The sequence below is a fragment of the Lascolabacillus sp. genome (genome assembly GCF_028696275.1).
Taxonomy (GTDB): Bacteria; Bacteroidota; Bacteroidia; order Bacteroidales; family Dysgonomonadaceae; genus Proteiniphilum; species Proteiniphilum massiliensis.
Map to the genome: position 1 here is coordinate 1 of NZ_JAQVHI010000006.1, position 57,671 is coordinate 57,671.

Consider the following 57,671-nt stretch of genomic DNA (forward strand, 5'->3'; position numbering starts at 1 on the left):
TATAAAGAGAACTACATAGATCAACAATTACGTTATTCTAAACAGTATTCTGTGCTTCCACTTAAAAACTGATTTTAATCAGACTACATACTTAGGATATTTATATTTTAGCACTGAGTATTGAATAAATATAATTAACAAGAGGGTGTTTCACATATGTGATTCTACCCTCTTTTATTAGTTATAAAATAGTTACATTTATACTGTTTTTCAATTTAATATTTCCATTTAAAAGGTAAATAAATAGATGAATTATAATGAGACTTTAGACTACTTGTATAGTCAGGCACCTGAATACCAAAGGATAGGTCACGCTGCTTATAAAGAGGGACTGGATAACAGTCTGGCATTAGATGAAATTTTTGGTCATCCTCACAAGAAATTTAAAAATATACATGTGGGAGGAACCAATGGCAAAGGATCTGTTTCGAATCTTCTGGCTGCAATTCTTCAGATGTCAGGTTATAGGGTTGGATTATACACATCTCCTCACCTTATTGATTTTCGGGAACGAATACGTGTAAATGGTGAGATGATCAATAAGGAATATGTGATTGAATTTGTCGAAAAATACAGAGATAAATTTGAACCGGTGATGGCCTCTTTTTTTGAACTTACAATGGAGATGGCTTTTTTATATTTTGCCGAAAAAAAAGTTGATGTTGCTATTATTGAAGTTGGACTGGGTGGCCGTTTAGACAGTACTAATATAATTTTTCCAGATTTGAGTATAATTACAAATATTGGATTAGATCATATGAATTATCTTGGTAACACACTCACGAAAATTGCAGCAGAAAAAGCTGGTATTATTAAGAAATACACTCCGGTAATAATTGGAGAAATTGGAAATAGTGATGTTGCACAGGTTTTTATTGATAAGGCAAAATCTGTTGAAGCTCCTATTGTTTTTTCTGAAGTTTATATGAGTGATTTTGTTGCTGACAGATTGAGAGATAAGATTTTTTATAAATCAGCAAATTTTGACAATATCACAGGACAATTAAGTGGTCCTGCTCAAGAGTATAATGCTAGAACCGTGTTAACAGCAGTTGATATTTTGCTGGAACTGGGGTACAACATTCCTAAAGATGCCGTTTACAAAGGATTTGAAAAAGTAACTGAAATAACAGGATTAATGGGTCGATGGCAGCTGTTAAAAACAGAACCCAAAATCTTTTGTGATATTGCACATAACTCTCATGGAATTAAATATGTAATTGAAAGACTGCTTTCAGAAGAATTCAAGAGACTTCATATTGTATTTGGAATGGCAAATGATAAAGATACTGAGTCTGTATTGAGATTATTACCCAAAAATGCAAATTATTACTTCACCAAAGCTTCCGTTCAAAGAGCTCTTGATGAAACTAAACTAGCTGATATGGCAGGTGAATTTGGTTTGCAGGGATACATCTGCCCTACAGTATCAGAAGCTGTAATAAAAGCAATTAAAAATGCCGATAAAGAGGATATTATCTTCATCGGCGGAAGTTCATTTATAGTAGCAGATGCCTTACCAATGTTTATCTGATATTACCAGATCATAACTATCCTGAAATTATAATTTTGGCGGGCATTCTGATCTTGGAAACCATCGGAAGGTTCTATATAAAAGGTTATTCGATTTGTCAGATGGCTATATTCAAAACTTATCGTTTCGGTAAAATCTATAACGCCTCCCTGCCCATTATCTTCAAGAAAACTTCTAATATATGGGAGAGGTGTCTGGACTTCATCAACACCCTGAGTTCCAAGGAAAATAAATCCATGTACTACTCCGTCTTCATAAATAAACTCATCAATAGCCGGCAACTGCCTTACAGCTTCCCATCTGTTAAGATTTGAGTTCCAACTCCACTGTGAAGCTGTAACATTAAAATTTTCTATATTCCAGGCCGTCTCAATAAAATCATCACTACTATCACTGCAAGATGTCATTACGAAAGCCGTACCCAAGAATAGAATCCCTGCAAAAATCGATACTAAAAGTTTTCTTTTCATATTTAATAATTATTGATAATGTTATTTGAAAGTAAGACCTGTAAAATCATCTTTCGTTTAATTTAAAACAATAAAAAGGAAGAATAGTTTGAATAAAAAAGGCTACTGCCTATTAAAATAAGTTTCATTAAAAGGCAGAAGCTATTTTTTTGATGTTATATTTTACATCTGTTTACAATTACCAAATTAAAACAATCCTGAAATTATATAATTGAGGAGCATCCGGATCTTTGGCTAACTGAGAGTCCTTAATAAAAAAAGCTACGGTACTCGGATTTCCGAATTGATAATCCACACTGATAGTTTCAGTGAAATAGACAGGATTCCCAAAATCATCATCTCCGGCATAATATGTTTCAACATAAGGCAATAATTTTTGTACCTCATTAACTCCCTGCTCCCCTATAAATACATATCCTAACTGTGCACCCTGTTCATAAATAAACTCAGTTAGTTCCGGCAGATTAAAGATAGCCTCCCATTGCATTGCATTATTATTCCAAACCCAATCAGATCTGTTTACTGTTATATTTATTATATCCCACTGTGTGAACTCGAGACTGTTATTATTTTTATTTATTGCATCATCAATTAGTTTCTTTATCTCTGCTTCACTAAGCCCACTTGACGGATTCTGATTTCTTATGGCCTGTTCTATAAGCCTTCGCGCTTCAGCTTCAGTAATGTAATCATCTGGCACTGAACATGAATAACTGATTAACATCAGACTAAAAACAACAAACGATATCAGATTTTTTTTGATTTTTTTATGTCTCATTTTCATTTATCTTTTCTTACTAAACATATCAAATATTTCATCGATTACATCACCATCGCCATCTTTATCGAGTGTTCCACTAATCATGTCCATGATTCCTCCACCTGATCGACCTTGACTTCCACTTCCAAGCAATCCTCCCAGAAGATCACCTAACCCCCCTGCCCCTGTACTTGTCTTTCTTTTTTCTTTTCCCAAGTATGCCATTACTATTGGTGCAAGCAGAGCAAGTAGAGGCCCTATTTTCCCGGAACTAACACCTGTTTTTTTAGAAAGTGTTTGTTCTACAGCTGTTCTTTTACTACCAAATACATGTCCAAGTATACCATCTCCATCATTTTGTAATTCCTGTGTCTGCCCTTGCAGAATATTTGACAGGTTATCCAAAAGCGAACCATCATGCTTTGATTCTATGGCTCTGTTTAGACTCTCGGCCCCTTCAGCTGTTTGAGCATTTTTAGTCATTCCTGCAAGTATAGCAGGTATAGCAGTGCTAACTACTCCTGAGGCTTCTTTCTCGTTAATTCCCAATTTATCGGAAATACTCCTGATTAAGGATTGTCCAGTTGAGCTGTTTAGTAATTCTGATATATCCATATGATTAAGGAGTTAAACTGTTAAATAAAAATGAAGTAATACACACAAATATACTATTTATAACAACATCCATAGAGGTTTCGTTCTGAAATTATTTGATTGAGGAAGAAAATCACCACATAAGGAGATAATAAATTGTTATTATATAAACATTATGTTACTACTTAAACTTGTACTCAGGAAAAAAACAGTTATTTTTGTCATAACAGAAGTTTTCAGAAAAAGACAAGCTGAAAACATAATTCTCGATAATAGGATAAAACTAAATATGAAACAATATCTTGATTTATTGCAAAGAGTACTTAACGAAGGTACTAAGAAAGAAGATCGTACAGGTACCGGTACCATCAGCATATTCGGTCATCAAAGCCGATTCAGCATGAGTGATGGTTTTCCCGTACTTACAACCAAAAAACTTAATCTGAAATCTATTATACATGAACTATTATGGTTCCTAAAAGGGGATACCAATATAAAGTACCTGAATGATAATGGTGTCCATATCTGGGATGAATGGGCAGAAGAGAATGGGGACCTGGGACATATTTACGGTTATCAATGGCGTTCCTGGCCAGACTATAATGGAGGACATATAGATCAGATTACCCAAGTGGTGAAAGATTTAAAGAACAATCCTGATTCGAGGCGAATAATAGTTAGCTCCTGGAATGTTGCAGATCTTCCAAATATGAACCTGCCACCTTGTCATGCTTTCTTTCAATTTTATGTTGCAGGTGGTAAACTAAGTCTGCAGCTATACCAAAGAAGTGCAGATCTTTTTCTTGGTGTCCCTTTCAACATTGCTTCATATTCACTTCTCCTAAAAATGATGGCTCAGGTGACAAACCTGGAAGAGGGTGATTTTATTCACACGTTTGGCGATGCACATATTTATTTAAATCATTTAGAACAAGTAAAACTTCAACTAACACGTGAACCACGTCCGCTACCGCAGATGAAAATTAACCCTGATGTAAAGGATATTTTTAAATTCAGATATGAAGATTTTGAGCTAGTGAATTATGATCCGCATCCTCATATTAAAGGCAAGGTTTCAGTATGATAGCTATTGTTGTTGTTATTGACGAAAAAAATGGAATAGGTAAAAATGGAGGATTACTGTGTCATCTTCCAAACGACTTGAAACATTTTAAGAAGATTACTACTGGGCACACCATAATTATGGGAAGAAAAACATATGAATCATTACCTAATGGTTCATTGCCTGATCGGATAAATATTGTAGTGACATCAGGTGATGTAAATAATTTTCCCGGATGTATTGTTGTACGCTCAATAGAAGAAGCTCTGTCGGTAAGTAAAAGTCACGAAAAGGTTTTCATAATAGGAGGTGGCGAGCTTTACCGCACCACTTTCCATCTTGCCGACACACTCTATCTAACTCGTATTCACAATACATTCAATGATGCCGATACTTTTTTCCCTAATATTGATTTTAAAGATTGGGAGCTTATAGAGGAGGAGAGGCATATGGCTGATGATAAACATTTGTACCCTTATACATTTTTAACCTACTATAGAAAAAAAGTAAAGTAATGATCGATGATGCGTGGAAACTATTTTTAGAGGGAGATGATAAATCTTTCTCTAAGATTTATCATGCTTACTATTCGGAACTTTTAGCTTATGCATTAAATCTTGGATTCGATGATGAACGGAGTAAAGATGCAATACAAGATATTTTTTTCAATATTTATATTTCAAGAAAAAAATTAAACCACATTCAAAATATAGAATTTTATCTGCTCAGAAGTCTAAAAAACAGACTTCTTGACATTAGAAACTTGGAACTAATTGAAATTGGAGAATTACAACAAGACTACTTTGAAGAAAATGAGAAGATTGTAATTGAAAAAATTATTGATGAAGAAAAAGAAATACAGCTAAAAAATAAGTTAACTAACTTAATTAAAACACTACCTCCAAAGCAGAGAAGAATTATTCATTATAGATATCAATTGGATCTCAATTATTCAGAAATAGCTGAAATTATGAACCTTTCAACTGATGCTGTGAAAAAAAACTTATATCGTGCATTAAAGAAAATGAAAGGTGCATCACCATCCAATTCACTATTGTATTTAATACATTTATTCACAATACTTGGTTAAAATTTATTAATTTAGTCCTTTTTTCAATTTTTCCATGTCTTTATTAAAAAGAGTGTAAATGAAATTGAAATTAGATTATAAGGATTTTTTATGTGATGACCTTTTTGTCTATTGGAGGACTCGTCGCACAGTTAAACTAACACAGTTTTGGGAAGATTTTATTAATAAAAACGAACATCTTAGAGAATCTTTTGAACTAGCCATTGCAACTTTCGATGAAATTCAGAAGAATAAGAGTGAGTGTATAATAGATGAAGAAACAGTAAACAGACAACTTCAGGATAGAATTTACCATTTAAAAAAAAGAAAACAATTATCCATTATAGTCACCTCAGTTGCCGCATCTCTATTTATAACAATAATTTCAACAATATACATTCTTACATCTAATACTAATAGTATACCGGAAAATCAACTTACTTCAATTGGTGAAGTAATGAGTCAGGATAAGATACAGTTAATCTCCGGAGAACAATCATTTGATATTGAAAACAACTCTATGGTTCAATTAACTGAAGGGGAAAATGCGTTAATACATGATTCAATTACTCAAAAACAGATTGACCTGAAAAACAATCAAAACAAGTTAATTGTTCCATTTGGGAAGAGATCTTCTGTAATTCTTGCTGATGGCTCATTAATACACTTAAATTCAGGAACAGAAATGGAGTTCCCATCAGCTTTTTCTAATCAGGCAAGAGAAATAAAAGTTAAAGGTGAAATATTTATTGAAGTTACAAAACAGAGTACTCCATTTATTATACATACACCTAAATCACAAATTACAGTATTTGGTACATCATTTAATGTATCTGCATATACAGATGAAGAAAGTGAAACTGTTGTACTTGTAGAAGGCTCAGTTCAAGTAAAAAATAATGTAAATTCATTGACTTTGAAACCTGGAGAAATGGCGATTCTAGACAATAATAGCATCCACAATCAAATGGTGGATGTAACGGAATATGTTAGCTGGAAAAACGGATATATGAACTTAAACAAAAATTCCTTAACCGAGGTTTTAAGAAAAATTGGCCGATATTACAATGTTGAATTTCATTTTGATAATACTTTGAAATTAAAAGAACAGACCTGTTCCGGTAAACTTTATCTTTCTGAAAATATTAATGATGTCTTAGAATCGTTCTCACAAATGACTTTTCTAAAATATTATATTGAAAGTGAAGGTGTTATTAGTATAAAAAAAGAATAAATGTAACTTAAATCAAATATATGTGTAATCTAAAATTAACTGCCTATGAAATAAGAATATGATGTTATAAAAAGGCCGTATAATGCGGGAACATTATTCGGCCTGTTAAGCGAATCTAATTTATTGGTAACAAATTAAATCTCAATCATAAAGATATGCAAGATAAACCAAACTTTAAACAACTAAACTTGAAAAAAGACAGCAAGTTTTTAAAAATTATGAAAATATACTTTTTTATAACTTTACTTTCTGTTTTTTCAATTGCAGCAGAGAACACCTACTCTCAATCAAAATCAGTTAGCATTGATGTTAAGGGAGTCACACTGCGTGAAGCGTTGCAAGAAATTGAAATGAACAGTGACTATTTATTCCTTTTTATGGATAATACTGAAAGTGGATTATCCAGGAGAGTAAACGTCTCTTATAACAACAGATCTATAAATGAGATTATGGATTTGTTGTTGAAAAACACAGACTTGGTCTACTCAATAGTGAACAGACAAATAACAATTTCAAAAAAGCCAATACTCGATGAGAAAGCGACGGGAAAGTCGACTATCATAAAAGAACTTCAACAAGATGGGAAGCTAATCTCGGGTACAGTATTAGATGATCAGGGTATACCTATTATCGGAGCAAATATCATTGAGTCAGGAACTACAAATGGTACAATTACAGATATTGATGGGAAGTTCACTTTACGTGTTTCAAATGAAGCTTCAATCCAGGTCTCCTTTATAGGATATTTAAGTCAGACAGTCAGTACTGCAGGAAATACAAGCTTCACAATAACACTCAGAGAAGACACTCAAGCACTACAGGAATTAGTAGTTGTGGGTTATGGCACACAGCGAAAAGAAAACCTGACAGGTGCAGTATCTACTGTAAATGTTGAAGAGACTCTTGGAAGCAGACCAATATCTGATGTGGGACGCGGATTACAGGGATCAACTCCAGGTCTTTCCGTTATTGTACCTAGTGGAGAGGTGGGCTCCGATCCTCTAATAAAGGTAAGAGGTCAAATAGGTTCTTTTGAAGGTAGCTCACAACCTCTAATTCTTCTGGATAACGTAGAAATACCAAGTATTCAGGTTGTAAATCCAAATGATATTGAATCAATCTCAATATTAAAAGATGCTGCGAGTGCTTCGATATATGGAGCTAAAGGTGCTTTTGGGGTTGTTTTAATCACCACTAAGAAAGGAGCAACAGAAGATCAGGTTAATGTACAATACTCAAACAACTTTGCTTGGCAAAATATCTCCAAAAGAATGGAGATGGGTATGCTTGATGCAATGGAGTATTCCATTTTGGCAATGGAAAGAGTGGGTGGATCTGTTTCAGGTGCTTTCTGGCAAATTACCAGAGAAAGTTATGAAAAATCAAAAATATGGCATAATACATATGGTAAAATGGGACCGGAAGAACCAATGGTTTATGGTAGAGACTGGTATGTTGATGCCAATAACCGTAAACTGGGATTAAGAACATATGATCCATATGACTACATGATTAAAGAGTGGACACCTACTATGACTCATAATCTGTCGGTAAATGGCAAAAGCGGAAAAACCACTTTCAATGTAGGTCTTGGCTATCTTCATCAGACAGGTATGATGAAAGAAGCAGAATATGACGATTTTACCCGCTACAATGGTACAATTAGGTTAAGTAGTGAATTAAGTAAATATTTCACTTTAAGGGCAGGAGCTATTTACTCTAACAGAGATAAAAGGTATCCATATGTAACAAACAGTACTACTGCTGACCCATGGTTATACCTGTATAGATGGGGACCGGTTCAGCCTATGGGAACCGAGAATGGAGATCCTATCAGGAGTCCTGCTTCAGAAATTTCACAAGCTAATACTGCAAATCAGGAAAATAAATACTTTAATGTTAATATAGGTGCCTTGGTAAATATTACTGATAATTGGGTTGTAGATTTGGACTTTACAAATGCAAACGAAACCTTTATTAATAACCGCTTGGGTACCAGATATACAGCTTTGAACTCATGGGGCGGAGCTTTACCACTTACTGATGCAGAAGGAAATAGAATTTATGTAAACGATCAGGGTACGCCGGTGCCTTCAACAACACCTAATGCATTACCTGCTTATAAACTTAGCTTAACAGAATATACAGCTCATGGAGCTAATCCTGACCATATATACCGTAATGTTTTGAATGGTGTAACAAACACTCTCAATATATATACAACTTACAATTTGAAACTAAAAGAAGATCATGCTTTCAAATTTATGTTGGGTATGAACAGAGTAACATATGATGCCAAGAGCAACTGGTCACAGAAAACCGACTTAGCAGATATTGTGAATCCTCAGTTTGGAAAAGCAGTGGGAACAATGACATCAGGTGGAAACACTTTCTGGGAAGCACAGTTAGGCTACTTTGGTCGTATCAACTATGCATTCAGAGATAGATATCTTTTGGAAGGAAATTTACGTTATGATGGAAGTTCTAAGTTCCCATCAAGACTTTGGTGGCGCTTCTTCCCTTCAGTATCTGCAGGTTGGCGTGTTACTGAAGAAGCATGGATGGAGTGGATAACACCGGTTGTTTCATCAATGAAACTAAGAGGCTCCTGGGGTGTGATTGGAGACCAGACCGTACCAAGTGGACTTTATGCTCCTTCAATGTCTACAAGTCAAACAATGTGGCTTGATGCAAGTGGAGCAAAGGCTGTTGCTGTTGGCACACCAGCTGCTATCACAAGAGATATTACTTGGCAGGATCTGGAGAATACAAACCTTGGTGTGGATCTATATTTTCTTAATAATACTCTTGGCGTTGTATTCGATGTTTATCGCAGAGATACCAAGAATATGATAGTTCCCGGGGAAGGTGTATCTTTCACGTTTGGTGCAGGTGCTCCAAAAGGAAATTTTGGTTCTTTAAGAACTGAAGGATGGGATCTTAGTGTTGACTACAACTATCGTTTTAAAAACGGATTGGGTATAAACGCTATGGCTACCCTATCGGATGCTGTTACTACTATTATGAAATATGGAGATACAAACAGTATAGATGGATGGTATGAAGGAAAAAAATATGGAGAAATTTGGGGTTACAGAACAGACAGATTATATCAGGAGAGTGATTTTGTGAGAGACTCAAATGGTGAGTTGCAAAAAATTGTTTTAACCGCAAATGAAAGCCAAAAATATGCCGGAAGAACAGTAAATAAACTCTCTGATGCAAATGGAAAACCTGTTTATCAGGCATTTCTGCAGAACAGTTCTAACTTCTTCTTTGGTCCTGGTGATGTAAAATTTGTGGATCTGAACGGTGATGGTGAAATTGATGCAGGTAGTCGTTTATTAGACGATCATGGCGATTTGGAAATAATAGGTAATTCAACACCAAGATTCGAGTATGGTCTGCGTTTAGGTGCAGATTGGCATGGTGTGGATGCTTCTGTATTTATTCAAGGTGTAGGAAGCAGACAAATATGGGGTGTAGGATTCTTAACAACTCCTGGTTTTCATGCATCTGATGGTGCTATGCCACAAGCCATTGCTGGAGACTTTTGGAAACCTGACAGAACAGATGCTTTTTATCCGGCTCCTTACAACTTGGCAGGAAGTAATACTGGCAATAATATGCAGGTTCAATCAAAGTATCTGCTTGACATGTCTTATACCAGAATTAAAAACGTTACTATTGGATACAGTTTCCCAAGTAGTTTAATGAATAAAGTGATGGTTAATAACCTTCGCGTTTATCTTTCTTTGGAGAACTTCTTCACTTTTGATAATTTAAGGGGACTACCTATCGATCCTGAAGTTATCTCGGGATATTCAATGTTCAATGAGACTAACTATAACTTAGGCAGAACAGGTGTTGGTACACCTACTTTTAAAAGTGGATCGGTTGGTTTACAAATTAATTTTTAAAATAGAAGAAACATGAAAAAGAATATAATAATAAGCAGCTTATTACTTATTGTTTTATTAATAAGTAGCTGTTCCGATGTACTTGACAGACCTGAACTAAATGATATGAATGATGACACTTATTGGAGAAATGAGACTGACCTCAGACTCTTCGCCAATGGTTTTTATATCAATTATTTTGTCGGTTACAACAATACATGGGGAGTAGCATATGCCCCATTAAGGGGTTATTACTTCAGTGATGACTTTTCAAACACTAATGTACAGTCAAATTTTGAGTCCAGTGCGCCATCAAGTAGGGGAAGTACATCTGAAACACCAGATATGCTGATTCAGTATGCAGGACCAAACTGGAATTTTGCCTGGGTAAGAAAGTCTAATTTATTTATAGACAGAATTGAAAATGTAGCCAAGTCTCAAATAAGTAGTGAAGCATATAATCACTGGTTGGGTGTCGCTCGCTTTTTCAAGGGTTTTGAATACCATAGACTTGTAAGAGTTTTTGGTGATGTACCATACTATGAAACACTCTTTGATTCTAGTGATCTTGATAAAATGTATATTGACAGAACTCCACGTGGAGAAGTGATGGACCGGGTATATGATGACCTGATGTTTGCATTCCAGAATGTGCGGTTAAATGATGGAGATAATGTTCTTAACAGGTACGTTGTAGCAGGATTTATTTCCAGAATTATGCTTTTTGAAGGAACATGGCAGAAGTATCATCATAATGATCAGGCAAGAGCTAAGAAATATCTTGAACTGGCAGTAGCTGCCGGAGACTTCGTAATTAATAGTGGAAATTACAGTATCTCTTCAGACTTCAGAAGCTTATTTGGTTCTCAAGACCTTAAAGGAAATCCTGAAATATTAATGTATCGTCATTATGATGCTGCACAAGGTGTAACACACCATGTAGCCTCCTATTCTAATGGATATGAGAGTCAATCTCCTTCAGCAAACTTATCACTCGCAAAATCCTTTCTATGCGTTGATGGTCAGCCATATAAACTATCAAGTGTTGAAAATGCTGATTCGTTGAATATTAAAAATATGATTAGAACTCGTGACCCGAGATTTGAAGCTACTTTTCAAGATGTACCAAAAGTACAAGCTGCAACATTGTTGTATGCAAGTAAATTTATAGATAGAACAGGGCCTACATTTTGGAATTCAGGTAATATACCTCCTATGTATGGAAGTAATTCCAATACAAATGATGCTCCTGTAATGCGTTATTCAGAAGTACTTTTAAACTGGATTGAGGCAAAAGCGGAACTTGCAACGTTGGGTGGATCTTCTGTAACACAACTTGATATCGACATTTCCATTAATCAGATAAGAAACAGACCATTAGACTCTGAAGCTATTGCAAAAGGTGTACAAAAAACAGCTCCAATGAGTCTGGCAGCGCTACCTGATGACCCGGATCGTGATCCTGATGTATCACCTTTGATATGGGAAATCAGACGCGAAAGAAGAATGGAGTTTGTATTTGAATATTCTAGACTCCTGGATATCAAACGCTGGAAGAAAATCAATTATATGAGTGCTACACAATATCCGGACAACTTACTTGGTTTGTGGATAAATGTAAAAGAAGAACTACCTTCTTTACTTGTAAGTGAGAAAGTGGGTCTGTTGAAAGTTAAGAAAGCCGATGGAACAGTTGTAACTTATGATGGAACAAACGATGATGAGATGGTAGGCTTTTATATGATTGAAAATGGAACTGACCGACAGGCATTTGATGACAGAGTGTATTTAGCACCTGTGGGAACTGCTCAGATCGACCAGTATAAAGATAAAGGTTTTACTTTGACTCAAACTCCGGGATGGAATTAATTTACTAACTTCAATTTCCCCAAAAGAGGGTAATATCTTTGTATGATTTTACCCTCTTTTTTTAATATAATAGTTCAGATTACAATTCAGTCATTTTCACTACATTTGTAAAATTGAGTGTGATAAAGTCCCAATGAAAATATAAGTAATGCATATGAGACGATACATTTTTATTGCATGCATGTTTGCCTTGACCTACGCATCATTTCCTCAGGACCAAGTTCAGGACCCATTGAAAAACAGTTTAGCCAGGTCATTGACAAACATTTACCAGGAAACACTGCTTCGACCGGGAATAGTAAATATTGACAGTATATTTATAAATGACAAGAAAAAAAGTATAGAGATTTACACAAACCTTTCACTTTCATTCCTCCCTATGAGGGAACTAACCATAAAGCAGGTATATGACAGTGTGCGATATCATATACCATTTAATCAAAAAAAATATCGAATCAGTGTCTATTCAGATGAAATGGAAATAAGTGAACTTATTCCCAATTTCCATAGAAGTAAACAGTTAGACAAGAAAAGAATAATTTCACAAAAAGCAACTAAACCCTTAGTGACAAATATTTCAAATCCTGCTGGCACTTTCTTGAAGGGATTACAAAACAATCACATTGCATTATGGCAAAGTCACGGCTGGTATTATGAGCAAAAGTTAGGACGATGGGAATGGCAAAGAGCAAGAATATTTCAGACTGTAGAAGATCTTTATACTCAAAGCTATGTGATTCCCTTTCTTACTCCGATGTTAGAGAATGCAGGAGCTAATGTAATTCTACCTAGAGAACGTGATTACAACAAGGTGGAGTTAATAATTGACAGAGATGGTTATAGCTCAGGAGAGTATAGAGAAATAAATGGAAGAGAATCATGGTATGACAACGATTCTTTTGGATTTGCTAATATAAAAGAGTTTTACACAGATGGTGAAAATCCCTTTATGTTGGGCAAAGCAAGGCAAATAAAAACAATATCCAAAGGTGAAGAGAGTATAGCTGAATGGATCCCGGATATAAAAGAAAAAGGCAGATATGGTGTTTATGTCTCTTATAAAACTTTGAAAAACAGTAGTGATGAAGCTTTATATAGTGTATATCATTCAGGTGGGAAAACAGATTTAAAGGTAAACCAACAGATGGGTGGTGGAACCTGGATTTTTCTTGGATATTTTGATTTTGAGGAAGGAAGAAATAATAAGATAACACTTACAAATAAAGGGAAAAAAGCTGGAAGAATTATTACCGCTGATGCTGTAAAAATTGGAGGAGGAATGGGAAATATTGCACGAATGCCTCATCCGGAAGGTTTTGATTCTGAAAACATTAAAAGTTCTGAGAACTCAGGTCAGAACATGAATGAAGAAAATAATAAAGCTAATTCAAACAATTTAAAGTCATTAATAAAATACACACCCGAAATTAGTGGGTATCCCAGATACACCGAAGCTGCAAGATATTGGATGCAATGGGCAGGAGTACCTGACACTATATATAACAGAAATGAGAGTAAGAATGACTACATAGATGATTATTCAAGTAGAGGATTCTGGGTGAACTGGCTGGCAGGCGGTTCATCTGTTCTGCCTAAGGAGAATGGATTAAACATTCCGCTGGATCTGGCATTTGCATTTCATACAGATGCCGGCACCTTCTGGGGGGATACAATTGTAGGCACACTTGGAATATATATGACCCATTATAATAATGAGTTATTTGAAAATGGTAAATCCAGATGGGCTTCACGTGATCTATCTGAATTGATTATGGATGAAATTGTATCTGATATCCGTAGAGAATTTGAACCTGAATGGACCCGACGTCATTTATGGAACCGATCTTATGCTGAAGCTCGTATACCAAACGTACCAACAATGCTTCTTGAATTACTTTCTCATCAAAATTTTGCAGATATGCGTTACGGACTGGATCCAACTTTTCGGTTTCTGGTGAGCAGATCCATTTATAAAGGAATGCTAAAATATATATCAACACAATATAAGAGACCTTATGTTGTACAGCCTCTTCCAGTTAAAGACTTCTCAGCTACATTCTCAAATGATACTGTAATACAATTAAACTGGGAGCCAACAGTTGATATATCTGAGTCAACGGCTTTTCCAGAAAAATATATTGTTTACACACGTATAAATAATGGTGGATTTGATAACGGAATACTGGTTACAAATAATAGTTATTCAACTGTAATAAAGAAAGATCATATTTACAGTTTTAAAGTAGTTGCAGTAAATGATGGAGGAATAAGCTTCCCATCAGAAATATTATCTGTTTGCAGAAAATCTGATCAAAAAGGTGAAGTATTGATAGTCAATGGATTTACAAGAATCTCTGCTCCATACAGTTTCACTACTTCTGAAGATAGCATAGCAGGTTTTGTTGGAAGTGTTGACAATGGTGTACCCTATATTGCAGATTATCACTTTATTGGACAAATGCATGAGTTCAGAAGGACGATTCCATGGATGGATGATGATGCATCAGGATTTGGTGATAGTAAAGCTAATTTTGAGACCACCAAGATAGCAGGAAATACTTTTGATTATCCTTACATACATGGATTAGCTTTTGCAGATGCAGGATACTCATTTGTGTCAACTTCTGCAAGTGCTGTTGAATTCGGCTTTGTGGAAATTGAAAATTTTGAAACTGTTGATTGGATATTAGGGAAACAACGTGAATGGATAGTCGCCAGAGGTGCTAAGCCCCCGAGGTTCAAAACTTTTTCCAGAATTGAGCAGGAATTAATAACAGATTATTGTAGAAAAGGAGGCAACATAATTATAAGTGGTGCATTTGTAGGTACTGACCTCTGGGACAATCCATACTCAACAACAGAGGATAGAGACTGGGCTCAGAATACATTGAAATATAAATGGCGTAACAATTATGGAGGAGTGACAGGAAAAATCAAGTCTGTACCTTCACCATTCCATTTGATTAAAGGGAATTTAGAATACTATAATACACTTAACAGCGAAGGATATGTTGTTGAGAATCCTGATGCAATAGAGCCTGCAAGTGAAAACGCTTTCACCATTTTTCGTTATGCAGAGAACAATCTTAGTGCAGGTATTTTATACAAAGGTGAAGATTATAATAGTTGTATTTTGGGATTCCCAATTGAATCAATTACAAATCAAGAAAAGATAAATAGTCTTATAAAAAACATTATGCAGTCATTTTTTGAGTATTCAAATAATTAATTAGCATAAGATTACTCTGAAAATATTTATAAACTAAATCAATATGAAAAAAATAGATGCTTTCATTATTTACTCTGATGCCAATCAGGCACAACAAACTGTAAATGAACTAAAGAAATCAGATACAATTAACAATATTTTATTACTTATACCTGAAAATATCAATGAGACAATTGAAGGATGTAAAAGTATAGAAATAGATACATTACTGAGTAGTAATACAATTAAAAAGATTGCACTAAACACTGAATCTGATTATACGGCACTATACATGAAATCAACTGCTTTAAAATTGGGCTATTTTGCCTTAGAAAGAATGATACAGATTGCAGAAGATAGTAGTGCCGGAATGGTATATTCTGATTATTTTGCAATAGTTGCTGGAGAGAAAAAAAGCTATCCAGTTATAGATTATCAGGAAGGTAGTTTAAGGGATGATTTCAACTTTGGTTCATTTATCTTATTTAATAGCACTGTTTTTAAGAGAGCTGCAGAAAGAATAAAAAGTGAAGATTATAAATTTGCGGGATTATATGACTTACGTCTTAAGGTGTCACAAATAGCTGATCTGGTTCATATTAATGAATTCCTCTATACAGAATTTGAAGAAGACAACAGAGAATCGGGAAAGAAGATATTTGATTATGTAGATCCAAAAAACAGACAGGTACAAATTGAAATGGAAAAAGCATGTACTCAACATTTAAAGGATGTGGGGGCTTATCTTGAACCAATATTCAATCCTATAGAATTTAATATGGATGAATTTGAATATGAAGCTTCTGTAATAATTCCAGTACGAAACAGAATTAAAACTATAAAAGATGCTATTGCATCGGTTTTAAGACAGAAAACTGTTTTCAAATTCAATCTTATAGTAGTAGATAATCATTCTACCGATGGTACTACCGAGGCTATAGAAGAATTTAATAATGACTCTCGTTTAATACATCTAATTCCGAACCGTAATGATCTTGGAATTGGTGGTTGCTGGAACCTGGGAATACATCATCCTCAATGTGGAAAGTTTACAATCCAGCTTGACAGCGATGATATTTATAGCGGAGAAGACACTTTGCAAAAGATTGTCAATGCATTTTATGAACAAAATTGTGCAATGGTAGTAGGTACATATCAAATGACCAACTTTGATCTGGAAATGATCCCCCCAGGAATAATCGATCATAGAGAATGGACTCCTGAAAATGGACGCAACAATGCATTGAGAATAAATGGCTTAGGCGCACCAAGAGCTTTCTACACACCAATTCTACGTGAAATTAAGTTGCCAAATACGAGTTATGGTGAAGATTATGCTGTAGGATTAAGAATATCACGAAATTACCAAATTGGGAGAATATATGATATATTGTACCTGTGCAGACGATGGGAAGATAACTCTGATGCATCACTTGATATTGTCAAAATGAATGGTCATAACCTTTATAAAGATAGAATAAGAACATGGGAACTTCAGGCGAGAAAGAAAATAAAACGAGAGAACCTCTGATACATGTAGGTATTCTACAAAATCAGAATAGAATCAACTTCTCATTACTTTCAACTTATAAACTTCAAGGAAAAAAGTTTTTGAAAGGAGATTATTTTGTAGAGATCGATAATGGTCAGATTAGTTTCAACGGAGAGAGATATGATCAGTTAACTTTTGAAGCAGATCAATTGCATAAGGACAGCTTTGAAATTAAAGATGTAATTATCGGTGTACAGTTTCATTGGGAGAGAAAAGAGAATCAACAGTTTTTAGGTGGATTAAAGTTTATTACTACCGGAGTGGGTGAAAATAAATCTATTACTGTGATAAATATCGTCTCTCTTGAAGATTATCTAAAGAGTGTTATCTCTTCTGAAATGAGTTCTACCAGCTCGGAAGAATTACTAAAAGCTCACTCTATTATATCACGAAGCTGGTTGCTTGCACAGATCATTAAAAACAAATCAATAAACAAAGAAAAAAAAGTTTATCAGACTTCAATTGAAACACCAACTGAAATTATAAGATGGTATGATCGGGAAGATCATGAAGATTTTGATGTTTGTGCAGATGATCATTGTCAGCGCTATCAGGGAATTACAAGACAAACAACAGAACTGGTTGACAGAGTTGTAAATGAGACTTGGGGAAAGGTTATTTCCTATAAGGGTTCTATTTGTGATGCACGTTATTCAAAATGTTGCGGAGGCATAATGGAAACATTTGAGAATGTTTGGGAACCAATTGTTCATCCATATCTTCAGGGAAAACCGGATAATTATAGTGGTATTCCATTACCTGACCTTTGTATTGAAGAAGAAGCCGAAGAGTGGATCAGAAGTTCACCAGATGCATTTTGCAACACTCAAAACACTAATGTGCTTAAGCAGGTTTTGAATGATTATGACCAGGAGACTGCTGATTTTTACAGATGGACAAAAACGTATAGTCAGGAAGAACTTTCAGCATTAATTTATGAACGTACCGGGATTGATTTTGGAGAGATAGTTGACTTACAACCTTTGGAAAGAGGTACATCCGGACGAATCATTAAACTTAAAATAATAGGGACTGAAAAGGTTTTAGTTATTGGTAAAGAACTCGAAATCAGAAGAGCTTTATCCAAATCTCATCTTTACAGTTCTGCTTTTGTTGTTGATGCCTCAGAAGAAAATGATGAAGGTATACCTCAAATGTTTGTATTAACAGGTGCCGGATGGGGACATGGAGTCGGACTTTGTCAGATCGGTGCCGCAATGATGGCTGATAAAGGTTATAAATACAAAGAGATCCTACTTCACTATTTTCCCGGGTCTAATATCAAAACAGAATACTAATAAAACATTTGACTAAAAGTCTTTGCTTTACAAACAACTAATAAAAGAAATGAAAAACAAACTAAGTAGAAAAGCAACATTTCGTAATCCATGGACATGGGTGCCTACTCTTTATTTTGCAGAAGGTTTACCTTATGTAGCAGTTATGACAATTTCAGTAATCATGTATAAACGATTGGAACTATCGAATACAGAGATTGCACTTTATACAAGCTGGCTTTATTTACCTTGGGTCATTAAGCCATTTTGGAGTCCATTTGTAGATATACTTAAAACTAAACGATGGTGGATAGTTTCCATGCAATTGCTTATTGGTGCAGGTTTGGCTGGAATTGCATTCACCCTCCCTACCCCATTTTGGCTTCAGGCTTCACTCGCTTTCTTCTGGCTTATGGCATTTAGTTCAGCCACTCACGACATAGCTGCTGATGGTTTTTATATGCTATCTCTAGATGATTCTCAACAATCATTTTTTGTTGGTATAAGAAGTACTTTTTATCGACTTGCCTCTATAACGGGACAAGGATTTTTAATAATACTTGCAGGTTTCTTCGAGAGGAAAGTAGACATACCAACTGCATGGAGCTTAACCTTTTTCATTATGGGTGGATTATTTATTGCATTTTTCGTTTACCATCGCTTTGTTCTCCCATATCCAGTCTCAGATTCAGGTAAAGCAGCAAACACTCCAAAAGAAGTAATGCGTGAATTTGGCAATACATTCAGATCTTTTTTTACAAAGAAGGGTATTGGACTGGCTCTTGTTTTTATACTATTATACCGTCTTGCAGAAGCAATGCTGGTAAAACTTGCATATCCTTTTCTACTTGATCCCAGAGAAGTTGGAGGTCTCGGTTTAGCTACACAAGATGCAGGTATAGCATATGGAACTGTTGGAGTTATTGCGTTAACTATCGGAGGAATAATTGGTGGAATATTAGCATCACGTCAAGGTTTGAAATATTGGTTATGGCCAATGGCATTAGCTATTACACTTCCAAACGCCGCCTATCTCTTATTGTCTGTTTATCAACCAGAAAATTTTCTTTGGGTAAACCTTGCAGTATTCATTGAACAGTTTGGTTATGGTTTTGGATTTACTGCTTATATGTTATACATGATTTATTTTTCACAAGGTGATCACAAAACTGCACACTACTCAATTTGCACAGGTTTTATGGCACTTGGAATGATGTTGCCGGGTATGGCCGCAGGTTGGATACAGGAACAACTTGGATATATTAACTTCTTTATATTTATATTGATTGCTATAATACCAACTCTAATAATTATTCCATTTATGAAAATAGATAAGGATTTTGGTAGAGCTAAGAAAAAAAATAAAAAAACCGAAACAGACAATAGTGGGGATAATCAGTAATCTGATTATTAAAAACAAACAATTTATTAATATAGTATGAAAATAAATAATATTATATTGCTAGTTACAGTTATTGGATTTATATTTTGCACATCATCTTTTGCTCAAGATATAAAGATTAAGACAGGAATTGAGGTTCTTAAAAATGATAACTTTAAACAACTACGAGGAAAACGAGTGGGATTAATTACAAACCCTACAGGAGTTGATGACAACTTAAGATCAACTATAGATATTCTACACGAGGCTAATGGTGTGGAATTGGTTGCGCTTTATGGACCTGAACATGGGGTACGAGGTGATGTTCATGCAGGAGACAAAGTATCCGATTTTAACGATCCGAATACTGGAGTACCTGTCTATTCTCTGTATGGTTCTACAAGAAAACCAACTTCTGAAATGCTTGAGGGGATTGACGTATTAGTCTATGATATACAGGATATTGGTTGTCGCTCGTACACATACATTTCTACTATGTACCTGGCAATGCAGGCTGCTTCAGAAAATAATATCGAGTTTATGGTACTTGACCGTCCAAACCCCTTAGGTGGACAAAAAATTGAAGGTAACCTTGTTGAGGATGGCTTCATTTCATTTGTAAGTCAGCTTAAGATACCATATATATATGGACTTACATGCGGTGAGTTAGCCGAGATGATTAACGGTGAAGGTATGTTAGAAAATCCCTGTAAATTGTCTGTAATTAAGATGAAAAAATGGAAAAGAAAAATGAAATTTGAAGATACCGGCTTGCCTTGGGTCCCAACCTCACCTCATATACCATTCTATCACTCTGCCTACTATTATCCTGTTACAGGAATATTGGGTGAACTAGGTTATGTATCAATAGGTGTTGGTTATACCCTACCTTTTGAAATTGTTGCCGCCGAATGGATAAATGCAGAGGAATTTGCCGCTGCCCTTAATTCTAAAAGTCTATCTGGAGTTAATTTTCGTCCAATTCATTTAAAGCCCTACTATTCTGTTGGCCAAGGTGAGAATTTTCAGGGAGTCCAAATATATATTACCGATTTCTCCAAAGTTCGCCTCTCAGATATTCAGTTTCACATCATGGAAGTGGCAGCTAAACTATTTCCCGATAAGAAAGTTTTTGATCATGCTTCAGAAAATCGGTACAATATGTTTGACAAAGTATGCGGAAGCGATAAAATCAGAATTGAATTTTCAAAGAACCATTCCTATAAAGATATAAGCAGACATTGGACTAAAGATGAAGATTACTTTAGAAAGCTTTCAAAAAAATATTATCTTTATAAATAATAAGCACAATTTTATCAAATTACATTTAGCCGTATAAATGAATAAAATTACATTTCCACATCAAAGTGGCAGACTATTATCACTGGATATACTTAGAGGAATTACAATAGCCGGTATGATTATGGTAAATAATCCCGGATCGTGGAATTATATTTACACACCACTTGGTCATGCTCATTGGCACGGTCTTACTCCAACCGATCTTGTATTTCCGTTTTTTATGTTTATTATGGGTGTATCTACATACATGTCCCTAAGAAAATTCGATTTCGAACCATCAGGCGCTGCAATATGGAAAGTAGTACGTCGCACGATATTAATTTTTTTAATTGGACTTGCATTGGGATGGTTTGGACAACTTTGCAGGGGACTTGCATCAAGTGAATCATTTATTGAGGCTGCCGGTCATTTTGATACAATTAGAATTCTTGGAGTTTTACAGCGGCTTGCTCTTGCATATGGATTTGCATCACTGATAGCGCTTCTTTTTAAAGAAAGGCATATCATATTGACCATTTCTATACTATTGATTGGGTATTATTTTTTGCTGTTGGTTGGTAACGGATATGAGATGTCGGAACAGAATATAATTTCTGTTGTTGACAGAGCAATATTAGGAGAAAACCATATGATAAGTGATTGGACAGAAGAGGGTGTTAAAATAGCATTTGAGCCAGAAGGATTATTAAGTACAATTCCATCAATAGCCCATGTCCTTATTGGTTTTCTTTTTGGAGGTTTAATCATAAAACATAAAGATAATCATACAAGAGTAGAAAAGCTATTGATCTGGGGAACTGTTTTGGCTTTTTCCGGGCTGCTTTTTAGCTATAATTGTCCTATAAATAAAAAAATCTGGAGCCCTACTTTTGTTCTTACAACAACTGGTTTTGCAGCTCAATTGCTCGGTTTATTAATATGGATTATTGATATCAACCAAAATAAAAAATGGAGTCGATTTTTCCATGCTTTTGGAGTTAACCCTCTGATAGTTTATGTCTTTGCCGGGGTTATGGCAAATCTTTTATTAAATATTAAAGTTAGCTGGCAAGGCGAAATTATACCAATTAAGAATTATATATACAGCACTCTAATTCAACCATGGGCAGGTAATTATTTTGGATCGTTATTATACGCTCTCTTATTTGTATCAGCTTGTTGGTTGTTTGGCTATATTTTATATAAGAGAAATATATACATAAAGATTTAATTATAAAACAGCGTTTTGAAAAGATTAATTGCAGATAGTGGCGCAACTAAGACTGATTGGTGCCTCATAAAAGGAAATGAAATATTAAAACATTATTCAGGAAAAGGAATAAGTCCGGTATTTCAAACAGAAGACCAAATATCAAATGAAATTCATAATAATGTCTTTCCTGAGTTCAAAGAGTGGAATATTAGTAAAATTCATTTTTATGGTTCTGGATGCATAGCTGAAAATATTCCTATTGTAAAGAGTGCAATTTTTAAGATATTCCCTATTGAGACTATCGAAGTTTATAGTGATCTGATTGCAGCCGCACATAGTTTATGTGGCCATAAACCTGGAATTGCATGTATATTAGGTACTGGAAGTAATTCCTGTGAGTGGGATGGTAATAGAATAATAAATCAGATCTCACCTCTAGGATTTATTTTAGGAGATGAAGGCAGTGGTGCCTATATAGGTAAAAAATTGATCGGAGATGCTTTAAAAAATCAATTGACACCAGGATTAAAAGAGTTGTTACTAGACGAATATGAACTAACTCCCTCAATCATTATCGACAAAGTTTACCGCCAACCCTTTCCAAGTCGTTTTTTGGCAAGCCTATCACCATTTATTAGTAAACATCTGGATGATGAGTCTATCAGGCAGATTGTAATTAATAGCTTTAATGACTTTTTCAAAAGAAATATCATGCAGTATAATTTTAGTGAAAAGAGTGTTAACTTTGTGGGTTCCATTGCCTGGTATTATTCGGATATATTAAAAGAAACTGCACAATTAAATGGAATTATTACAGGAAAGATATTGAAATCCCCTATGATCGGTTTAATTGAGTATTATTCAAAAACACTTTAATTGAAATTATATGTCATTTGATAAGCTAACAGAACAACCATCTCTTTACGACAATCTTGAAAATAAAACAGTTGAAGAGATACTTCATGAAATTAATTTAGAGGATCAGAAAGTAGCTTTAGCTGTTCAAAAAACAATACCGCAAATAGAGAAGCTGGTTACTGGTATCATTGAAAGAATGAAAAAAGGTGGACGTCTTTTCTATATAGGTGCAGGTACTAGCGGTAGACTTGGAGTATTGGATGCATCAGAAATTCCTCCAACCTATGGGATGCCAAACACCTATGTGATTGGATTGATTGCAGGAGGCGATATAGCTCTGCGAAATCCTGTTGAAGCTGCAGAAGATGATTTTGAAAAAGGATGGGAGGAATTAAAAGAGTTTAAGATTAATCAAAATGATGTTTTGGTTGGAATTGCAGCATCGGGTACAACACCCTATGTTATTGGAGCTTTACGCAACGCTCGTGCAAATGGAATTCTTACTGCAGCGATATGTTGTAATCCCGGATCACCTGTCGCAACAGAAGCAGATATAAAGATAGAACCAATTGTGGGACCTGAATACGTAACTGGAAGCACAAGGATGAAATCAGGTACAGCACAAAAATTGGTTTTGAACATGATTTCAAGTACAACAATGATTAAACTTGGCAGAGTAAAAGGCAACAGAATGGTTAATATGCAGCTCACAAACCAGAAGTTAGTTGACAGAGGTACACGTATGTTAGTTGAAGAACTAGGTCTACCCTATGAACAGGCTAAAAATTTATTGATATTACATGGTTCAGTTAGTAACGCATTGAAAAACTTCAGACAATAATTTTTATAATGGCAGTTATTATTCAGACTAATCATCCGGATATTTTATTGGATAAGATTTACGAAGCAATCGAAAATAAAAAGGCCGAAAAGTGGGAGTGTACAGAGGATGGAAGATTAACTTATGGTGCATTAATATGGAAAAATGAAGCTTTTTTTAAACCCCAAATCTGGGTAGATGATAAGGAGTTACGTTTTGGATTGTTAAAACGAAAAGACAGAAAACATATCTCCTCAAAACTATATGCTACATTTCATACAAAGCTAATAGAGATGCTCTTACTCAGATTCGATAAAGATTTTAAATCTGTAACTGCTACTGCTAATAGAACAGATCCAGATTGTTTTTAATATTCTTATGAACTTTTGACATGAATAAAAAGATATTTATATTTTTCATACTTGTAAGTTACACAGTTTTATCTGTTGCACAGGAGACTAGTTATAAAACAGTTTTAGACATTCCGTATTACGATGAAATTACCAGACAACAAAATAATTCAATAAATGAGAGATGTAACTTAGATATATATTATCCCACAAACGTAAAAAGATTTGCCACTATTGTTTGGTTTCATGGAGGTGGACTTACAGCCGGAAATAAAGAAATACCTGAAGCACTTAAAAACAAAGATCTTTGTGTAATTGGTGTAAATTACAGACTTTCACCGCAGGCTAAAGCACCTGATTATATTGAAGATGCAGCCGCGGCTGTAGCATGGGTATTCAAAAATATAGAAGAATTTGGAGGAGACAGATCAAAAGTTTTTGTTTCAGGACATTCAGCAGGAGGATATTTGACAATGATGATTGGATTAAATAAAGAATACTTAGCAAAATATAAAATAGATGCCGACAGTATAGCCGGACTTATCCCTTTAAGTGGACAAACTATAACCCATTTTAATATCAGGGAAGGATATGGCATGAAAGATACACAGCCATTTGTAGATGAGTTTGCCCCACTTTATCATGTAAGGAATAGTGCACCTCCGTTATTACTGATTACCGGGGACCGTGAATTGGAGATGCTTGGAAGATATGAAGAGAATGCATATTTGGCACGAATGATGAAGATTGTAGGACATAAAGATACAAGACTTATTGAAATTCAAGGATATGGACATGACATGACGTTTCCTGCTTTCCCTTTATTAATAAGGGAAGTTGATCAAGTTTTGCAATTGAAAAAATAAACTATTATATTATCCTGAAAAAAGAATGTATATAGAAAGAATAACACAAATTGATGAAAGTATTGTTGATGCTTTTAAGAAATTAATGCCCCAACTAACAGGAAGAGATGAGTACCCATCATATGATGAACTTAATAAAGTTATTGAATCAGACAATGTTCATCTATGTCTTGCATATGATGAAAATAAAAGAGTGATTGGAACAGTAACAGTGGTATTTGTTACTATTCCTACAGGTGAAAAAGCATGGATTGAGGATGTAATTGTTGATAAAGATGAAAGAGGAAAAGGTCTTGGTACTGCTTTAATATGGCACGCATTACAAATTGCCCGCGATAAAGGAGTAACCAAGATTGACCTGACTTCACATCCCAGTCGTATAGCCGCAAATAAACTATATCAAAAATTAGGATTTGAGAAAAGAGAATCTAATGTTTACAGATTCAATCCTGATAAGTAGTAATCTGAATGAGTAAATTTATGGGAGTTTATAAACAACGTTGTTTATATTCATACCTGCACCAACGGAAGCTAATACAATAATATCACCACTCTCAAGTTGATGATCGTCCATTGTATCTCGAATAATCATATCCAGTAGTGTAGGAACTGTTGCTACAGAGGAATTCCCAAGCCATGAGATTGTCATTGGCATAATATACTCAGGAACTTCATTAATATTATATAGCTCAAACAAACGCTTCAAGATTGCATCGTCCATTTTTCCGTTTGCCTGATGAATCAAAACTTTACTTATATCAGTGATATTTAAGTTTAATTTATCAAGGCCTGCCTTAATTGCATTTGGTACGTTTGACAATGCATATTGATATAGTCTGCGACCATTCATTTTTAGAAAATGCACTTTTTTCTTTGCAAGTCCTGGTTCATATGAATATCCCATATAAAGCATTTTTGCATAATCCAATGCATCACTACGTGAATTATGGCCAAGAATACCTATCGGGGTCTCGCTCTCTCTTGCTTCCATAATAGCTGCTCCTGCTCCATCTGCATAAATCATACTATCACGATCGTGAGGATCTGAAATACGTGAGAGTACATCGGCCCCAACAACTAGTATTTTTTTAGCATCTCCTGATTTGATATAGTAGTCTGCCTGAATAACTGCCTGAACCCAGCCTGGACATCCAAACAACACATCGTATGCAATTGCGGAAGGGTTTCTAATGCCTAGTTTCTGCTTTAATCTTGCAGCCATCGTTGGTAAAACATCTATTTGAATATCATCAACTCTGGTTTCTCCGAAATTGTGTGCAAAAATTATATAGTCTAGTTCTTCTTTATCTATACCTGCAGATTCAATAGCTTTATTAGATGCAATAAGTGCAAGATCTGAAGTGACTTGATCATCTTCTGCATATCGCCTTTCTGCAATAGTCGTAATTTCTTCAAATTTACGGGTAATTTCTTCATTAGGAGTATCTAACTTCTTCCCAGTTGAATCATAAAATTCATTTGAGTGAAAGAAATCATTCTTAATTTGTTTAGTTGGAACATAACTCCCTGTTCCCGTAAATACACTATATATTTTCTTCATTATGCACCGTTATCTATAAATGTTAAACATTTGATTAACCTATATTAAAACAATTAAATAGCAAAGATATAAAATTATTCATTCAAAATTCTTTTTAAATTTTGAAATTAAATTTTATCAGAATCAACTAATAATTAATTAATCATTCGAAAGATCTTCAAACAACTCAAGTTCAAAATAGACCGCTGCAGAAGTTATATGATCAAAAATATCGGATACAATAGCTTCATATTCAACCCATGCAGTAGTTGCAGTAAAAAAGTATAACTCAAGTGGCATTCCTTTCTCATTAGGCTGAAGTTGTCTTACTATAAGTAATAATTCCTTGTGGACCTTTGGATGACTCTTCAAATAATTATAAATATATTGCCTGTAAAGGCCAATGTTAGTTAGATTACGTCCATTGATTAGCAATGATTTGTCAACACTGTTTTCTTTGTTGTATTTGTCTATCTCTTTTACTTTGGTTTTAACATATTCTGAGATAAGTTCGATTTTGTAGAGATGTTCTAGTTCATCAGGTCTGATAAAACGTATTGTACTTTGTTTGATATGCACTGAACGCTTAAGTCTCCTACCTCCTGTCTCTTGCATCCCTCGCCAATTTTGAAAGGAATCTGATACCAATGCATATGGAGGTAAGGTGGTTATTGTTTTATCAAAATTCCTAACTTTAACTGTTGTTAGCGTTATTTGAATGACATCACCATCAGCACCATATTTTGGCATCGTTATCCAATCACCAATTCTAACCATATCATTAGCACTTACTTGCAGACTGGCAACAAAACCCAAAATGGAATCTTTAAAAATTAACATTAATATTGCTGATCCGGCACCCAGGCCTGCGATAACTGTAGTTGTATCTTGTCCTGTGAGAATTGAGAACAGTATAATAAATCCTATAATGTAAAAGACAATCTTGATAACCTGGACATAACTATCAAGTGGTTTATCTCTCAGACTTGGTTTTAATCGTATTGTATCAGAGGCAGCATTAATTACTGACATGATAAGCCAGATGATATAGAATATCAAATAGACATCTGCAGCCTTATTCATAAAATTCATTAGCTTGGGAAATTGGTCGAACACTATAGGAATAGATCCTTTAACTATACTGAATGGTAGGACCATTGCCAAATAATGCGGAAATCGTCTTTTTTCAAGATGAGTAAGAATTGGAATCTTAGTGATTTTTGCAGATCTGTTTAAAATCAGTCGTAATATATATCGGGTTATGTTTTGAACAATAAATACCACAATAATCAAAGCAGTTGCTAATAATAACATATTAAGGTACTTAACCCCTATCTCCGAAATGCCGATATCGTTTAATAAATTTATAGACCAATTACTTATTGCGCTTGTTGATCGTGATATTTGCTCTATTTTTTCCTCTTTCATAGTTTGTTATCAATTTTATATACTCAATCTTAGATGTGCAGAATAATTACTATTTATGACAGGATTATATCTTTTTGCTCAGTACAAATATAGTAATTACACTTTAACTAAAAAAAGCACTACTTAAAACACCCTTTGATTCTATTTTCAACAATAGACATTATAATAATGATTTTTTATGTAAGTTTGTACTAAGGAATATCAAATTTAAAATACACAAAATATGGGAAAAGTACTTATTATTGGTGCCGGAGGTGTTGGTACAGTGGTAGCCAATAAGGTTGCACAGAACAGCAATGTTTTTACAGATATCATGTTAGCAAGCCGCACAAAAAGTAAATGTGATGATATTGCAGAAAGTGTAAAAGAAAGAACCGGTATAACAATTAAAACTGCCAGAGTTGATGCGGATAATGTTCCTGAATTAGTTGCACTAATGAATGAGTTTAAACCCGAAATTGTTATAAATGTTGCTCTTCCTTATCAGGACCTAACAATAATGGATGCCTGTTTGGAAGCGGGTGTAAACTACTTGGACACCGCAAATTACGAACCAAAGGATGAGGCAAAGTTTGAGTATAAGTGGCAATGGGCATACAAAGATAAATTTGAGAAAGCAGGATTAACAGCAATTCTTGGTTGTGGATTCGATCCAGGAGTTACTAGTGTATTTACTGCATACGCTGCGAAACATCATTTTGATGAGATTCATTACCTCGACATTGTAGATTGTAATGCCGGTGATCATGGAAAAGCATTTGCTACGAACTTCAATCCGGAGATAAATATTCGTGAAGTAACTCAGAAAGGGAAATACTGGGAAAATGGAGAGTGGATTGAAACAGAGCCACATGAAATACATAAACCTCTCACCTACCCTGAAATAGGACCAAAAGAATCATACGTAATATATCACGAAGAGCTGGAGTCACTAGTGAAAAACTTTCCAACCCTTAAACGTGCTCGTTTCTGGATGACTTTTGGTCAGGAGTATCTTACCCATCTTCGTGTAATTCAGAATATAGGTATGGCTCGTATTGATGAAGTTGAATATAATGGTCAAAAGATAGTTCCTATTCAATTTCTTAAGGCGGTGTTACCTGATCCGGGTGAACTGGGAGAAAACTATACCGGTCAAACATCGATTGGCTGCCGTATAAAAGGAGTAAAAGATGGTAAAGAAAGAACCTATTATATATATAATAACTGCAGTCACGAAGAAGCTTATAAAGAAACAGGTGCTCAGGGTGTAAGCTATACTACTGGGGTTCCGGCTACAATAGGAGCTATGATGTTTATGCAGGGAATTTGGAAAAAACCGGGAGTTTTTAATGTTGAAGAGTTTAATCCGGATCCGTTTATGGAACAATTAAAAATTCAGGGACTTCCCTGGCTTGAGTTGTTTGACATTGACCTGGAGGTTTAAACAGGTTTTACAAAGTTTATTTTGAGTCATTTTGATTACTTTTGTGAAATAAAGTTCTCGATAAGAAAAAAATTAATATATGCAGGCCAGAAGTTTAGTCAACATCGGTGATTATGATCAGTGGGATATTTTTCGTATTCTAGAAAGTGCAACTAAATTTAAAGAGAATCCAAACCGTGATCTGTTGAAAGGTAGAGTATGTGCCACTCTATTTTTTGAACCATCTACACGAACACGCTTAAGTTTTGAAACCGCAGTGAATCGTTTGAGAGGAAGAATTATTGGATTCTCTGATTCAGCTACAAGTAGTTCAACTAAAGGTGAGTCACTAAAAGACACCATCATGATGGTCAGTAACTATGCCGACTTAATAATAATGCGACATCATTTGGAAGGATCTGCCCGCTATGCTTCTGAAATTTCACCAGTACCTGTTATAAATGCTGGTGATGGATCGAATCAGCATCCTACACAAACAATGCTTGATCTGTTTACTATTTACGAAACACAAGGTACTCTTGAGAACCTCACAATAACGATTGTAGGAGATCTGAAGTATGGTCGCGCTGTTCATTCTCTGATACAGGGTTTATCGTACTTCAATCCCACTTTTAACTTTGTTGCACCTGAGGAGTTGCATATTCCCGAGAAATACAAGTTGTTCTGCGACGAAAAAAATATTCCTTACAGAGAATACACTAACTTCTCGGCCGAATCTATAAATAGTGCTGATATTCTATATATGACAAGGGTACAGAAAGAGAGATTTACAGATCTAATGGAGTATGAAAAAGTCAAGAATGTCTATGTTCTTCACAATGAAATGTTATCAAAATCTAAAGAAAATCTTAAAGTATTGCATCCATTGCCAAGAGTTAAAGAGATAGATCAGAATGTTGATGAGAACCCAAAAGCATATTATTTCCAACAAGCAAAAAACGGAATGTACACCCGACAGGCTATAATATGTGATCTAATGGGAATAAGTGTGATTTAATTCAAGCACTTGTTTTGGAATATCTGTAAGTTAAAAGAAATAAATAGTTAGAATATATGGGAAAAGCATTACAAGTTGCCGCACTTGAAAACGGTACAGCAATTGATCATATTCCAACTGAGGCATTATTTAAAGTCGTCTCCCTGCTTCAGTTGCAGAGACTTGACAACCGTATTACAATTGGTAATAACTTAAACAGTAACAAGATGGGATCTAAAGGTCTAATCAAAGTCTCTGATAAGTTTTTCAAGGAAGATGAGATTAATCGTATTGCTTTAGTTGCACCGAATGTAAAACTAAATATTATCCGTAATTTTGAGGTGGTTGAGAAGAAAGAAGTTATCTTACCGGACGAAATTATTGAGATCGTTAAGTGCAATAATCCCAAATGTATCTCCAATAATGAACCAATGAAGACCAGATTCCATGTTACTGATAAAGAAAAAGTGGAAATACAGTGTCATTACTGCGAGATTAAAATTAAAAAAGAGGATATCGTTTTAATATAGAAACGATAGTATTTAGGTTATAAAATAAAATAAATTATGCCATTAAATTTACCCGATAAATTACCGGCTATCGAAATATTGAAAAAAGAATCCATTTTTGTTATGGAGGATTTACGGGCTTCGACTCAGGACATACGCCCTCTCAAGATTCTCATACTTAATCTCATGCCACTTAAGATCTCAACAGAAACCGATCTATTGAGATTACTGTCAAATTCACCATTACAGATTGAGATTGAATTCTTGGGACTTTCTACTCATACACCAAAAAATACTCCTATTGAACACTTGATGTCGTTCTACACTAATTTTTCTTCAATTAAGAACAGGTATTTTGATGGAATGATTATTACAGGTGCACCAGTTGAAATGCTTGAATTTGAAGAGGTGAATTACTGGAGTGAAATGACTCAGATATGCGACTGGGCACGAACTCATGTGACCTCAACTTTTTATATATGTTGGGCTGCTCAAGCAGCTCTGTACCATTTTTACGGTATTAAAAAATATCCTTTAGACAAAAAATTATTTGGAGTATTTAAACATAAGGTCAATGACCCTTCATTTCCGTTATTCAGGGGATTTGATGATGAATATTATGCACCACACAGCAGACACACTACACTCAAAGCCGAAGAGATAAAACAACATAACGATTTGACTATATTATCTGAGTCAGATGAAGCAGGTGTTTATATAGCAACATCACGAGGAGGAAGAGAGTTTTATGTGACAGGCCATTCTGAATATTCACCTCTGACACTTCATAACGAATACATTAGAGATAAAGAGAAGGGAATGGATAATGTTGCCCCCCCCTTAAACTACTATAAGAATAATGATCCAACTCAACCACCTTTAGTTAAATGGAGATCACATGCAAATATGTTGTATATAAACTGGTTGAACTACTTTGTTTATCAAGCCACTCCCTATAACATCCATGACATAACTTTATTGGGTAACTTGTAATAACTTAAATATTCGATCTATCATATACATCATAATATCTGCTTAGAAAGCCAAGTGAAGCTTTTATTTTAAGTCACAACCTGGCATGACATAGCTCTATACTATAATTTATGGTAACATTCATCCGAAAATATCGAATTTATATTATGACAGTACTTTTAGCTACTGTTATTATTCTTATAAGCAGGTTTATTGGATCAATAGATTTTGATAAATTTAAGATGTATTTATCAGAGATGCCTGGAATGTTTGCAGGAGTTGTAATTGCTTCATTAATATCCTACAGTGCATCTACAATTGCATGGTCTTTATGTTTAGGAGACGCAGGAAAAAAGATCTCATTTTCTTCACTTTTTATGTATCGGCATGTTGGTGAGATGTTATCTGCTTTTAATCCGACAAGTGTAATAGCAGGAGAAAGTCTTAAAGCAGCTATTCTATACAAAAAAGGAATTGATGGTACAAAAGGTGTTAGTTCAATACTTTTACATAGGGTATTATTTGTTATCTCAAGTGTTTTGTTAATGGTATTTTCTATACTATATTTAACTATTGATTCTATAACAAGTAATGGCACAAACTTTCTACTGATTATAATATTTATCATTATAATATTTGCTCTTTCTTTTTTGGTTTTAAGGTTTATTGTTCATCCTAAACTATTTATTGCTAAAACAATAGATAAACTAAGAAAAAAAACTAAGTGGAAATTTCTATCGAATAAATTGATACACTCTTCTTACGAAATGAATAGAGTGACCTCAGATTACTTCAGTGATAATAAGGGACGATTTCTTATTGCATTTTTATTATGTATTGTATATTGGATTTTCAGTGCTATAGAGTTTTATATAGTATTAATAATGATGGGACTAGACATAAGTCTGATGCAGACAGTAGTTATCGAAATGGGTGTCTCTCTATTTAAAACTATAGGAATGGTAATACCAGCTCAAATTGGTGTTGAAGAGTATGGTAATAAAGTAATGTTAGATGTTATAGGTGTTGAAAGTAACGAGATCTGGCTTGTGGTTACACTAATGAGAAGAGGTCGTCAGTTATTCTGGCTACTTATAGCTGGTATTTTCGCAATGTTAATTTCAAAGAAATCGAATATTAAATTAGGAAATAACAGAAACAGTGCATGACACTATACTTCTAGCTTAGTTATGATTTGTTACAAAATGAAAGAATTAGAATTTATAGAAAAACATCACTTGTAAAGTTATTCAATAGATGATAATTTTATGCAGACTGGCTTACTTATATATATATTCCGATTTGTATTTTTCAGCATTCCTGTTTCATTATTTATTTCATATACTTCTATCTTATTTTCATCTCTACTTGCTAATAAAAGGAATTTACCATTAGGTGTAATTACAAAGTTTCGAGGATGTTTTGCTGTAAGCTGATATCCAACTTTAGTGAGTAATCCATTATCAGTATTAATTGAAAAAATTGAAATTCCATCAGCATTTAATCTATTCGATGCGTACAGAAAGCGACCATCAGGAGAAACATGAATATCAGCACTACCTCTTGCGCCTGTAGTATCAGATGCGATTGTCTGAACTAAATCAGGAGTTCCATTATTATAATTAAACACCAGCACTTCACCTGATAATTCCCCTAGTAAATAAAGGAAACGACCACCGTCAGGGTGAAAATCAAAATGTCGAGGTCCTGTACCTGATGGAAGAGAAAATTCTTTCAGACTATTTTGTTGTAAAGAGGGCTGACCCTCAAATGGTGAATCCAATACTGAAATACGATATAGTTTGTCAGTTCCAAGATCTGTTGCAAAAATAAATTTACCATCAGGAGAATACATAACACTATGTAAATGAGATTTACTCTGACGAACAGAATCTGGACCATTGCCTTCAAAAAACAAAACTGAATTTGCAGCAGATATTATTCCTTCACTATTTACTTGAAATGTAGTAATACTGCCCCCGCTGTAATTAGCAGTATGAATATTTTCTCCTTTACTGTCTATGGTGATATAACATGGATCGGCACCTATTGTAGGTTGAAAATTAATTGGTGTGAGTAAACCTTTTTCTCTATCGAATGAGAATGAATTAACAAAACTGTTTTTTTCTCCACCCTCACAGACAGCATAAACAAATTTCATGTCGGGACTTAATGTCAGATATGATGGATTTTCCATTTCAACCATACTAATTGAGTCTGATGCTCCTGTTAATATATTTAATTTGTTTACATATATCCCTTTACTTCCATTCTCAGAAGTGTATGTACCAATAAGCATAAACATATCTCCATCATTGCTTTGCAATATAGATTCTACAGTTTGGTCTTCATCCGAATCTACCCTTTCATTAGACTTATTCCCAATACATGAAATAAGAGAAGTGATAATTAGCAGCATTGTTACAATTTTATTTATCATATTTCTTGATTTTTTATAGGTATTACGAAATTATATGAATTTTCTTGATAAAGGCTACTTATCAAAGAAATAATTCAGTAAATAAGAACAATACAAATAAAATATTTTGTAGAATTTGCGATAATAGTTGCGAATAATGCCGAGTCTGATTACTTTTGCAGTCTGTTAAATGAAGAGTTTTTTAAATAACAAATAAAATTATGCTAACCAAAATATTATCAATTACCGGACGTCCCGGATTATATAAATTAATCTCTACAAACCAAAACATGAATATCGTTGAATCCTTGATAGATGGTAAAAGGATCCCGGTATATATGCACGAAAAGATTGTAGCATTAAGTGATGTCTCGATGTATACAAATGATGGTGATATTCCTCTTAAAGAAGTATTTAAAAAAATAAAAGAAAAGGAGAATAGTAAACCTGTTTTACTTAACTCAAAATCATCTTCAAAAGAATTATTCAGTTTTTTGATAGAAGTCCTGCCTGAATACAACAAAGAAAGCGTTTACGCATCAGATGTTAAAAAACTTATTTCATGGTACAATATTCTTATTGAAAAAGGAATTGATTTTGAAACTGAGGAATCAAAGACTGAAGAGAATGAATTAGAAGAGCATGCGGAAAATGAATCTGAATTATAAGAGAATACACATTAGATAGTAATTTCACGATTCATCCGGAAGTATTGAAAATCGCATTGAATGAATTTATTGAATATTAGGGACCTTATCACACGTGCTGCTGCTGGGATTCTATACATACTAATTATTTTACTTGGTGTGTTAGGAGGAAGATATCCTTTTATTATAATCTTCAGCTTTATACTCGGCATTGCATTATTCGAATTTTACCGAATGATGGAGAAAGATACATCCCATGCTATTAGTAAGATTTTCAATATCACAATGGGCGTTTTGATATTCTTAGCTGCTTTCCTTTATCTGGAGAATATTTCAAAGTATTTACTGCCAGCAACAGTTCTGGCTTATTTTCTTATTCTAATTTCTTCCACAACCTTCATTAAGAGAGATGATGTATTGCATGGAATAATATACTCAGCTTTTGGACAGTTATATATAACATTACCATTATGTCTGCTTATGTTAATTTCATATTCCCAGCCATTTAATTATGGAAACAATAACTATGATCATATATTAATTCTCGCACTTTTTGTTTTTCTTTGGGTAAGTGACACAGCAGCTTATTTTATAGGATCTCTTATAGGTAAACATAAACTGATAGAACATATCTCTCCAAAAAAATCAATTGAGGGATTTATTGCAGGTATTTTTTTTACAGTCATTTCATCTTTTATTTTCGCAAAATTATTTCCTGATCTATCAATAGCTTTTTGGTCTATTTACGCAATAATAGTTTCTTTATTTGGAACACTGGGGGATTTGTTTGAATCATTAATAAAAAGAACAAGCTCTGTAAAGGACTCCGGGAATTTAATTCCCGGGCATGGTGGAATTTTAGACAGAATAGATAGTCTGATTGTTGCAATACCAGCCGTATTTCTATATTTTATAATTTATTTCACAATATAATTTTTTTTATTACAGTATCCTCTGCAAATTTTGAAATGGATATTTATTCTTTTTTTAAAACAAAAAGACCAGTTTGTACGTTTCAACAGTAACCAAAATAAAACAGGCAAAATGAACAAGAAATCGATTGGAACAAATGCCGGCATAATCTGGAATCTATTAAATAATAATCAAAGATGGAATATTAAGCAGCTATGTAAAAACTCTGGACTTTCAGAAAAGGAAGTATATAGTGCTATTGGCTGGCTTGCAAGAGAAAACAAGATCGAGATAGAGAAATCTTCTGATGGTGATGAGGATTTTTATTTAGTAATCGAATATTATTTCTGAATATTTACTTGAAAATATCGTAATAAAAAAGTCTGAAATTATTAGTTCAGACTTTTTTATGAATTATTCTAATCAATTATCACATAATTCCTTTTTCACTAAGACGTTTTTGCCAGTTCCATGCAGAAGCTATTGTATCTTCAAGAGATTCCTTCGCTGTCCAACCCAAAACATTATTAGCCTTATCCGGTTGTGCCCATATCTGTTCAATATCACCTTCTCGGCGGTCAACTATTTTGTAGTTTAGAGATACCCCTGAAACTTTCTCGAATATTTTTATTAATTCCAATACTGATGCTCCCTTACCTGTACCTAAATTAAAAATCTCTACTCTATCTTCAGATTTGTCTTGCAACATACGTTCTATTGCAACAACGTGTGCTTTTGCAAGATCAACAACATTTATAAAATCCCTTATACAAGATCCATCAGGAGTATTGTAATCATTTCCAAAAACGCTCAACTGTTCTCTGATACCTATTCCGGTTTGTGTTATATAAGGTACAAGATTTTGAGGAACTCCTATAGGTAATTCTCCAATCTCACCTGATGGATGAGCTCCTATGGGATTAAAGTATCTTAGAATAATACTTTTAATTGGTGCTCCTGAATGTACAAAGTCCTGAATTATTTCCTCATTAATCTGTTTAGTATTTCCGTATGGAGAAGCTGCTGGCTTAATTGGTGCATTTTCATCAATAGGATTTTTATCTGGTTCTCCGTAAACTGTACAAGATGAAGAAAAAACTATGCCTTTAACATTATTGTCTGGCATTAACTCTAATAAATTAATTAGTGAGACTAAATTATTTCGATAATACATTAATGGTTTATGGACAGACTCTCCAACAGCTTTGCTAGCAGCAAAATGAATAATACCATCGAATGAATTTTCTTTAAACAATAATTCTAAAGCATTTTTGTCTGTACAATCCATTTCATAAAACAATGGTCTAATACCTGAAATCTTTGCTATTCCATCTAATACATCAACATTTGAATTTGATAAATTATCAATTATTATTACCTCAAATCCAGCATTTTGAAGTTCTACCACAGTGTGAGATCCAATATAACCAGTTCCACCGGTTACCAAAATTTTTTGTGCCATATTACCTTAATGTTATTATTTTATTTTTTAACTTTCAAAATTACTAAAAATAAGGTTTGTTAGTATATGCATATAGAGTTATTTATAAATGTTTTATAATTGTTGCCAATTAAATATTATTCGTATTTTTGTTTTATAGGTAATTAAAGAGTTTGATTTGTTCCAAAGTTGAAAATAAGATATGACTGAATATGCTGTAAATGTATATTACAAAAAAGAGGATCTTCCCGAGCTGAAAGACATAAATTTTTTTCATTACACTTCATCGTTTGACTGGTATAGTAACTCACCTGCATATACCCCATTAATGATTGTTGCATTTGATAACAATAAACCTATAGCATCAGTTTTTGCAGTTATTATTAGAAGAAATAGTTTCTTACGAGGTTCATTTTTTAAAAGGTGTATTGTATCTCAGCAACCCTCTTTTTATGATGATAGTTTTTCAAAAATAGATTTATTCAATTCACTTATCAGACAACTTGTAAATGAGGTAAAAAATAAAGTTTTTTTAATTCGTTATGATAGAATCAATAGCACTGTATTTGGTTATAAAGGTTTTAGAGAAAATGGATTCTACTCTACCAAATGGATTAACATTAGAAACTCACTACAGAGAAAAAGAAGTATTTGGGATCAACTATCAACTACTAGAAAAAATCAGGTAAATAAAGCAATCAGAAAAGGAGTCAAATTAGAAGAATTTAATTCTGAAGATAATTTGCTTGAAATATATAAACTTATTGAAACTACTAATAATAAGAAAATATCTCATAGATTTCCACCTTATAAATACTTTGAGAACTTTTACCGATTTTATATTCTTAAAGGTAAAGGAACAATATTATTGACTCGGTTTCAAAATAAAATAATCGGAGGAGTAATACTAGGCTTTGAAGACAAAAAAACAGCTTATTGTTTATATTATTGGGGAAAATCCAAGCGATACAAAACTATTTATCCTACTATATTCACTCTTTACTCTGCGATGAAATTAGCCGAAGATAAAGGTTTTAAATATTTCGATTATATGGATGTTGGGTATATTAATAAAAATGCCGGTAGACCAAGATTTTTACTTCAATTTGGAGGTAAACAATCAGCTACCCGACGCTGGTACAGATATAATTGGGGAATACTTAACTTTTTAGCTTACAAATTTTATGATTAGTCTTTTTTTGTGAATAAATACAAATATCATAATTAATTATTAGAAATATCTACCATTTACACTAAATAAGATTAAAATAGACATATTACTTACCTCATAATTTGGAATTAATCATTCAACACTGTATATTTGCACCGTGTTTTTCATGGTATTAGATTTAAGGTTAACAATGAAGATTGGTTGTCGTGAGACAACCATTCCTTTTTTATATACATACCATTAATAATTCGATTTTCACATACAATTCTCAAATAATACAACTAGTCTAGTTTTAAATTATTCTTTTTCATCTTTGTCTTTGTATTTATCCCAAAGTCCCGAATATATTATTTCTTTGGTTTTATTAATTATATCTGGTATTGAATCCTCATTTATTTCATCTGAGGGGATGGGCTTATGAATAACAAGTTCTAACTTACCTGGATTCAAATTAAGAGTATTTCTTTTCAAAACATCAAATGAACCGTTTATTGTTAATGGAACTATCGGGAGATTCAATTCATGAGCAATGTAGTATGCTCCCATTTTAAAACGTCCCATTTTTCCAGTATGGGATCGTGAACCTTCAGGGAAAATAACCATAGAAATTCCATCAATAATCTTTTCTTTTGCATTTATTATACTTTTAGCTCGAGTATTGGGGGTTGAATTGTCAACAAATACATGTCCAGCTTTTTCAGAAGCATAACCCACAAAAGGTATCTTACGTAGGCTCTGCTTTTGCATCCAAATTATCTTTTGATTTAAAAAGCCATAAACCAGAAAAATATCAAATGCTCCCTGATGATTTGCCACAAAAATATAGGACTGTTTAGGATCCAAATTCTCATGCCCACTTGTTTTAACTCTGCATAACGATAACCAACAGGTGAGCATGCACCATAATTTTGGTGGATAGTAACCCCAGAATTTATAACCAAACAGTGTTGTCATAATCATGACAACTAATGCTGTAATTAGAGTAATCACAAAGAAAATTGGAACAAAAATTATCCAGTTATATAAAAAATATAGAATTTTTACCACAACTTTTATAATTCACAATAAACAATTTTACAAAAATAAAAAAAAGTAGTTGAATAAGGCAATTATATCAATTTTTCGATTGCTTTTGATTATAGGCTGCATTTAAAATATTTTTTATCACAAATAATTTCCTAGTTTGTTGAATTTTGTGTTTATTTGTGTTACGAAATCAATAACATAATTATTATACACACATGAAAGAATTTGCAAAATACATCGGCGTAATAGTAATGCTAATTGGCGTTGCTTTTTTGATCGTACCATTTTTTATGGGTACTATCACTAACACTAATCTAATCATTGGAATGGCCTTAATAATTAATGGTATGTTAGGATATATCTATACCAACAACATGAAAAAAGGCAATGTAGTTAGCAACATCCTTTGGGCAATTTTCTTATTTATTGTGCCGTTTATAATCTATTTCTTTGCCAAAAAGAATGCATATTCGGAAGAAGAATTAGCAGCATACAATTAATTTGATTTCATTTCAGACATCAATAAGACAAAATAAAAAAACACCCCGGAAATATGATTCCGGGGTGTTTTTTTATGCTTTCTCCCTCAAAAAATCTAATGCTTTCTTCATATCCTCCGGTGTATCGATAGAGATAGTTTCATGTTTAGTAATTGCCACTTTGATACGAAACCCATTATCGATCCATCTTAATTGTTCTAAAGATTCAGCTTTCTCTAATTCTGAAGGTGATAATTGAGTGATTTTTTCAAGTATATCAGTCCGATATCCATAAATCCCGATATGTTTGTAGAACTGATGTTTACTTAACCAGTTGTCTTGTTGAACATCTCTTATGAAGGGAATTACTGAACGACTAAAATATATAGCTTCATATTTCTTATTTAGGACTACTTTTGGTGAAAGTGGATTCATTAATTTTTCAAAGCCATCAGTTGATTTAAATGGTTTTACCAAGGTCGCAATTTCTACATCAGGAGCTGAGAAGCATTCAATTATTGAATTGATTTGTGAAGGAAGTATAAAAGGTTCATCACCTTGTATATTAATAACTACATCATATTTCTTATCAATCTTTGATATAGCTTCCATACAACGATCTGTTCCACTACGGTGATGCTGTGAAGTCATAACTACATTGCCTTGAAAATTCTGTACAGCTTCATATATTCGCATATCATCAGTTGCAACATATAAATCAGGTAAAACTTTTTGCACTTGCTCGTAAACTCTTCTGATCATTGGTTTTCCGTACATATCAGCTAATGGTTTGCCAGGAAAACGCGTAGATGCATATCGTGCTGGTATTATGGCAGCAACTCTCATATTATTTACTATAATTTAAATTGTTGTTTAATTCTACTTCCTTATCACATAAAGTTGAAAGTTTTCATAACGTTTCACTAATACTTCATCTCCTTTTTCAATCATACCTCGCAATGAAATAGCATCATATAATTGCCCTTCAATATTAACTTTACCAGAAGGTCGTAGAACAGTTGCTGCGAGACCTGTTTTTCCTACAATCTTAACAGGTTCTAATGGTACAGAGACAAAACCTTCTTGATCTGCATTTAAGGCTACATTAAGTAAAGGACCTTTCTTACCTATTCTGCTCATTAAGTAAATAATAAGAACGATGCCCATACCCATACCTCCAATGACAGTCATAAAAGCTTTGAATATTTCTCTGGCAGGTAATCCTTCAAAATTGAAATGTATATTACCTATGAGAGCCAGTATTAGAGAAGAGAGTACAGATATTATACCTAAAATTCCGGCTACACCAAATCCAGGTATAACAAATATCTCGAAAACTATAAAAATTAATCCTAGTACAAAAAGTAAAACTTCCCAATTTTGTGCATAACCTGTTAGATAAAGCGGAGTAAAGTAAAGTAATGCAGCACTAATTGCAATAGCTGATGGGAAACCAACTCCAGGAGATTGTAATTCAAAATAGATTCCTCCAATGATAAACATTATCAAAAATGCCTGAAATACACCGTTTGTTAGAAAACCTCTGATTTTATCATAAAAAGTAGGATTATAAATCTCAATAACGTAATCATTATATCCTAATTTCGAGACAATTACTTCATGTACACTTTCAACAATTCCATCACAATAACCAAGTTCTACTGCTTGACTTGCAGTTAATGTAAGAATTTGCGTTGAATCAGCGTAACCAGATATAACCAACCTTCTGTCAACCATAGCTTCCGCCACTAATGGGTCTCGTCTCCATTTAGTGATTGTATCTCCATTTTCTACTGTAATAGTTCTACCGTGACTCTCAGCAGTAGCTCTCATTATAGCTCTCATGTATGATTGATATTTATCCGGTGCCTCAGCTCCGGTTGCACCTTCTACAACTGTTGCCGCACCAATAGAAGAACTGCTCCTCATATATATACTATCACAAGCTATTGCAATTAATGCACCAGCTGATGCAGCATTCACATCTATATAAACATAAACCGGGATTTGAGTATTCAGAATTGCAGTACGCATTGAATCTGCCTCCAGAACAGCTCCTCCATAGGTATTCATATGCAACAAAATAGCATTTGCTTTTTGTTGATGCGCTTCGTAAATTCCATTTCTTAAATATATCCATGTATTACTACCAATATTCTCCTTAATATTTATCTGATAAATTATTGGTTTTATATCTTGAGCCTTAGTATCTATAGATAAGAAAATAAGAATCAATAGAAAAGATAAAAATATTTTTTTCATTAGTAAATGGATTATATCAACAAAGATAATAGAATTTACAATTATCTATTTATTATATATACTAAAGTCTTATTAAAACTAATATTAGGCTAACTATTATATTCATTTTTATTATGTAAATTTGAAGTTTATAAAATTTTAATTTAATGAAGAAGCTATTATTAATTACAATTGCAAGCCTTATTTATATTCAAGCCTCTGCAGTGAATGACGCGCGAATGATGCGTTTCCCGGACATAAATGGTGATCTTATAGTATTTGTATATGCAGGTGATATTTGGAGTGTTAGCTCAAATGGTGGTGAAGCCAAAAGATTAACATCGCATCCAGGTATTGAATTGTTTCCAAAAATTTCACCTGATGGAAAGTGGATAGCCTTTTCAGCAGAATACTCAGGGAACAGACAAATTTGGGTTATGCCTTCTGAAGGTGGATCAGCCAAACAGCTTACATTCTATAATTCTGTTGGTGTAATGCCTCCAAGAGGAGGTTTTGATAATGTTGTATTAGATTGGACACCAGATAGTGAAAACATACTATTTAGAGCTAATAGAACTACATTCGGCGAAAGAAATGGAAAATATTATACTATTAGTATTAAAAGTGGCATGGAAAAGTCTCTGCCAATTGTAAATGGTGGTTTTGCAACATACTCACCTGATGGTTCACAATTATGTTTTACACCTGTTGACCGTGAGTTTAGAACATGGAAAAGATATAAAGGTGGTCGTGCCACAGAATTATGGACTTACAACTTAGATAACAATACTTCCGAGCAGATTACAAACTGGACCGGATCTGATCAATGGCCTATATGGTATGGAGACAATATTTTTTATGCTTCTGATCAGAGTAAACGCCTTAATATACACCGCTACAATCTCAATACTGGAGAAAGTACTCAAATTACATCTCATACAGAGTTTGATGTTATGTGGCCTTCAGGAAGTAATGGGAAACTGGTATATGAGAATGGAGGTCATCTGTATACACTTGATCTTGAAAATGGGAATTCAAAAAAAATTAGTGTGTCTATAAATTTTGATAATCCCAATTTACATCCATACTTTAAAAATGTAAAGGAATTTATAGGAGAATACTCTTTATCACCTACTGCCAAAAGAGTCTTATTTGAAGCAAGAGGTGATATATTCAGCGTACCTGCAGAAAAAGGTGAAATAGTAAATCTTACAAATACTCAGGGAATTCGTGAGATCTCACCGGTTTGGTCGCCTAACGGAAAACAAATTGCATTTTTCTCTGATGAAACTGGTGAATATGAGCTTTATCTTCTCGAAAATAAGGAAGGTGCAAAACCCCGTCAGATAACAAAAGGTTCCTCAGCTTGGAAAAATAGCGCAGAATGGTCACCTAAGAGTACACACTTGATTTATAGTGATCGTACATTAGCCCTTTGGCTAGTTGATGTATTAACAGGAATGGAGAAAAAAATTGATACAGCTTCAGGGGAGGAAATTAGAGACTATACATTTTCTCCAGATGGTGACTGGATAGCATACAGTAAATCTTCGCCTAACTATCAATCAGCTCTTTGGTTATATCAAGTATCAACTGATAAAAAATATCAAATTACTGATGCGGTTTTCTCAGATGGTAATCCATTTTTCAGCACAGATGGTAAATTTTTATTTTTTCTATCCAATCGTGATTTTAATTTGACTTTCAGCAGTTATGAGTTTGATTATCTATATAACAATGCAACTAGAATTTACGCAATTCCACTTCTTAATGACGGTTCTAGATTAAATTATTATGAAAAGGATGTTGAACCTAATGGAACAGATGTATCTAGTGCAAATGAATTTAAAGAAAAAAACAATAAAGATGTAAAGGTTAGGATAGATATAGAAGGCATTCAGAACCGAATAGAAGTACTTCCAATGGCATCTGGAAATTATAATATTATAGGTACGTCTGAGGAAGGATTATTATTCTCTTCCGGCAACAAGATATTTAGATTTAATATAAAAGAAAAGAAAGTAGAGGATATTTTAGAGGGTGCTGGATTTGCAATATTATCTGCCGATGGAAAATCTTTTATTTATAGAAATAACGGAAATTTTGCAATTGCAAAAAATCAGCCGGGACAAAAAGCAGGAAATGGCAAACTTGATCTTGATAGACTTATGATGAAGATTGATCCGGTAAAAGAATGGGAACAAATATATAACGATGCTTTCAGAATATTCAGAGACTATTTTTATGTAGACAATCTTCATGGTGTTGATTGGAAAGGTATAAAAGAATCATATAATCAAATACTTCCATATGTACCTAGTAGATTCGACTTGGACTATATACTTAATGAAATAGTAAGTGAAACCAATACAGGTCATTCATATGTAGATTGGGGTGATATAGGTAAAGTTGAACGTATTAACGGAGGTTTATTAGGAGCAGATCTCGAAGCAGATCTTGCCTCAGGACGTTATAGGATAAAGAAAATTTATGAAGGAGAAAATTGGAATGAAGAACGTCGTTCTCCTCTTACGGAAAGTGGGATATTTATAAATGAAGGTGATTATATTATTAGCATAAATGGTATAGAATTAACTACTGACCAAAATCCCTACGAATTACTTGAAAATTTAGGTGGAAGTTATATTGAACTAAGTGTTAACCAAAAACCATCTGTTACAAACGCTAAAACATATGCAGTAAAAACAATCACCAGTGAGCATGAATTAAGATATTTAGATTGGGTGAAAAGCAGACGTGACTTAGTTGATAAAATGTCTGATGGAAGAATTGGATACATCCATGTTCCTAATACTTCCTATGAAGGTAATATGGAACTTTTCAGAGGTATGCTTACATACAACGATAAAGAAGCTCTCATAATTGACGACAGGTATAATGGTGGTGGTTTTATTCCTGACAGAATGATTGATCTTCTTAATAGAAGAACACTTGTCTACTGGCATAGAAATAATATTGAGTTGCCTATGAAATCACCTGGTATTGCACATGATGGTCCCAAAGCCATGCTTATTAATGGCTATTCCTCTTCAGGTGGCGATGCATTCCCATATTTCTTTCGTAAAACAGGTGAAGGAAAATTAATTGGGACACGTACTTGGGGAGGTCTGGTAGGAATATCTGGCAATGCTCGTCTTGTTGATGGTGGTTATATATCAGTACCAATGTTTGGTGTATATGATGAAACTGGTAAATGGATTATTGAAGGTGTTGGTGTATACCCTGATATTGAAGTTGTTGATCGACCTGAAGAATTAGCAAAAGGCAATGATCCTTCTATTGAAAAAGCAGTTGAAGTTTTATTAGATGAATTAAGAAAAACTCCACACAAAATAATTAAATCTCCTACTCCTCCTGACAGATCAGAGTGGATTGAGATTGATATAAAGTAGATTTTACAGAAAAATTATATTACGAACGGGTGATAAAATATTTTATCCCCCGTTTTTATTTTATCATCATACACGTTAAATATCAATTTGTTAAAACTATTATAATTCTACTTTGTTGTAATATTAAATTCAAGTTAAAATTAATATTATATGAAACATTTAATAATTACATCAATTTTTTCTTTGTACTTCCTTTTTTTATCAGCAGCATGTGATGAACAAAAAACTAAGAATGAACAGGAAATACCAGAAAATAAATTTCCTCCTGTAGAAACACAAAATCCCAATACTGATTATACTCCTGCTTTTGTTGGACAAACAAGAATATCAGGTGTTAAAACAATTACACCGTACGAAGCAAAAGTTATTTCTACTGAGTTTGATAGTCCATGGGCTGTTGTATTTCTACCAGATGGTCGTCTGGTTATAACAGAAAAAGGGGGATCATTGCGCATAGCAACTACTGATGGATCTGTTAGTGGGAAAATATATGGTTTCCCTGAAGTAGATGACAGAAATCAGGGAGGATTATTAGATGTAGCACCAGCACCCGATTTCACAACCAGCAGATTGCTCTACTTTACATTTGCAGAAAGAACACCTAAGGGTTCTTTAACAGCTGTTGGAAAAGGTAGGTTGTCAGATGATGAAACAAATATAGAAAACTTTCAAATAATATACCGTGCTATACCTTATTTTGATAATAGTATGCATTTCGGAAGTAGAATTGTTTTTGATAAAAGTGGTAATATATTCATTACAACAGGGGAAAGATCAAGTCTTGAAACACGATACAATGCTCAAAAGCTTGAGACAGCTCATGGAAAGGTGATACACATTACTCCTGAAGGTAAGGCTGTACCGGGAAATCCATTTATTAACAAAGCAGGTGCTCTTCCAGAAATATATAGTTATGGACATAGGAACCCACAAGGATTAGATATTCATCCTGTAACAGGAGAACTTTGGCTTAGTGAAATGGGGCCTCGAGGTGGTGATGAATTAAATTTAATTGAGGCAGGAAAAGATTATGGCTGGCCTACAATAACCTATGGGATAGAATACAACGGGAATACAATCGGTGATGGTATTACCCAAAAAGAAGGAATGGAGCAACCTGTCTACTACTGGGATCCGGTATTATCACCAAGTGGTATGGTATTTTACAATTCAACTGTTATTCCTGAATGGGAAAACAATCTATTCATAGGGGGGTTAAGCAGCAGACATATTGCACGTATTGTAATAGAGAATGGCAAGGTAGTTGGAGAAGAACGTTTACTTGCAGATGAGGGTGAACGTTTTAGAGATGTTGAATCAGGCAGTGATGGAGCACTTTATGCAGTCACTGACTCAGGAAAATTATACCGCATTGCTAAAACAAATTAGTAATAAATTGCTGATGTTTTCAAAAAAAAGCTATAAATATAAGCAACATGGATAAACGACAATTCATAAAAAACAGTATAGCTGGTGCAATTGCGTTAGGAGCAACAAATAAGGTTAACTCTGCTTTTACAGTAACCGACCTTAATTCAGGTATAATAAATACAGTACCTAAAATTAAGCGCACATTAGGTAAAACTGGTTTCAATGTATTCCCTGTAATTTACGGTGGAATTATATCAAGTAGGGATGGTCAGGCTGCATCCAATAATTATGTAGCATGGGCTTTGGACAGAGGAGTTAATTATTTCGATGTTGCTCCCTCTTATGGCGATGCTGAAGAGAAACTTGGTCTTTCATTAAAACCTCACAGGAAAGACCTGTTTCTTGCATGTAAAACAACTATCCGTACAAAGAAAGAAGCCGAAAAAGAGTTTGAAGAATCTCTAAGATTACTTCATACAGATTATTTTGATGTATTTCAATTGCATAGTCTGACTACACCTGAAGATGTGGATAAAGCTTTTGATTCAAATGGTGTAATTGAAATGATTGAGAAAGAAAAAAAGCGCGGTCGAATTAGAAAAGTGGGATTCTCTGCTCATTCACAAACCCAAGCTCTACGTGCTATGTCGCTCTATAACTTTGATACAGTTATGTTTCCTATAAACTGGCAAATGGATATGCTTGCAAAATGGGGTTCAGGTGTAGCAAATGATGCTAAACAAAGAGATATGGGTGTAATTGCTATAAAAGGTTTAATACATCGCAAATGGCTGAATGATGCAGAAAGAGAGACTTACCCAAAATCTTGGTGTAAACCAATAGATGTGAGTAATCCTGAAATGGGTGTAGCTGCTCTGAAGTATACCTTCAAGGCTGGAGCAGATGTGATTATCCCTCCTGGCGATTTCCGCAATTTCGCTTTTTGTGTTGATCATATAGAAGAAATAATAAATGAGCCTTTAACACAAAAAGAGATGACTCTACTTGACAATGAATTTTTGGCCGTAAAAGATTATCCATTTTTTAATCCTCAGGCATAAAAACATTATGTCTAGTTTAAACCCTGCCTTTAGAATAAATAATATCGTAAAATATGTATGGTTAATAGTTAAATTGACCGATGTTTAAAATTGATAATTTAATACATCGGTCAAAAAGTATATTATATAAATTAAGCTGTTTACTCACTCTTATAATAGTTTATCATCCAACATACACCATATTTGTCTTTAAAACTACCAAAATAGTCACCCCAAAACATTTCTTCCATAGGCATTTCAATTTCACCATCTACTGAAAGTTCTTTAAAAAGTCTATCAGCCTCTTCTTTACTGTCAGGTGAAATACATATGTAGTTATTATTACCTGATTTGAATTGAGATTTCATATTTGTAGGTGCATCTGATCCCATTAAAACATCTTTACCAATTGGTAGACTTACATGCATTATCAGATTTTTATCATCTTCTGATGCTTCCATTCCTTCAATTTCTCCCATTTTTGAGAAATAAGTAAATTCACCTCCAAAAACTGTTTTATAAAAATTGAAAGCCTCTTCACAAGTGCCATCAAAATTTAAATAAGGATTTAACTTAGTCATAATTCTAATCGATTTAATTTGTATTAAAAAAATTCACATTAATAGAACTTTTTAAAATGTAACTTTACATTACAGAGTCACTCAGTCTCCTAATATCAAGCTTTTTCATGTTAATCATTTCTTTCATTACTTCAGGAGATTTTTTTAGCAGCTCTTTCAAAACACTTGGAGCAATCTGCCAACAAACGCCAAATTTATCTTTTAACCATCCACACATTCCTTCCTCACCACCATTTGAAATGAATATATCCCAATATTTATCTATTTCCTCTTGCGTTTTGCATTCAACAACTAGAGAAACACCTTCTGAGAAGTTAATTGAATTAAGATTTGAACTATCCATTATCATCAACAAGTAGTCAAGCATCTTAAATTCAGCATGTTGTATATTCCCTGGTATTTCACCCTCATCCCCTGTATATTTTAAAACACCTAACTTCTCTGAGTTTGGAAATTTTGAAGTATAGAAATCAATTGCTTCTGCTGCTTTACCATTGTTTTCTCCGACAAACATTAATGTTGGAACAATCTTTTGAATTATATCTTTTTCATTTGCAGTAATTATTTGCCATGAAACATTATATCGGTCCTCAACCCATGCATATTTTTCACTGAAGGGGTATGAATCTAATGGCATTAAGTCTTTACCTCCTTTTATTAATTTATTATACAAATCTTGCACTTCGAAAGCAGATGTAGTTAGATACATCAGAGATATTGTTGGATTTGGGTGAGCCATTTCCCCACCGTTTAGTAGCATTACACGCTGACCAACTATATTTAAAACTACTGCCCAGTTATTTTCATCGGCAATCTCGATATCAGTAAACACAGATAAATAATACTCTGCCATTTCTTTAGCATTATTCTTGCACATTATGCAAGGGTAAATTATTTTGTCCATTTTATAAGGGTTTAATTATCAGCTTTATATTATAGAAATCAACAAAAAGTCTTATGCTATACAATTACAAGGATGATAAAATAATAAGCTATACATTGTAATACTGATCTTCTGCTTCCCTCTTTAAGGAATTGAGCCAGTTTATCATGTATGTTTCCAGATTATTTTTCATGAATCCCCTAAAAATATTCATAAGCAGACCTTCCATACTTTCCACTGAAATTACTTCAGTAGTACCATTTTTGTTTTCTAATTTCCAATTGTGAATACCATAAGATCCAAAAGCTTTACCACTCCACCCAAACAATCTAAACGGTTCAATTGTATGTATTGTTGAAGTGATTTTAGCTCCATCTCTTATCCAATCAAATGATGTCCCTGATAAGAGTTCTCCTTTTAATTTTGCCTTTTTCACATTTGGATTCCATTCCGACCATTTATTTATATCAGTTAGAATTTCCCATACAACTTCTAATGGTACTTCAATCTCTATACGTTTTTCAATTTTTACAGGAGCATTATCATTTATTGGAATCATATTAAAATCAAGTAAGCATAAATAGATTTTTGTAGTGTAATAAAAAAATTATTCAACTATAAATACTAAACATAACAAAAATGAGAATGTTTATATTATTATGTTAATTAAAATGACTCCTTAATTGCTTCTGAAGCTGTATTGAATTTAAAAATGAAACCCTTATCTATGATTTTTCGGGAAGATATTCGACTACCTTCTAATATCATTCCAGAAGCTTCGCCCATGAATAATCGAAGCATAAATGATGGTATTTTTGGAAAAAAGAATGGGCGCTTCATTTCTTTTGCCAAACAGCGCATAAATTCAGCGTTCGAAATATGTTCTGGTGAAACAGCATTATAAACACCTTCCATACTTGTATCTTCAATTGATTTAATATAAAGATTGCATAAATCTTCTAAGTGAATCCAACTAAAAATCTGTTTTCCACTACCAAATGGTGAACCTATTCCAAACCTAACAGGAAGTTTAAGTTTATTAAAAGTATGGCTATTTTTATGGATTACAAATGATGTTCGAAGTACAACAGTACGAATGTTAAGTTCTTTAGTGAAATTAAAAGCAGCAGCCTCCCATTTCTTGCAAGTCCTACTTAAAAAGTCGTTCTTAGCAGGAAAATCATCTTCATTATACACTTTCTCATCAGTGTGCATTCCATAATATCCAATAGCAGAAGCTGATATAAAAATTTCAGGTTTTTTATTTAATTTAATCAATGTATCAAGTATAAGTCTGGAAGTTAGAACACGACTTTCTACAATTTTTTGCTTCTTTTTTCTGGTCCAGGCACCTTCACCTAAATTTGAACCTGCAAGGTGAATAATTATATCTGCTTGTTCTAAAGCATCTGAGTCAATTTCACCTTTACGGTAATCCCATCTATATCGTGGAATTTGAGCTTTGACAAAACGCTCTCTACTTAGCCATATTACTTTATAACCCTTATCTAGTAGTAGTTTTGACAACCTACTTCCTATCATACCTGAACCACCGGTAATTAAAACAGTTTTCATATGATTAGAACTAATTATGATCGTAAGATATATTTAAACAAAAAAAGACGGCATTTGTTGCCGTCTTTACTATATGTAATAAACTATCAGTATCATCTTCTGCTGCCACTCATTGCTATCATTATATAATATAGTAATGTAGCAAGTGAACTAAGCGCTGCAACAACGTAAGTATAACCAGCCCAGCGTAAAGCATCCTCAGCCTGGGAGTGATTGCTTACATCTGTAATGCCAGCACTACTCAGCCAACTCAATGCTCTATTTGTTGCATTTTTTTCAACAGGGAGTGTAATAAAACTAAAAAGTGTTGATAGCCCAAAGATTACAATACCAAACCATAGTAGTAATGGAAATGTCTCTACTAGAATTATACCTAATAATAGAACCCACATTACCCATTTTGAGGTGGAAGATATTATAGGTACTAAAGCAGAACGCATTTTTAAGGGAGCGTATCCCAAAGCATGCTGTAAAGCATGTCCAGTTTCGTGTGCTGCGACTGCAGCAGCTGCTACACTATAGCTATCATAAACAGGCTCACTAAGATTTATTGTCTTTTTTAGTGGGTTGTAGTGATCAGTTAGCGCACCTTTAGTAGAAATTACCTGCACATCATATATTCCATTATCATGTAGCATCTTCTCAGCTACTTCTCTACCTGTCATTCCGTTTCTGAGAGGTATTTTAGAATATCTCTTAAACCTATTTTGAAGACGGGCTTGTACTATCCAACCTAAAAGAGCTATACCAATAAATATAATCCAAATTAATGCCATATAAGTTAGTTTGTAAATCTGTTTAACAGTTTGTTGCTATAATAGTTCATGATATAACGGCAAAAACCATACCAGTACTAAAAATTATATTTATCTTACTATTGTTTGTGCTCTATCTGGACCTAAAGAAACAATTGATATTGGAACTTCCAACTCTGACTCTAAAAACGTAATATAATTATTGAATTCTTCCGGAAATTCGTTTTCAGACTGCATTTTTGACATATCTGTTTGCCAACCGGGCAATTCTATATATACTGGCTCTATATCTCCCGAGATATCGTATGGAAGATTTTCAGTTTCTACTCCATTAATTTTGTAAGCTACACATGCTTTAATTGTCTCAAAACTATCAAGTACGTCACTTTTCATCATAACAAGTTTAGTAACGCCATTAAGCATTATAGTATATCTCAATGATACCAAGTCAATCCAGCCGCAACGACGTGGACGTCCAGTAACGGATCCATATTCATTGCCATTATCACGTAATTTCTGCCCATCTTCATCAAAGAGTTCAGTAGGGAATGGACCACTACCTACCCTTGTGCAATATGCTTTAAATATTCCGAAAACATCACCAATACGACGTGGTGCAATTCCTAAACCAGTACATGCTCCTGCACATACAGTGTTTGAGGATGTTACAAATGGATATGACCCGAAATCTATATCGAGTAATGATCCTTGTGCTCCTTCAGCTAAAACGGAACCACCTTCATTAAGATAATCATTAATAAACTGCTCGCTGTCAATAAACTTATATTCTTTCATTTTTTCAATGCCAGCGAACCAATCAGCCTCTAAAGAATTAAGGTCATATTCAATATTATAATTATCGAGTTCTTTTTTATGACGTTCCACTGCTTTCTGATATTTCACTTTAAAGTTATTCAAAATATCTCCAACTCTTAGCCCGTGGCGTCCTATTTTGTCTGTATATGCAGGACCAATGCCTCTTCCGGTTGTACCTATCTTTTCTTCTCCCATAGCTGTTTCAGATGCAGCATCAAGCAGTCTATGTGTAGGCAAAATTAAATGTGCTTTTTTTGAAATGTATAGTCTGTCTGTCAATTTATGACCACTTTTTTCAAGAGCTTCAACCTCCTGTTTAAATAGAGCTGGATCAATCACAACACCATTACCAATAATGTTCAATTTACCTTCTTGAAAAATACCTGAAGGGATTGATTTCAGAATATATTTTTGCCCCTCAAATTCCAATGTATGTCCGGCATTTGGACCACCTTGAAAGCGTGCCACAATTCCATAATTTGGTGTCAGAACATCAACAATCTTTCCTTTGCCTTCATCTCCCCACTGGAGTCCTAATATAACATCGACCTTCATTTTAAATCTTTTTTTTTGGATGCACTAGTCAACCACTTTCTATTAAATTACTATTTATCTTTAGTTTTATCTTTTACTGAACGTGTAAGTTTTCTTAGTTGCATTTTTTTAGCGTGACTGCATTTGCTACATACTCCATAAATATACATACTATAATAACTTACATTGAATTTTCTTATTTTTTTAAGTTGAGCAGGAGTGAGAATATCATCGTTTTTCATTTCCCAGACCTCACCACAAATTGTACAAATCAGATGATTGTGGTTTTCATTCCCATATGCTCTTTCGTAGTTCGAAATATTACCGCCAAATTGATGTTTTATTACCAGTCCACAGTCCAATAATAGATCAATTGTATTATATAAAGTAGCACGACTAACTCTGAAATTCACTTCAATCATAGATTTATAAAGTGTATCCATGTCAAAATGCCCTTTGGTAGAATATATATGATCCAATATTGCGAATCGTTCTGGAGTTTTACGATGCTTATGCAAAGTTAGATACTCCATAAACTCATTTTTAACCTGTTTCCTCAATTTCAAATTGGCATCCATAATTACAAAATTATTCTATTTTTTCAATTATTCTATGTTTCGACCATCATTTTATTTTTACTTCTGAATGGTTTGTTATGCTATCAATATTTAATCCTACTTTATTGTTTCTGAATGATAAAAGAATGCAGGAATACTTACATCACTCTCATTGTGAAAGGAGTCAGATGTTGTTACATAGTAATAATAAGCTTTTTCATCATTCAGTACTGGAATATAAAGTACATTATCTTTTAAACCTGTAGCAATTATATTTTCTGCTCTATCTATGCTTAAATCATCACTTACACTCCTGTATACATTATATGTTACTCTCTCACCTTCAATTTCTTCCCATTTTAACTCTAAAGTGTCCTTTGTTATTTTTTCAGCACGTAAATCATTTGGTCTGTTTGGGATTGAATCTGATAACCATTTCATCGGAGGTAACTTTGCCGGATGTTCGTATAACTTATTCAGACTATCTAAAATTCCTTTACTATTGGAGAGAATATTTTGTGTTCTAAAGAAAGCTTGCCCATCAACCCGGTTTTTTCTGGCATATTCTACCTGATCTAATATATCATTGGAACTCCATCCTAATTCTATAATCTGATATGCCCCTAATCCGGGTACTAAAATTCTTTCATTACTATTTATCTTCCAATCGTCAAGATATGGGTAAAACAATTCATCTTTATAATACATCATAGGATATAACGCATCATGTTTACCTAGTTTCATCCACTTTCCTGCATCCTGAAAAACGGTCTCAAATGCTGTCCATCCTCTGCCTCTATCATTTATAGTTCTATAGCGACCCAAAGGAGAGCTGCTCACCTGTACCCATGGTTTTTGTTTCTTAACAAAATCGTATACTTTAGTTATGAAACGAGTAATATTATCTCTTCTCCAGTCAGCCCTGGATAAGCCTTTCCCATAAATTCTATAAAGACCATCATCTGGAAACTGGCCTCTATTATCTGGATATCGTATATAGTCGAAATGAATCCCATCAACATCATAATTATTTACTATCTCCTCTACGATAGATATAAGATAATCATCTGTTCTTGGATTGCCTGGGTCAAGAAACCATTCACCTTTGAATTTTTTAGTTATAGTTGGGTTTTTCTTTGTAACTGATTTAGAGCCTAAACTTCTAACATGTCTGTCTCCCCCTAATGGGTATGTCACTATCCATGCGTGACATTCTAAGCCTCTTTTGTGAGCCTCTTCAACGGCAAATGCAAGCGGATCAAAATCATGTTCTCCTTTGTCTCCGGCTGCTATCAATGACGACATCGGTTCAATAACTGATTTATAAAAGACTTCGCCACGTGCACGAACTTGAAACATTACTGTGTTGAAGTTATATTTCTTCAATGAATCAAGTATCGAAATAAGTTCTTTTTTTTGATCTTCCTGACTTTTACTGTTTGTAGGCCAATCAAGTCCATAATTAGTAGTTAACCAAACAGCTCTCACTTCCGTAGCAGGTATTTCGGAGGGGATTACAACAACCGAACTTAATAACAACAGAATGAGCAAAATAAATATTTTGTTCATTAAATCAAGTATCTATATATAATATTATCTACAAATTTAATGTAAAAAATGAAGGATAATTAGTAATTTTCATAAAGTTAACAGTTTTAAAAGTATGACCAATTATTAACGTACAGCTGATATTAATTTTTCCTTATATTTGCAGCTAACTAAAAAGAAATTAATCAAACATGACAAAAAAGAGATGGCTCGCTGTTTACGTTAATATGCATCATGAAAAAAAGGTAAGAAGTAGATTATCTGCCCTGGGGATTGAGAATTTTCTGCCTGTTCAAACAGAGATAAGACAATGGAGCGATCGTAAGAAAAAAATTGAGAAGGTACTTATTCCTATGATGATTTTTGTTCGTGTAGACACTGAAGAACAGCGTATTGTTATAACTCAGCCATCGGTTATCAGATATCTTGTTTTACGTGGTGAGCACTCTCCTACAGTAATTCCTGATGAACAAATGGAGAAGTTTAGATTCATGCTTGATTTTTCTGATAAACCAATTGATTTCAATACCGAAAATTTTGTTCCCGGTGAAAAAGTTAAAGTTATCAAAGGGCCACTTATTGGCTTAGAAGGTGAACTGGTAAATGTAGAAGGTAAATCTATTATTGCTATCAGAATTGATCAACTAGGATGTGCAATTGTAGAGATGAGCAGAAGTATGGTTGAGAAATTAGATTCACAATAGTAGAGATATCTTCTCAAGATAATATGCATCAGTTTCATCAAATGAATCTAGTTTATCACTATCTACATCTAGCACAGCAATAACTTTATTCTCTTTTAAAATAGGTACAACTATTTCAGAGCGTGACATAGAGCTGCATGCAATGTGACCGGGAAATTTATCTACATCAGGTACAATAATTGTTTTTTCTTCTTTCCATGATTTCCCACATACTCCTTTTCCAAAAGCTATATTTGTACAAGCAATTGGCCCTTGAAAAGGTCCCAAGACCAGTCTGTCACCCACTACCCTATAAAACCCAACCCAGAAAAAATCAAATGTCTCTTTCAAAGCAGAAGTGATATTTGCCATATTAGCAATCAAATCATCTTCATTTTCCACTAATGACTCCAATTGCGGGTATAGTGTCTTGTATAATTCTTCTTTTGAAGACCCCTTTGAAATAATTAATTCTTCAGCCATAAATTTTAAAAAAAATCGCGCAAATAGAAGCGCGATTTTAGTTTGTATTTAACTTTATAAATCAGTTATTACCTTACTTATTTTGCCTGTTCTTTGGCTTCCTGAATCATTTTCGCGTTAGGTAAAATAAAAACCTCAACTCTTCGGTTTTCGCTTCTACCTGCTGCAGTACTATTATCAGCAATAGGTTGAGATGAACCAAAACCTTCATAAGACATTCTCTGTCCTGAAACGCCTTTAGAATTTAAATAATTGTAAACTGATTCTGCACGACGCACTGACAAAGGATTGTTGATTGCATCACTTCCTGTACTATCAGTATGACCATAGATCTCAACATCTGTATCAGGGTTATTAAGTAATGAAGTGGCAAATTTGTCAAGAGATGCTCTTGAAGCACTATTTAAAGTACTTGAGTTAGTTGCAAAAAGAATACCTGATTCAAAAGTAACTTTTATTGCTTCCCCTTCATTTACTTTTTCGACTTGAGCTCCTTCAATTTGTTCCAGTTCTGCAGCTTGTTTATCCATTCTATTACCAATGATTGCACCAGCTGCACCACCTACAATTGCTCCTATACCAGCTCCAATTGCTGCTCCACGGCCTCCGCCTGCAATTGCTCCAACGCCTGCTCCTACTGCAGCACCTCCGCCTGCTCCTATGGCTCCTCCCTGAATTGTACGGTTAGCACCGCAACTAGAAAAAATGAGAGAGACACCTAACAGCGAAATTGCCATTAATTTTGAAAATTGTTTCATAGTTTTTATTGATTTGGTGAAATATGTTTTTATAAAAAAAAGTTTTAATCAAATAAGTTCAGTGTATCACAATATGCTAGCTCACCAGCTACTATTGCTTCTATCTGTTCGTCGGTAAATTCCCTAACATTGTCTTTACGGGCATTTTCAAAGATGTAATCCAATAATTCGTCTTCATCAATTTCAATT

General features: G+C 33.9%; 53 protein-coding genes (1 of these 53 running past the window's edge). 32 read left to right on the forward strand and 21 right to left on the reverse strand.

Annotation, left to right across the window (positions count from 1 at the left end; translation table 11 throughout):
* Window positions 1-247 precede the first annotated feature (247 nt).
* On the forward strand, window positions 248-1,534 hold the full coding sequence (locus PHO43_RS02770; protein WP_045089712.1) for a bifunctional folylpolyglutamate synthase/dihydrofolate synthase: 1,287 nt from the start codon (window positions 248-250) through the stop codon (window positions 1,532-1,534).
* A gap of 2 nt (window positions 1,535-1,536) precedes the next feature.
* Here PHO43_RS02770 and PHO43_RS02775 read toward each other — a convergent pair whose 3' ends face one another.
* From PHO43_RS02775 to PHO43_RS02785, 3 genes are all read right to left on the reverse strand, one after another.
* The gene (locus PHO43_RS02775; RefSeq protein WP_045089713.1) at window positions 1,537-2,004 is read right to left on the reverse strand and encodes a hypothetical protein; all 468 of its coding nucleotides are present in this window, start codon (window positions 2,002-2,004) and stop codon (window positions 1,537-1,539) included.
* 178 nt (window positions 2,005-2,182) lie between these two features.
* Window positions 2,183-2,782 carry a hypothetical protein gene (locus PHO43_RS02780; RefSeq protein WP_154904816.1) on the reverse strand — a complete coding sequence of 200 codons (600 nt, stop codon included), beginning with the start codon at window positions 2,780-2,782 and terminating at the stop codon, window positions 2,183-2,185.
* Between the two features lie 6 nt (window positions 2,783-2,788).
* Window positions 2,789-3,379 (reverse strand): DUF937 domain-containing protein, encoded by a 591-nt coding sequence (locus tag PHO43_RS02785; protein WP_045089715.1) that lies wholly within the window; start codon window positions 3,377-3,379, stop codon window positions 2,789-2,791.
* A gap of 268 nt (window positions 3,380-3,647) precedes the next feature.
* Here PHO43_RS02785 and PHO43_RS02790 point away from each other — a divergent pair, with 268 nt between their 5' ends.
* The 17 genes from PHO43_RS02790 (at window position 3,648) to PHO43_RS02870 (ending at window position 25,758) form a co-directional block, all read left to right on the forward strand.
* Window positions 3,648-4,442: a thymidylate synthase gene (locus tag PHO43_RS02790; RefSeq protein ID WP_288011253.1), complete on the forward strand. Its 795-nt coding sequence runs from the start codon at window positions 3,648-3,650 to the stop codon at window positions 4,440-4,442.
* On the forward strand, window positions 4,439-4,936 hold the full coding sequence (locus tag PHO43_RS02795) for a dihydrofolate reductase (protein WP_045089716.1): 498 nt from the start codon (window positions 4,439-4,441) through the stop codon (window positions 4,934-4,936). Before PHO43_RS02790 ends, PHO43_RS02795 begins: the two co-directional genes overlap by 4 nt.
* On the forward strand, window positions 4,936-5,511 hold the full coding sequence (locus PHO43_RS02800) for an RNA polymerase sigma factor (protein ID WP_288008824.1): 576 nt from the start codon (window positions 4,936-4,938) through the stop codon (window positions 5,509-5,511). Before PHO43_RS02795 ends, PHO43_RS02800 begins: the two co-directional genes overlap by 1 nt.
* A gap of 58 nt (window positions 5,512-5,569) precedes the next feature.
* Window positions 5,570-6,724 (forward strand): FecR family protein, encoded by a 1,155-nt coding sequence (locus tag PHO43_RS02805; RefSeq protein WP_053826228.1) that lies wholly within the window; start codon window positions 5,570-5,572, stop codon window positions 6,722-6,724.
* 449 nt (window positions 6,725-7,173) lie between these two features.
* The gene (locus PHO43_RS02810) at window positions 7,174-10,644 is read left to right on the forward strand and encodes a SusC/RagA family TonB-linked outer membrane protein (RefSeq protein WP_502867171.1); all 3,471 of its coding nucleotides are present in this window, start codon (window positions 7,174-7,176) and stop codon (window positions 10,642-10,644) included.
* A gap of 12 nt (window positions 10,645-10,656) precedes the next feature.
* Window positions 10,657-12,492, forward strand: a complete 1,836-nt coding sequence (locus tag PHO43_RS02815) for a RagB/SusD family nutrient uptake outer membrane protein (RefSeq protein WP_045089719.1) — start codon at window positions 10,657-10,659, stop codon at window positions 12,490-12,492.
* Between the two features lie 148 nt (window positions 12,493-12,640).
* Window positions 12,641-15,721 carry a golvesin C-terminal-like domain-containing protein gene (locus PHO43_RS02820; protein ID WP_502867169.1) on the forward strand — a complete coding sequence of 1,027 codons (3,081 nt, stop codon included), beginning with the start codon at window positions 12,641-12,643 and terminating at the stop codon, window positions 15,719-15,721.
* Between the two features lie 43 nt (window positions 15,722-15,764).
* A complete protein-coding gene (locus tag PHO43_RS02825) occupies window positions 15,765-17,231 on the forward strand; it encodes a glycosyltransferase family 2 protein (RefSeq protein WP_288011227.1) in 1,467 nt (488 codons plus the stop codon).
* The gene (locus PHO43_RS02830) at window positions 17,186-18,550 is read left to right on the forward strand and encodes a SpoIID/LytB domain-containing protein (protein WP_288011230.1); all 1,365 of its coding nucleotides are present in this window, start codon (window positions 17,186-17,188) and stop codon (window positions 18,548-18,550) included. Before PHO43_RS02825 ends, PHO43_RS02830 begins: the two co-directional genes overlap by 46 nt.
* Window positions 18,551-18,599: 49 nt before the next feature.
* Window positions 18,600-19,931, forward strand: coding sequence for an MFS transporter (locus tag PHO43_RS02835; RefSeq protein WP_053826226.1), 1,332 nt, complete (start codon window positions 18,600-18,602; stop codon window positions 19,929-19,931).
* A gap of 36 nt (window positions 19,932-19,967) precedes the next feature.
* A complete protein-coding gene (locus PHO43_RS02840) occupies window positions 19,968-21,212 on the forward strand; it encodes an exo-beta-N-acetylmuramidase NamZ family protein (protein ID WP_045089724.1) in 1,245 nt (414 codons plus the stop codon).
* A gap of 37 nt (window positions 21,213-21,249) precedes the next feature.
* Complete coding sequence (locus PHO43_RS02845) at window positions 21,250-22,422, forward strand: acyltransferase family protein (protein WP_045089725.1); 1,173 nt, start codon at window positions 21,250-21,252, stop codon at window positions 22,420-22,422.
* A 15-nt stretch (window positions 22,423-22,437) separates the two neighbouring features.
* The gene (locus PHO43_RS02850; protein ID WP_288008829.1) at window positions 22,438-23,280 is read left to right on the forward strand and encodes an ATPase; all 843 of its coding nucleotides are present in this window, start codon (window positions 22,438-22,440) and stop codon (window positions 23,278-23,280) included.
* A 10-nt stretch (window positions 23,281-23,290) separates the two neighbouring features.
* The gene (murQ, locus tag PHO43_RS02855) at window positions 23,291-24,103 is read left to right on the forward strand and encodes an N-acetylmuramic acid 6-phosphate etherase (RefSeq protein ID WP_045089727.1); all 813 of its coding nucleotides are present in this window, start codon (window positions 23,291-23,293) and stop codon (window positions 24,101-24,103) included.
* An 8-nt stretch (window positions 24,104-24,111) separates the two neighbouring features.
* Window positions 24,112-24,453 (forward strand): hypothetical protein, encoded by a 342-nt coding sequence (locus PHO43_RS02860; RefSeq protein ID WP_045089728.1) that lies wholly within the window; start codon window positions 24,112-24,114, stop codon window positions 24,451-24,453.
* Window positions 24,454-24,473: 20 nt separating this feature from the next.
* Entirely contained in the window at window positions 24,474-25,298 is an 825-nt protein-coding gene (locus PHO43_RS02865) for an alpha/beta hydrolase (protein ID WP_288008831.1), read from the forward strand.
* 25 nt (window positions 25,299-25,323) lie between these two features.
* Window positions 25,324-25,758, forward strand: coding sequence for a GNAT family N-acetyltransferase (locus PHO43_RS02870; RefSeq protein WP_045089730.1), 435 nt, complete (start codon window positions 25,324-25,326; stop codon window positions 25,756-25,758).
* 18 nt (window positions 25,759-25,776) lie between these two features.
* Here PHO43_RS02870 and PHO43_RS02875 read toward each other — a convergent pair whose 3' ends face one another.
* Window positions 25,777-26,859 (reverse strand): 3-oxoacyl-ACP synthase III family protein, encoded by a 1,083-nt coding sequence (locus PHO43_RS02875; RefSeq protein ID WP_053826223.1) that lies wholly within the window; start codon window positions 26,857-26,859, stop codon window positions 25,777-25,779.
* A gap of 138 nt (window positions 26,860-26,997) precedes the next feature.
* Window positions 26,998-28,152, reverse strand: coding sequence for a mechanosensitive ion channel family protein (locus PHO43_RS02880; RefSeq protein ID WP_231623062.1), 1,155 nt, complete (start codon window positions 28,150-28,152; stop codon window positions 26,998-27,000).
* A gap of 337 nt (window positions 28,153-28,489) precedes the next feature.
* On the opposite strand from PHO43_RS02880, the gene PHO43_RS02885 reads away from it, so the two are divergent.
* The 5 genes from PHO43_RS02885 to PHO43_RS02905 all read left to right on the forward strand — a co-directional run bounded on the left by PHO43_RS02885 (window position 28,490) and on the right by PHO43_RS02905 (window position 33,318).
* Entirely contained in the window at window positions 28,490-29,692 is a 1,203-nt protein-coding gene (locus tag PHO43_RS02885) for a saccharopine dehydrogenase family protein (protein WP_045089733.1), read from the forward strand.
* Window positions 29,693-29,771: 79 nt separating this feature from the next.
* Window positions 29,772-30,689, forward strand: a complete 918-nt coding sequence (pyrB, locus tag PHO43_RS02890; RefSeq protein WP_045089734.1) for an aspartate carbamoyltransferase — start codon at window positions 29,772-29,774, stop codon at window positions 30,687-30,689.
* Between the two features lie 56 nt (window positions 30,690-30,745).
* Complete coding sequence (pyrI, locus tag PHO43_RS02895; protein ID WP_045089735.1) at window positions 30,746-31,198, forward strand: aspartate carbamoyltransferase regulatory subunit; 453 nt, start codon at window positions 30,746-30,748, stop codon at window positions 31,196-31,198.
* Window positions 31,199-31,234: 36 nt separating this feature from the next.
* Window positions 31,235-32,170, forward strand: coding sequence for a homoserine O-acetyltransferase MetA (gene metA, locus PHO43_RS02900; RefSeq protein ID WP_045089736.1), 936 nt, complete (start codon window positions 31,235-31,237; stop codon window positions 32,168-32,170).
* A gap of 146 nt (window positions 32,171-32,316) precedes the next feature.
* Window positions 32,317-33,318 (forward strand): lysylphosphatidylglycerol synthase transmembrane domain-containing protein, encoded by a 1,002-nt coding sequence (locus PHO43_RS02905; protein WP_045089737.1) that lies wholly within the window; start codon window positions 32,317-32,319, stop codon window positions 33,316-33,318.
* Between the two features lie 77 nt (window positions 33,319-33,395).
* On the opposite strand, the gene PHO43_RS02910 is transcribed toward PHO43_RS02905, so the two are convergent.
* The gene (locus tag PHO43_RS02910) at window positions 33,396-34,589 is read right to left on the reverse strand and encodes a lactonase family protein (protein ID WP_045089738.1); all 1,194 of its coding nucleotides are present in this window, start codon (window positions 34,587-34,589) and stop codon (window positions 33,396-33,398) included.
* Between the two features lie 200 nt (window positions 34,590-34,789).
* Here PHO43_RS02910 and PHO43_RS02915 point away from each other — a divergent pair, with 200 nt between their 5' ends.
* From PHO43_RS02915 to PHO43_RS02925, 3 genes are all read left to right on the forward strand, one after another.
* Window positions 34,790-35,236, forward strand: coding sequence for a DUF5606 family protein (locus PHO43_RS02915; protein WP_045089739.1), 447 nt, complete (start codon window positions 34,790-34,792; stop codon window positions 35,234-35,236).
* Window positions 35,237-35,296: 60 nt separating this feature from the next.
* Window positions 35,297-36,148 (forward strand): phosphatidate cytidylyltransferase, encoded by an 852-nt coding sequence (locus tag PHO43_RS02920; RefSeq protein ID WP_045089740.1) that lies wholly within the window; start codon window positions 35,297-35,299, stop codon window positions 36,146-36,148.
* A gap of 111 nt (window positions 36,149-36,259) precedes the next feature.
* Window positions 36,260-36,478, forward strand: a complete 219-nt coding sequence (locus PHO43_RS02925; protein ID WP_045090909.1) for a winged helix-turn-helix domain-containing protein — start codon at window positions 36,260-36,262, stop codon at window positions 36,476-36,478.
* A 79-nt stretch (window positions 36,479-36,557) separates the two neighbouring features.
* Here the strand turns inward: PHO43_RS02925 and galE are convergent, their stop codons facing one another.
* Window positions 36,558-37,589 carry a UDP-glucose 4-epimerase GalE gene (gene galE, locus PHO43_RS02930; RefSeq protein WP_045089741.1) on the reverse strand — a complete coding sequence of 344 codons (1,032 nt, stop codon included), beginning with the start codon at window positions 37,587-37,589 and terminating at the stop codon, window positions 36,558-36,560.
* A gap of 307 nt (window positions 37,590-37,896) precedes the next feature.
* On the opposite strand from galE, the gene PHO43_RS02935 reads away from it, so the two are divergent.
* Window positions 37,897-38,760, forward strand: a complete 864-nt coding sequence (locus PHO43_RS02935; RefSeq protein ID WP_197271966.1) for a peptidoglycan bridge formation glycyltransferase FemA/FemB family protein — start codon at window positions 37,897-37,899, stop codon at window positions 38,758-38,760.
* A gap of 276 nt (window positions 38,761-39,036) precedes the next feature.
* Here PHO43_RS02935 and PHO43_RS02940 read toward each other — a convergent pair whose 3' ends face one another.
* Complete coding sequence (locus PHO43_RS02940) at window positions 39,037-39,786, reverse strand: lysophospholipid acyltransferase family protein (RefSeq protein ID WP_045089743.1); 750 nt, start codon at window positions 39,784-39,786, stop codon at window positions 39,037-39,039.
* A gap of 230 nt (window positions 39,787-40,016) precedes the next feature.
* Between PHO43_RS02940 and PHO43_RS02945 the strand changes: the two genes are divergently transcribed.
* Window positions 40,017-40,265: a hypothetical protein gene (locus PHO43_RS02945; protein WP_288011237.1), complete on the forward strand. Its 249-nt coding sequence runs from the start codon at window positions 40,017-40,019 to the stop codon at window positions 40,263-40,265.
* Between the two features lie 72 nt (window positions 40,266-40,337).
* Here PHO43_RS02945 and kdsB read toward each other — a convergent pair whose 3' ends face one another.
* A complete protein-coding gene (gene kdsB, locus PHO43_RS02950; protein WP_045089745.1) occupies window positions 40,338-41,090 on the reverse strand; it encodes a 3-deoxy-manno-octulosonate cytidylyltransferase in 753 nt (250 codons plus the stop codon).
* Between the two features lie 33 nt (window positions 41,091-41,123).
* Window positions 41,124-42,506, reverse strand: a complete 1,383-nt coding sequence (locus tag PHO43_RS02955) for an NfeD family protein (RefSeq protein ID WP_053826219.1) — start codon at window positions 42,504-42,506, stop codon at window positions 41,124-41,126.
* A 146-nt stretch (window positions 42,507-42,652) separates the two neighbouring features.
* Here PHO43_RS02955 and PHO43_RS02960 point away from each other — a divergent pair, with 146 nt between their 5' ends.
* The 3 genes from PHO43_RS02960 to PHO43_RS02970 all read left to right on the forward strand — a co-directional run bounded on the left by PHO43_RS02960 (window position 42,653) and on the right by PHO43_RS02970 (window position 48,330).
* On the forward strand, window positions 42,653-45,898 hold the full coding sequence (locus tag PHO43_RS02960; RefSeq protein WP_288011240.1) for a S41 family peptidase: 3,246 nt from the start codon (window positions 42,653-42,655) through the stop codon (window positions 45,896-45,898).
* A gap of 150 nt (window positions 45,899-46,048) precedes the next feature.
* Complete coding sequence (locus tag PHO43_RS02965; protein WP_045089748.1) at window positions 46,049-47,287, forward strand: PQQ-dependent sugar dehydrogenase; 1,239 nt, start codon at window positions 46,049-46,051, stop codon at window positions 47,285-47,287.
* 47 nt (window positions 47,288-47,334) lie between these two features.
* On the forward strand, window positions 47,335-48,330 hold the full coding sequence (locus PHO43_RS02970) for an aldo/keto reductase (protein WP_288009226.1): 996 nt from the start codon (window positions 47,335-47,337) through the stop codon (window positions 48,328-48,330).
* Window positions 48,331-48,470: 140 nt separating this feature from the next.
* On the opposite strand, the gene PHO43_RS02975 is transcribed toward PHO43_RS02970, so the two are convergent.
* From PHO43_RS02975 to PHO43_RS03010, 8 genes are all read right to left on the reverse strand, one after another.
* Window positions 48,471-48,890: a VOC family protein gene (locus PHO43_RS02975; RefSeq protein WP_045089749.1), complete on the reverse strand. Its 420-nt coding sequence runs from the start codon at window positions 48,888-48,890 to the stop codon at window positions 48,471-48,473.
* A 64-nt stretch (window positions 48,891-48,954) separates the two neighbouring features.
* Complete coding sequence (locus PHO43_RS02980) at window positions 48,955-49,794, reverse strand: VOC family protein (RefSeq protein WP_045089750.1); 840 nt, start codon at window positions 49,792-49,794, stop codon at window positions 48,955-48,957.
* Window positions 49,795-49,882: 88 nt separating this feature from the next.
* The gene (locus PHO43_RS02985) at window positions 49,883-50,332 is read right to left on the reverse strand and encodes an SRPBCC family protein (protein WP_045089751.1); all 450 of its coding nucleotides are present in this window, start codon (window positions 50,330-50,332) and stop codon (window positions 49,883-49,885) included.
* 107 nt (window positions 50,333-50,439) lie between these two features.
* A complete protein-coding gene (locus PHO43_RS02990; protein WP_288009229.1) occupies window positions 50,440-51,348 on the reverse strand; it encodes a TIGR01777 family oxidoreductase in 909 nt (302 codons plus the stop codon).
* Between the two features lie 92 nt (window positions 51,349-51,440).
* Entirely contained in the window at window positions 51,441-52,124 is a 684-nt protein-coding gene (locus PHO43_RS02995; RefSeq protein WP_045089753.1) for a zinc metallopeptidase, read from the reverse strand.
* A 90-nt stretch (window positions 52,125-52,214) separates the two neighbouring features.
* Window positions 52,215-53,474, reverse strand: coding sequence for an adenylosuccinate synthase (locus PHO43_RS03000; RefSeq protein ID WP_053826214.1), 1,260 nt, complete (start codon window positions 53,472-53,474; stop codon window positions 52,215-52,217).
* A 50-nt stretch (window positions 53,475-53,524) separates the two neighbouring features.
* On the reverse strand, window positions 53,525-54,031 hold the full coding sequence (locus tag PHO43_RS03005) for a Fur family transcriptional regulator (RefSeq protein WP_045089755.1): 507 nt from the start codon (window positions 54,029-54,031) through the stop codon (window positions 53,525-53,527).
* Between the two features lie 96 nt (window positions 54,032-54,127).
* Window positions 54,128-55,579 carry a glycoside hydrolase family 10-like protein gene (locus PHO43_RS03010; protein ID WP_045089756.1) on the reverse strand — a complete coding sequence of 484 codons (1,452 nt, stop codon included), beginning with the start codon at window positions 55,577-55,579 and terminating at the stop codon, window positions 54,128-54,130.
* A gap of 170 nt (window positions 55,580-55,749) precedes the next feature.
* Here PHO43_RS03010 and PHO43_RS03015 point away from each other — a divergent pair, with 170 nt between their 5' ends.
* A complete protein-coding gene (locus PHO43_RS03015; RefSeq protein ID WP_045089757.1) occupies window positions 55,750-56,262 on the forward strand; it encodes a UpxY family transcription antiterminator in 513 nt (170 codons plus the stop codon).
* Here the strand turns inward: PHO43_RS03015 and msrC are convergent.
* The 3 genes from msrC to PHO43_RS03030 form a co-directional block, all read right to left on the reverse strand.
* Window positions 56,254-56,724 carry a free L-methionine (R)-S-oxide reductase MsrC gene (gene msrC, locus PHO43_RS03020; protein ID WP_045089758.1) on the reverse strand — a complete coding sequence of 157 codons (471 nt, stop codon included), beginning with the start codon at window positions 56,722-56,724 and terminating at the stop codon, window positions 56,254-56,256. The two genes, PHO43_RS03015 and msrC, sit on opposite strands and share 9 nt — an antisense overlap.
* A 77-nt stretch (window positions 56,725-56,801) precedes the next feature.
* Complete coding sequence (locus PHO43_RS03025; RefSeq protein WP_045089759.1) at window positions 56,802-57,482, reverse strand: YiaD family glycine zipper/OmpA-like lipoprotein; 681 nt, start codon at window positions 57,480-57,482, stop codon at window positions 56,802-56,804.
* Between the two features lie 44 nt (window positions 57,483-57,526).
* A protein-coding gene (locus PHO43_RS03030) for a hypothetical protein (protein ID WP_045089760.1) crosses the window boundary here: on the reverse strand, window positions 57,527-57,671 show its 3' portion. The gene runs 179 nt beyond the window's last position; the window shows 145 of its 324 coding nt (coding positions 180-324); its start codon lies off the right edge, out of view; it ends in the stop codon at window positions 57,527-57,529.

Excerpts from the sequence above, each read along its gene's own strand:
- metA (WP_045089736.1), top strand. The coding sequence starts at position 31,235 with ATGCCATTAAATTTACCCGATAAATTACCGGCTATCGAAATATTGAAA.
- galE (WP_045089741.1), bottom strand. The coding sequence starts at position 37,589 with ATGGCACAAAAAATTTTGGTAACCGGTGGAACTGGTTATATTGGATCT.
- PHO43_RS02775 (WP_045089713.1), bottom strand. The coding sequence starts at position 2,004 with ATGAAAAGAAAACTTTTAGTATCGATTTTTGCAGGGATTCTATTCTTG.
- PHO43_RS02810 (WP_502867171.1), top strand. The coding sequence starts at position 7,174 with ATGGATTTGTTGTTGAAAAACACAGACTTGGTCTACTCAATAGTGAAC.
- PHO43_RS02905 (WP_045089737.1), top strand. The coding sequence starts at position 32,317 with ATGACAGTACTTTTAGCTACTGTTATTATTCTTATAAGCAGGTTTATT.
- PHO43_RS02980 (WP_045089750.1), bottom strand. The coding sequence starts at position 49,794 with ATGGACAAAATAATTTACCCTTGCATAATGTGCAAGAATAATGCTAAA.
- PHO43_RS02965 (WP_045089748.1), top strand. The coding sequence starts at position 46,049 with ATGAAACATTTAATAATTACATCAATTTTTTCTTTGTACTTCCTTTTT.
- PHO43_RS02785 (WP_045089715.1), bottom strand. The coding sequence starts at position 3,379 with ATGGATATATCAGAATTACTAAACAGCTCAACTGGACAATCCTTAATC.
- PHO43_RS02920 (WP_045089740.1), top strand. The coding sequence starts at position 35,297 with ATGAATTTATTGAATATTAGGGACCTTATCACACGTGCTGCTGCTGGG.
- PHO43_RS02820 (WP_502867169.1), top strand. The coding sequence starts at position 12,641 with ATGCATATGAGACGATACATTTTTATTGCATGCATGTTTGCCTTGACC.
- PHO43_RS02800 (WP_288008824.1), top strand. The coding sequence starts at position 4,936 with ATGATCGATGATGCGTGGAAACTATTTTTAGAGGGAGATGATAAATCT.
- PHO43_RS02860 (WP_045089728.1), top strand. The coding sequence starts at position 24,112 with ATGGCAGTTATTATTCAGACTAATCATCCGGATATTTTATTGGATAAG.
- PHO43_RS02770 (WP_045089712.1), top strand. The coding sequence starts at position 248 with ATGAATTATAATGAGACTTTAGACTACTTGTATAGTCAGGCACCTGAA.
- PHO43_RS02835 (WP_053826226.1), top strand. The coding sequence starts at position 18,600 with ATGAAAAACAAACTAAGTAGAAAAGCAACATTTCGTAATCCATGGACA.
- PHO43_RS03010 (WP_045089756.1), bottom strand. The coding sequence starts at position 55,579 with ATGAACAAAATATTTATTTTGCTCATTCTGTTGTTATTAAGTTCGGTT.
- PHO43_RS02985 (WP_045089751.1), bottom strand. The coding sequence starts at position 50,332 with ATGATTCCAATAAATGATAATGCTCCTGTAAAAATTGAAAAACGTATA.
- PHO43_RS02995 (WP_045089753.1), bottom strand. The coding sequence starts at position 52,124 with ATGGCATTAATTTGGATTATATTTATTGGTATAGCTCTTTTAGGTTGG.
- PHO43_RS03015 (WP_045089757.1), top strand. The coding sequence starts at position 55,750 with ATGACAAAAAAGAGATGGCTCGCTGTTTACGTTAATATGCATCATGAA.
- PHO43_RS02865 (WP_288008831.1), top strand. The coding sequence starts at position 24,474 with ATGAATAAAAAGATATTTATATTTTTCATACTTGTAAGTTACACAGTT.
- PHO43_RS02825 (WP_288011227.1), top strand. The coding sequence starts at position 15,765 with ATGAAAAAAATAGATGCTTTCATTATTTACTCTGATGCCAATCAGGCA.
- kdsB (WP_045089745.1), bottom strand. The coding sequence starts at position 41,090 with ATGAGAGTTGCTGCCATAATACCAGCACGATATGCATCTACGCGTTTT.
- pyrB (WP_045089734.1), top strand. The coding sequence starts at position 29,772 with ATGCAGGCCAGAAGTTTAGTCAACATCGGTGATTATGATCAGTGGGAT.
- PHO43_RS02830 (WP_288011230.1), top strand. The coding sequence starts at position 17,186 with ATGGGAACTTCAGGCGAGAAAGAAAATAAAACGAGAGAACCTCTGATA.
- PHO43_RS02915 (WP_045089739.1), top strand. The coding sequence starts at position 34,790 with ATGCTAACCAAAATATTATCAATTACCGGACGTCCCGGATTATATAAA.
- murQ (WP_045089727.1), top strand. The coding sequence starts at position 23,291 with ATGTCATTTGATAAGCTAACAGAACAACCATCTCTTTACGACAATCTT.
- PHO43_RS02975 (WP_045089749.1), bottom strand. The coding sequence starts at position 48,890 with ATGACTAAGTTAAATCCTTATTTAAATTTTGATGGCACTTGTGAAGAG.
- PHO43_RS02815 (WP_045089719.1), top strand. The coding sequence starts at position 10,657 with ATGAAAAAGAATATAATAATAAGCAGCTTATTACTTATTGTTTTATTA.
- PHO43_RS02970 (WP_288009226.1), top strand. The coding sequence starts at position 47,335 with ATGGATAAACGACAATTCATAAAAAACAGTATAGCTGGTGCAATTGCG.
- PHO43_RS02990 (WP_288009229.1), bottom strand. The coding sequence starts at position 51,348 with ATGAAAACTGTTTTAATTACCGGTGGTTCAGGTATGATAGGAAGTAGG.
- PHO43_RS02885 (WP_045089733.1), top strand. The coding sequence starts at position 28,490 with ATGGGAAAAGTACTTATTATTGGTGCCGGAGGTGTTGGTACAGTGGTA.
- msrC (WP_045089758.1), bottom strand. The coding sequence starts at position 56,724 with ATGGCTGAAGAATTAATTATTTCAAAGGGGTCTTCAAAAGAAGAATTA.
- PHO43_RS02840 (WP_045089724.1), top strand. The coding sequence starts at position 19,968 with ATGAAAATAAATAATATTATATTGCTAGTTACAGTTATTGGATTTATA.
- PHO43_RS02805 (WP_053826228.1), top strand. The coding sequence starts at position 5,570 with ATGAAATTGAAATTAGATTATAAGGATTTTTTATGTGATGACCTTTTT.
- PHO43_RS02875 (WP_053826223.1), bottom strand. The coding sequence starts at position 26,859 with ATGAAGAAAATATATAGTGTATTTACGGGAACAGGGAGTTATGTTCCA.
- PHO43_RS02780 (WP_154904816.1), bottom strand. The coding sequence starts at position 2,782 with ATGAGACATAAAAAAATCAAAAAAAATCTGATATCGTTTGTTGTTTTT.
- PHO43_RS02790 (WP_288011253.1), top strand. The coding sequence starts at position 3,648 with ATGAAACAATATCTTGATTTATTGCAAAGAGTACTTAACGAAGGTACT.
- PHO43_RS02795 (WP_045089716.1), top strand. The coding sequence starts at position 4,439 with ATGATAGCTATTGTTGTTGTTATTGACGAAAAAAATGGAATAGGTAAA.
- PHO43_RS02845 (WP_045089725.1), top strand. The coding sequence starts at position 21,250 with ATGAATAAAATTACATTTCCACATCAAAGTGGCAGACTATTATCACTG.
- PHO43_RS02870 (WP_045089730.1), top strand. The coding sequence starts at position 25,324 with ATGTATATAGAAAGAATAACACAAATTGATGAAAGTATTGTTGATGCT.
- PHO43_RS02935 (WP_197271966.1), top strand. The coding sequence starts at position 37,897 with ATGATTGTTGCATTTGATAACAATAAACCTATAGCATCAGTTTTTGCA.
- PHO43_RS03000 (WP_053826214.1), bottom strand. The coding sequence starts at position 53,474 with ATGAAGGTCGATGTTATATTAGGACTCCAGTGGGGAGATGAAGGCAAA.
- PHO43_RS03005 (WP_045089755.1), bottom strand. The coding sequence starts at position 54,031 with ATGGATGCCAATTTGAAATTGAGGAAACAGGTTAAAAATGAGTTTATG.
- pyrI (WP_045089735.1), top strand. The coding sequence starts at position 30,746 with ATGGGAAAAGCATTACAAGTTGCCGCACTTGAAAACGGTACAGCAATT.
- PHO43_RS02925 (WP_045090909.1), top strand. The coding sequence starts at position 36,260 with ATGAACAAGAAATCGATTGGAACAAATGCCGGCATAATCTGGAATCTA.
- PHO43_RS02955 (WP_053826219.1), bottom strand. The coding sequence starts at position 42,506 with ATGAAAAAAATATTTTTATCTTTTCTATTGATTCTTATTTTCTTATCT.
- PHO43_RS02910 (WP_045089738.1), bottom strand. The coding sequence starts at position 34,589 with ATGATAAATAAAATTGTAACAATGCTGCTAATTATCACTTCTCTTATT.
- PHO43_RS02960 (WP_288011240.1), top strand. The coding sequence starts at position 42,653 with ATGAAGAAGCTATTATTAATTACAATTGCAAGCCTTATTTATATTCAA.
- PHO43_RS03025 (WP_045089759.1), bottom strand. The coding sequence starts at position 57,482 with ATGAAACAATTTTCAAAATTAATGGCAATTTCGCTGTTAGGTGTCTCT.
- PHO43_RS02945 (WP_288011237.1), top strand. The coding sequence starts at position 40,017 with ATGCTAATTGGCGTTGCTTTTTTGATCGTACCATTTTTTATGGGTACT.
- PHO43_RS02880 (WP_231623062.1), bottom strand. The coding sequence starts at position 28,152 with ATGTTATTATTAGCAACTGCTTTGATTATTGTGGTATTTATTGTTCAA.